Source organism: Geothrix fuzhouensis, assembly GCF_024609325.1.
GTDB lineage: Bacteria > Acidobacteriota > Holophagae > Holophagales > Holophagaceae > Geothrix > Geothrix fuzhouensis.
This window is the reverse complement of sequence record NZ_JANHMQ010000001.1, coordinates 505,689-562,619: the sequence shown is the minus strand read 5'-3', so window position 1 is coordinate 562,619 and position 56,931 is coordinate 505,689. Positions and strand designations below refer to the sequence as shown.

Sequence of the window (56,931 nt, the reverse complement as noted above, 5' to 3'; positions counted from 1 at the left end):
CTTTCCTGCCGGATGGAACCCGCAGGGACTGGGGCCCGGCCCAGGGCCTCCCCGCGGATGGGATCGCCATGATTGTGGAGGACGGAAGCGGCCGCATCTGGGCAGGCTCCGGGCGGAGCCTGGTTGTGAAATCACCTGAGGCGGCCCGGTTCACCGACCAGTCCGCACGTCTGGGCGCGAGCTTATCCCCCAACAGTGTCCCCTTCAAGGATGTCGATGGTTCCATCTGGCTGCCCACCCAGGCCGGGGCCCTGCACCTCTCGGGGGATGGTACCGAACGCCTCGATGCCACGGGGGGTCTGCCGTTCCGCTGGGTCCGCACGGTCTTTCGCGACCGGGAGGGCACCCTCTGGATTCTCGGCACGGCCTTGGCGCGGCTCCAGGGCGGCGGTCGGGTCTGGAACCATGCCCTGGCGGCCGGAACTTCCGGCGAAGTGGTCTGGTCCATCACACGTACTCCGGGAGGCGAGCTGCTGGCGGCCACGGACGATGGCGCCGTGCGGGTGAGTTCCAAGGCTGTAACCCGCATTTCTGGCACCGCCGGCCATCGCATCAAGAACCTGGCCCTGGACCGGACCGGCACCCTCTGGATGGTCAGCACCATCGGACCTACCCTCTGGCTCAGGCCTGGACACCGAGAAGCGGAGCCGGCCCCGCTGGGGGACTTCGGCTTCGCCGTGAACAGCGTGATGCAGGACTCCAGGGGCCGGGTCTGGCTGAGCCACGTCCGCTACGGAATCCTCCGCTGGGATCCAGCCACGCGCCGGCTTGTCCAGGAAGTGAAGGGCACAGGAACGGATGCCCTCGGGGCCTTTCGCATCCGGGAGGATGCCCAGGGCCGCCTTTGGGCCGCGACCACCGCGGGGTTGTATCTGAAGGACGCCAACGGCCCCTGGCGGCTGTTCACGGAGAAGCAGGGCTTGCTTCCTTTCGGCCTCTACGGCATGGCTTTCCTGCCCGATGGCAGTGCCTGGGTCCACTACCAGGAGCCTCAGGGGCTCACGCGAATCCGTGTGGACGGAGATCGGCTCACGGTGCTGGAACAGCGCGTCAAGGGCCAGGGCCTTCAATCCAACCAGATCTACGCGGTCGAGGTCGACGCCCAGGGGCAGTCCTGGGCGACGACGGACCAAGGCCTGGACCGCCTGGATCCGCCGCTCCACATCGGGCAGCAGGATGGGATGGTGAGTGAGGACTGCGCCATCCAGGCCCTGCTGGCGGAGACAGGTCGCATCTGGGTCGGCACGGCTGCAGGACTGGTGCGTTACGAAGCTCCTGGAACCGAGGCCCAGATACCGCCAGCGCAGGCGCATATCCTCCAGTTCGCCTATGGGACCAGGCAGCTGGAGCCACCCTATGGAACCTTGGCGTCAGTGGCGCACCGCGAGGCCACCGTGACATTCCGGGTGGCGGCACCTACCTACCTGGATGAGCGGCAGGCGCGCTTCCAGGTGCGACTCCTGGGCCTTGAAGATGCCTGGCGGGAAGTGGATGCCCCCGTGGTGCGATACCCCGCGCTGCCCGGCGGTCACTATCGGTTCGAGGCCCGTGCCGCGGGCAGGGACGGTGTCTTCGGCCCTGTGGCTGGCCTCGACTTCCGCGTTCTCCCTCCCTGGTGGCGCACATGGTGGGCTCTGGGCCTCGGAGGGCTCGCGTTCCTGGGAATCGGCTTCGTCATCCTGCGGTTCCGCGTGGCGACCCTGGCCCGCAGCAAGGTCGACCTGGAGGCTCTCGTGGCCAGACGGACCGAGGAATTACGGGCCCGGAACGAAGAGCTGTCCTCTGCCCTCGGCAAGGTGAACCAGCTCTCCGGCCTGCTGCCGATCTGCGCTACCTGCAAGAAGATTCGCGATGACAAGGGCTACTGGAATCAGCTCGAGCATTACATTTCCGCCCATTCCGACGCCGACTTCACCCACGGCATCTGCCCCGATTGCGCACAAGCCATGTACCCCGAAAGGTTCAGGGCGGGGAAGGGGCGACCGGAGGCGGAAGAGTAGCGTGTCCGTCCGACCAATTCCTGGCGACCCCGAGCGGCAACCTCCAGGGCTTTCCTCGATGCGAACCTAGCTCCGCCATTCCCAGAGCACATTGGCGATCGCCCAACCGTCGTGGTGGGCAGCCAGATGGATGAAGGCCGTCCAGGGCCCCAGGTCCACCCGAGCACTCCCGCTTCGGCCTTGGACGTCCAATACCTTTACGTCCGCTTCGGAAATACGATCGCGTACCGCCTTCCCGAGAATCGACTGGACTCCGATAAGGCGCTGCAGAGCTTCCTGGCTGGGGGGCGTTTCCAACCCAAGGATGTGCTTGGCCAGGGCTGGATGGAGGCAGGCAAGCATCGCCTCCGAATTTCCGTCAAGCCAAGCCTTCGCCCAGTGCTCAACCACCGAAGCGATGCCATCCGTGCGGGGGGTCGATCGGACCGACAGGGCTGCTGGCATGGGGGTCGCATCTTCTGGCGCCTCAGCCATGCCCAAGGTCCCCACGAGCAACAACGAGGATTTCAAAGCGCCCCGTGGCATGGTGCCCTCCGGTTTCAGGGATAGACCCTTGGTTTACCGATGAGGTTGAGTCCACTTTGGTTCCCCGGATTGATCACGGAATCCTGGATGAGTCCATAAAGGTAATCAGGGGATGAGGTACGCACCGAATCGAGGGAACCCTGGAACTCACGTTTGAGGCTTAATGCAAGTCATGGATCCAGGTGGTCAAAGAGGCCTGGTTCAGCCACACGAGATGCGATCCCTGGACCCAACCGGTACTCCCCAATTTTTACAAGTGAACCGGCGCGAATCCCCAGCAAGCGCAGCCTGTGATCGAGCGCCACCCGTTTCAAGGAAGCCCTGGCGGCACCTTGCAGGGAGGCCACATCAGCGATGGGGGATGGCTGGGTTTGGTCGCGGGTGACCGTGCTGAAATCTTCATACCGCAGCTTGATTCCGATGGTGTAGGCCAGGTAGCCCTTGCGCTCGAGGTCTCCGGCGAGGCGCTCGCACAGGTCGACCAGGATGCGCGACAGTTGTTCCCGATCGAGCCTGGGATGCAGGTCCCGCTCGAAGGTGGTTTCCCGGCTGATGGATTTGGGGTTGCGGGACAGCGCCAGGGGGCGATCGTCCCTGGCATTCGCAGCCTCATGCAACCAGGCCCCGTAGCTACGCCCGAAGTGCTCGATCAGCCAGGCCGGATCGGTTTTGGCCAGGTCTCCGATGGTCCAGAGTTGGAGGCTTTCCAGTTTGGCCGTGGCCTTGGGTCCGATGCCGTTGATGGCAGAGCAGGGCAGGGGCCAGATACGGGTCGGAATGTCATCGAACCCGAGGATGGTTATGCCATCCGGCTTCTGCAGCTCAGAGGCCAGCTTGGAGAGCAGCTTGTTGGGCGTGATGCCGATGGAACAAGTGAGGCCGGTGGCTTGGCGCACGGCTTCCTTCAAGCGCCGAGCCAACTCCATCGATTCGCCAGGAACGTTGGTCAGATCGAGGTAGATCTCATCGATGCCGCGGTCCTCGATGAGGGGTGTCACTACCGCCACGGCGGCCTTGAAAGCCCGGGACGCCTGGGCATACGCCTCGAAGTGGGCGGGCAGCAAGATGGCCTCTGGCGCCAGCGTCGCCGCCTTCATCAGACCCATTCCGCTGTGCACTCCGAAGGCACGCGCCTCGTAGGTGGCCGTGGTGGCCACGCCCCGGCCCACGTAGTCCTTCAATCTCGGGTAATCCTTCCCATCCTCAGCTGCCACGGGGCGCCGGCCTCCGACGACGACAGGCAGGCCCTTCAACTCCGGGTGCTCTCGCAGCTCCACTGACGCGAAGAAGGCATCCATATCCAGGTGGGCGATGCGACGGGGCCGGCCCGACATGCGGATACCCTCCGCGCCGAGGGGCCCACCCTCGATCACCGCAGATCCCTTCGATTCACGATGCGTATCACCAGGCCTGGATGGACCACTTGCCCTCTACAAGGCTCTTGGCGAATTCCTGGCTGCGAGGTTGGAATGAGATCCATCGGACTTCCTTGCGGTGGATCAGGATAGCGAAAATAAATCGAATAGACAAATTTCCAAGTCAACTCGGACCAATGGTTTCAGGCACCCCCCAAGACGCGCCACCTTGCGGCGGTGGCGCAGTGTGATCAGAATTCACACCCCCGTCAGTCGGATCCTTCGGATGACGGAATTTGGGAAAGGAGACGCGAATGAAGGTCCGGGGAAACATCTCACTCGCATTGGCTTCCTTGCTCTGGTTGACGCCGGCCTTCGCGGCCTTGAAGGTCGGAGACAAGGCCCCCGATTTCCATGCCAAGGCCTCTTTGGGCGGCAAGGTGTTTGATTACTCGTTGGCCGAAAGTCTGAAGCAGGGGCCCGTGGTCCTCTACTTCTATCCAGCTGCGTTCACCCCGGGCTGCACCATCGAGGCCCATGAATTCGCCGACGCCGTGGATCAGTACAAGGCTCTGGGTGCGACAGTGATTGGCGTGTCCCACGACGACATCGAGAAGCTCAACCGCTTCTCTGTCACTGAGTGCCGAGGAAAGTTCGCGGTCGCCGCAGATCCAGACCAAGCCATCATGAAGGCCTATGACGCCATTCATCCGGCCAAGCCACAATTCGCCAATCGCACCTCCTATGTCATCACGCCGGATGGGCGAATTCTCTATACCTTCACGGACCTGAAGCCTGAACAGCATGTGATGAACACCTTGGCGGCCCTGCGGAAGTGGAAAGAGCACCCTGCCAAGCAATGATTCCGAAAGGGCGCGGGCTTTGGTTTGTTCGGAACCGTCGGGCAGACTCGAACTGGCCAGCGGCTGGCCCCGGCCGCGGACGCTGCGCAGGCCCCACTGGGGCCTTGCTCACTGCGGCCTACCGGGCCGCCGCTGTTTCTCGGCAGTTCGAGTCTGCTTATCTGCCGGGCGTACAGAAGAAGATCGGAGCCCTGGCTCCGATCTTCTTGGTGGTGGCTGACGTAAGACTTCGGGCCACGTCCGCGTGGCCCGAAGGAGGCAGACTCGAACTGGCCAGCGGCTGGCCCCGGCCGCGGACGCTACGCAGGCCCCACTGGGGCCTTGCTCACTGCGGCCTACCGGGCCGCCGCTGTTTCTCGGCAGTTCGAGCCTGCTTATCTGCCGGGCGTACAGAAGAAGATCGGAGCCCTGGCTCCGATCTTCTTGGTGGTGGCTGGAGGCAGACTCGAACTGCCGACCTAGGGATTATGAGGACCTGGACGAAAATCGCTGGGATCCAATGGTGGCGCGGGATGGCGAGGATCGAAACCACCTGTTCGTTTCAATCCTTGTTCACCCACGGTCGATATCGGGGGACGGACCCAGGTCTTCGAGGCTGTCCCAGGGACGTATTTCGACATCGTTCCGGCGCTGCCGCTGATCACCACCATAGACCAAGATGGGCTCAAACCCCTGGTTCGGTGCTCCGACCTCCAGGGCCGCCTTGGCCTCCAGGAGCGGCTTCAGCCAGGAGCCGTCGATGGTGCGTCCCGACTTTAACTCCACGAGGCGTGTCCGGTCGGGGCCCTGGATGACAAGGTCCACCTCCAAGCCAGAGACCTCCCGGTAGTGGAACGCCGAGGCTTCCAGGCCCTGATGCAGGTGCATCTTCATGACCTCGGAGGCCACCCAGGTTTCGAAGATCGAGCCCCTCAGGGGGTGGGTCTCAAGCTGCTCGGCGGTGCGGATGCCGAGTAGATAGCAGACCAGGCCCGCATCGTAGAAGTGCAGCTTCGGGGCCTTGACGAGCCGCTTGCGGTGGTTCGTGTGCCACGGGCCCAGGCGGAAGCATAGGAAGCTGCTCTCCAGCACCGAGAGCCATGCCTTGGCCGTGGGCTGGGAGATCCCGGCATCCGCCCCGAGGCGGGAGAGGTTGAGTTCCTGCCCCGTGCTGCCTGCACAGAGGCGGAGGAAGGTGTTGAAGCCCAGCAGGTCGCCCACGTTGAGCACCTGCCGAACGTCGCGTTGGACATAGGTGGCGACATAGTCGGCCAGCCACCGTTCCGGCGGGATGCCCTGGTCATGGATGCGGGGGTAGGCTCCCATGAACAGCGTGGAGAACAAGTCCTTCGGGGCCGCCGGGAATCGGCGCAGCTCGCCCAGGCTGGGCGGCAGCAGGTGGAGGATGACCGTCCTTCCGGCCAGGGACTGGCTCACCGCCTCGCTCAGCCCGAAATGTTGAGAGCCTGTGAGGATGAAGCGACCAGGGGCGGGGTCCCTGTCCACCATGTCCTGGATGTAACTGAGCAGTCCGGCGGCGTGCTGGACCTCGTCGAGGATGGCGCCATCAGGGTATTGGGCCAGGAACCCTCTGGGGTCCTCCAGGGCGAAGGCCCGGGTCTCCAGCGGCTCCAGGCTCACGTATGGCTTGCTGGGAAAGGCCGCCTTGCATAGGGTCGTCTTCCCCGACTGCCTAGGCCCTGTCAGGGTCACGACTGGGTAGGCGGCGGCCCAGCGTAGAAGGATGGGCAGGAGGTCCCGTTGGATCATAAATAGAGTCTAGGGCTATTAACGACCGATTCAATATCATATTTTGAAATGGTATAATCATCTGTAAGAACTGAAAACTTTGCCTCTTCAGGACCTCGAACTCTACCCGTGTTCACTGTTAAGCCAGAGCAACCATCGGTTCGAGAAGGCCGAATCCCCGACGGGAACGCCGGGATGAAGTTTGACGATGTCGTGTTTCACGGACCGGAGGATGATCTCGATCTCCTCCGCCTGCTCCTCCTTGCCCATCTGCTCAAGGAGGAAGCCCAGGCGCTGGAAGGTGGGTGGGTTGGCCCGTCTGGCGGACAACAGCAGGTCGTAGGTGTCGATCTGATCTGCAAAGCTGGAGATCAAGGATGTGGCGCGGTCAAGCCCCCCGATGTCGCGCCGGTAAGCCACAAGGTCCAGCGCGGTGCTGGCCGGGGTAGAAACCATCATGGTGCCCGTGGGCGTCTTCACCTCCCGCCGAGGCATTAGATCGGCGGATGGGCGGACGAAGAAGTCGATCCGGTGGTGCCCAACCTGCAAGGGCCTCCGCTGGAACTCCACCATGACCTGGAGCGCCGGAAGGGGTGGGGTGGACGCACCATGGATGGCGGCGGCGGACATGAGGGCCACATAGTATTCACGGCCTTCGGCTGCCATCAGGTCGTCGAGGAACCAGGGGGCGGGCGGCCCGCCCTGTGAGCGATGTTCCAAAGGGACGATCACGAAGAACCCGCGCCGGGGCATAGCCAACCGCCCCTTGCTGACCAACCGCCCCAGGTAGATCCGCAAGTTTGGATCGACGAGGCGGGTAGCTCTGGATGCCTCGTCCTTGGTGAAGGTGTAACGTCCTTCCGCCTGAAGTTCATCCACCCACCCGCGAGGTTCTGAAGAATCTGGGCCTCTCGTTCGGTCTGCCCGCTCTCGATGCTCCGCATGACTGCCACGACAGCCTCGATCCGAGTGGCATGTCGGGCGGCCTGCTCCTGGAGTGCCAGGAGGGATCGGGCGATGGAGTCCAGACGAGAAGACGCGGTGTCCTCGATCTCTCGCTGCCGAAGCTCCTGGAGCAGGTCTTTCAGAGCCTGGGTGAGGGAGCACCCTCGGTGGCCTGCGAACGATTCCAGGATCTCGTAGGCTTCGCGCCCGATTCGCGCATGCACCACGCTCCTGGCCCTGGGTTGGGCTAGCTTGCTCATGGGTTTACCTCCGCGATGTGGCATTCCGTGGCGAGCCCCCTCAGGGCGCACCATGTCTTGTGGTGTCGCAAGCCCCCGCGACACAAGTCATGCGCCGCAGGCGCAACACTGAGACCACCGGTCCAACTTGCCACCCGCAGGGTCCTAGCCCTTCGGGCTGTCCCCTGGCGCTTTCCCAGCCCGAACGGTTCGCCCAAATCTTCCGGATCGGCAGCACCAATCGGCCTGATCTCCATCTGCCGTTCAGCGGTATCGGGACGTGCATGCCTGGAGCGTCCAGATCCACCCTGAACCGGCCAGAAATCTTCCCGGCTGAAGCTATCCCAACGTCCACCAGCCGCACCAGACCACATGGAATCCCACGGCCTTCGGCTGGCGATTGTAGAAAAATTGTAGAAAAAACAAAAAGCGCCACCTTGGAAGATGGCGCTAAGTGCTTTGTTTAGTGGTGGCTGGAGGCAGACTCGAACTGCCGACCTAGGGATTATGAGACCCTCGCTCTAACCACCTGAGCTACCCAGCCATGAAGGAGCAGTCTAGCGTGGGCGCGGGTCTGCGTCTACTTCAGATCGTCCACCAGCACCACGATGAGACGCTTGGGACCGTGGACGCCGTAGGCGAGGGTCTGCTCGATGTCGGCGGTCTTGCTGGGGCCGGAGATCATGAGGGCGTTGGGGGGCAGGGCGCGGCCCCAGCCCAGGGCTTTTATGGCGGACCAGAAGCTGTCCTGGATCGTGGAGGCCCGCAGCAGCGCGATGTGGATGGGCGGCACCAAGGACATGAGCCTGGGCTCGGCGGGACCAGGCATCAGCAATAGGCCGCCGGTCTCGGCGACACCACCCACGGTGCCGGTGAAGCCAGCGTCGATGGCTCCGAACAGCTCCTGCTTGAAGGTTTCCACCGGGCGGTCGTAGGGCACCAGCTTGGGGCCGCCGGGTGCCCAGGTGGCGGCCAGAGTCGTGCCCGCTTCGCTGACGGGACCGTACAGCAGGTTCTTCAGTCCCTCGCGGTCACAGAAGGCGCGGACCACGGCGGCCCAGGTATCTGGCTTCGCCTCTAGGAACTCGGTGTGGACTGCCTCCATGCCTTTGCGCAACCGGGTGACGCGCTCGGCGGGATCCCACTGGCGGCGCTCGAGAACGGCGGTGTCGAGGGCGGGCAGGGGGCCGGAATCGCCCGAGGCGCGAAGGCGGCCGAGAATGGCGGTGCGCGAGTCAGAGGCGGACGGGTTCGGACTACTCATGGGAGACTCCCTCGGCGCGGAGGCGTTCGGTGAGCGAGCGGCGGGCCGGAACGGGTTTCGTGCGGAATTGGGTCCAGTTCTTGATCAGCGGTGCTCTGGCGGGCAGGGCTTTCCCGAAGCGTGTGGCGAACCAGGTGGCGACCCGGTAGAGCGCGGGGCGCTTGAGCACACCCGCCCAGAGGTGCCAGGCCCAATCCTCGGTGGCGGTGCGGCCCGTCCCCTTGCCGGCCACGTTCGAGCCCACGTCGCTGTGGGTGGCCTCCCGGCGCAGACGCACCAGGATCTCGGGGATGGGGATCTCCACGGGGCAGACCTCGCCGCAGGCACCGCAGAGGCTGGAACCATGGATGAGGTCGTGACGGACGCCCACGCCTTCCATCTGCGGCGTGAGGATCTTGCCGATGGGGCCTGGATAGACGGCTTCGTAGGCGTGGCCGCCTACGCGGGTGTACACGGGGCAGTGGTTCATGCAGGCGCCGCAGCGGATGCAGCGCAGGGTGGCGCGCAGCTGGGGATCGGCGTAGATGCGGGACCGGCCGTTGTCGAGGATGACCAGGTGGACTTCCTGGGGGCCGTCCTTCTCGCCTTCGCCGCGGGGCCCGGTGATCAGGTTGAAGTAGGTGCTCACGGCCTGGCCTGTGGCGGAGCGCGTGAGGATGGCGTAGAGCGGGGCCACATCCTCCAACCGCGCCACGACCTTCTCCAGGCCCATGACTGCGATGTGGAGCGGTGGCACATGGGTGCTCATGCGGCCATTGCCTTCGTTCTCCACCAGGCAGAGGGTCCCGGTCTCGGCCACGGCGAAGTTCACGCCGGACAGGCCCGCATCGGCGTCGAGGAACTTCTGGCGCAGCACCTTTCGGGCCATGGCCGTGAGCTCGTCCACGTCCTCGGTATACTTCGCGTCCTTGATCTTCTGGCTGAACTGCCGGGCGATCTGATCCTTGTTCTTGTGGATGGCCGGCATGATGATGTGGCTCGGCGTCTCGCCATCGAGCTGGATGATGTACTCGCCCAGATCGGATTCCAGAGCCTCGATGCCCTTGGATTCGAGGAAGGCGTTGAGATGCATCTCCTCGGAGACCATGCTCTTGCCCTTGACCAGGGTCTTGGCGCCCTTGGCCTGGAGGATGCCCAGGATCAGCTGGTTCGCCTGTTCGCAGGTCTCGGCCCAGTGGACCTTGATGCCGTTCTTGGCGCAGTTGGCCTCGAGCTGCTCCAGCAGCTCCGGCAGACAGAGCAGGCTGCGGGACCGGATGGCCGTGCTGAGGTCGCGCAGATCCTGGAGATCCCTCGGATCGGGGAACTGGGCCAGGCGCTTGGCGATGAGGCCGTCCATGGCGCGGCGGAAGTTGGCCCGGAGCTGGGGATCCAGCAGGGCCTTGGCGGCGGCATCCCTGAAATGGACTTCGTTCTCAGCGTGCACGGGTGCGCTCCCACAGGAATTCGGCGATGTGCTGGACCTTGAGCTTGCTGCTCTTGGCTTCCAGCGCACCGTTCACATTCATCAGGCAGCCACCGTCCGTGGACAGGACGACGGAGGCACCCGTGGCGGTGGCATCCGCGATCTTGTCGGTGACCATGGCGCCGGAGATTTCGGGATGGCGCACCGCGAAGGTGCCACCGAAGCCGCAGCACTCATACTCCCGGGTGAGGGGCGCCAGTTCCACGTTCGCCAGCTGGCCGATGAGGGCCTGGGGCTCGCCCTTGAGGCCCAGGTCGCGGACCGCGTGGCAGGAGCTGTGCCAGGTGACCTTCACGGGTTCGCCCAAATCCTGCAACCGCACGTCCAGCACATCCACGAGGAACTGGGTCAGCTCGTAGACCCGGGCGCTGAAGGCCTGGACCTTGGCCTCGTCGGGCTGGCCGTGGAACAGCTCGGGGTAGTGAACCTTCATCATGCCCGCGCAGCTGCCGGAGGGCAGGATCACGGGTAGGTCTTGAGGAAAGAGGGCCACCTGGGTGCGGGCCACGTCCCGGGCCTCCTCCCAGTAGCCGCAGTTGAAGGCGGGCTGTCCGCAACAGGTCTGGCCTTCGGGGAAGATTACTTCCACGCCGGCCCGGCGCAGGAGCTGGATGCCGGCCATACCGGCGTCCGGAAAGAACAGGTCTACGAGGCAGGTGCCGTAGAAATAGACCTTCTTGGGCTTGGTACCGTTCACTTGGAGGCCTCCGGTCGAGTCGCGGATTCGAGCAAGTATAGGAAGCTTCGATAGACTTGGCCCGTGGAACGGGTCATGCCCACTTCGCAGGTGCGGCTGCTGGCGTAGTGGCCGTCGAAGGACTCGGCCTTCACTTCGCGGGCCTCGTGCTTGGTGGCGGAGGCCGTCAATTCGGCGTGGGTGAAGCCGCGATCGCCGGCGAAGCCGCAGCAGCCGGCATCCCGCGGCACCACGACCTTGTCCGCGCAGGCCTTGGCGACCCCCTCCAACTGAGGCAGGAGGTTCATCTTCGTCACCGAACAGACGGGATGGAGCACCACGGAGCCCACTTTGTGCGTCACTTTCAACCGGGGCAGCAGCACGTCGTTGGCAAAGGCCGTGCTGTCGATGATTTCCAGCTTGTCGAACTTCGCCTGGTTTTCGGGCGTGAGGTAGCCGCGGCTGGTGAGTACGCCGTAGGTGCAGGGGCTGGTGTCCATCACGATGGCGAGCCGAGCCTGCTGGCTCCACTCCCAGAACTTCTCGATCGTGCGATTGATGGTGTAGCGATGGGCCTCATCGTAACCCTTGGAGGAGAAGGGCACGCCGCAGCAGGTGCCTTCCACGTCGAAGGGGATGTGGACCGGGTAGCCGGCCCGCGCGGACACCTTCACCAGCGCCTCCACCAGGCTCATCTCCTCGGGCTCGCCGGGCAGGTGGCCCATCATCCGGGAGAGGCAGGCGGGGAAATAGATGGCCTGCGCACCTTCCATGAAAGTCACGGGGAGCGGCGCCTTGGCGGGCTTGGGCATCTCCGGGCTCCATTGGTGGGAGGCACCGAAGGTCTTCATGATCCGGGTAATGAAGGGCATGGCCTTGGGACCGAAGAGGCTCTGGACGATGTGCCCGGACCGGAGGGCCAGGCGCATGGCCGGCTCCACCGTGGCGAAGTTGCGGGCCACGGTCAGGGCGATCTTCTGGGCGCGGCGGCTGTGGCTGGCGCGGCGGAATCGCTTGGTGAGCTGGCCGGTGTCGATGCCCACGGGGCAGGCAGTGGCGCACAGGCCATCCGTCGCGCAGGTCTCCAGAGCCATGTAGGGGAAGGCCCCCTGCAGGGAGGAGAGCAGGGCGGGGTTCTCGCGGTTGCCTTCGAGGCGGGCCATCTCGCGCCGCACGACGATGCGCTGACGGGGTGTCAGGGTGAGTTCCCGGCTGGGGCACTTGGGCTCGCAGTACCCGCACTCGATGCACTTGTCGACTTCCTCCTCGACGCCGGGCATCGGCTTGAGGTCAGACAGGTGGCAGTGGGGATCGGCATTCAGGATCACGCCGGGGTTCAGCAGGCGCTTGGGATCCACCAGATTCTTGAGCTGCTCCATGACGGCCTTGGCCTCGGGGCCCCATTCGGCCTCCACAAAGGGGGCCATGTTGCGCCCCGTACCGTGCTCGGCCTTCAGGGCGCCATCGTATTTCTTCACGACCAATTCCACCACGTCATCAATGAGGGCGGCATAGCGGTCCACCTCCACCTGATCGTTGAAGGACTGGGTGATGACAAAGTGCAGGTTGCCGTCCTTGGCGTGGCCGAAGAGGATGGCCTCGTCGTAGCGGTGTTTGGCGAAGAGCTTTGTGAGGTCCACGGCGGCATCGGCGAGCTTGTCTACCGGAAAGGCGACGTCCTCGATCAGCACCGTGGTGCCCCGCTTGCGGACCGCGCCCACGGAGGGGAAGGTGCCCGAGCGGATCTTCCACAGCAGCGCCTGTTCCACCGGATCGTGGGTGAAGCGGGCCGGCTCCAGGAGCTTCAGCCCCGAGGTGGCGGCCAGCGCCAGCCGTTCCAGCTCGGCGCGAGCGGATTCGTCCGGCCCCTGGAACTCCACCAGCAAGGCGGCGGCGCCCTCGGGCAGGGACTTGATGCCAGCGGGGATGCCCGCCTGGTTCTCCACGGAACGCAGGGAGGCCCGGTCCAGCAGCTCCAGGGCCGCGGCTCCGGCGTCGCGCAGGGGCACGATGGCCGCGCAGGCCGCGTGGAGGTCCGGGAAGATGAGGAGGCCCGTCACCTTCACCGGCAGGTCCGGCACGGTGTTCAGGACGGCCTCGGCGATGAAGGCCAGGGTGCCCTCGGATCCCACCAGCACGTTGCGGAAGATGTCCACGGGCCGGTCGAAGTCGATGAGGGCGTTGAGCGAGTAGCCCGTGGTGTTCTTCATCTTGTATTTGGCGCGGATGCGCTCAGCCAGGGGGCGGTTGGCTTCGAGGTCCTGCTTGAGCCTCAACAACCCTTCCGCAAGGGCCGGCTCGGCTTCGCGGAACCGGGCGTCGGCATCCGGCGCGGCGGTGTCGATCACCGTGCCCGAGGGCAGGACGAAGGTCAGGGATTCCAGTGTGTGGTAGGCGTTCTGCGTGACGCCACAGCACATGCCGCTGGAGTTGTTGGAAAGGATGCCGCCCACGGTGCACGTGTTGATGGAGGCGGGATCGGGGCCCATCTTGGCGCGATAGGGGCGCAGCGCATGATTCACATGGGCGCCGATGACGCCGGGCTGGACCTTCACCTTGGCGCCTCCCTCCAGCACCTGGATGCCGCGCCAGTTGCGGGCCACTTCCACCAGGATGCCGTCCGACACGGACTGCCCCGAGAGGCTGGTGCCTGCGGCTCGGAAGGTCATGGGAATCCGGGTCTCGTGACTGAGCCGGAACAGCGATTTGACCTCCTCCACGCTGCTCGCAAAGACCACCGCCTTTGGGATAAGGCGGTAGAAGCTCGCGTCCGCAGCAAAGGCGATCAAGTCCACCGGCCGGTCGAGAACACGGTCGGGACCGACGATGGACACGAGGGATTCCCTCAGGGAAGTGGCGGTGGTGGTGCTCATGAGAAATATCCTCTGGGTCGGGCGATCGCGAAAAAGGTCCCGCCGGCCTGTAGAGCGCGGCGGGACCCGGGTCTTACGTCAAAATGCCGCCCGGCCTACTTGGCAGGGGCGGGGGCGGGCAGGGTGGCTGGAGCCGCAGGAGCAGCAGGGGTTGTCTCCACCACTGCGGGAGCGGGGGGAACCTGGGGCATCCAATTGGCCGGCAGAACCTTGGCATAGAGGAAGATCACGACTCCGACCAGCGCGGCCAAGGAAAGGCTGTGGAAGAACACGTAGCGGAGAATGTTGCCTTCCTCGCCCTGCTGGTTGGTGGCGACCGAGGCCACCACGAGGCTCTGGGCGTCGATCATCTTGCCCATGACGCCACCGGCGCTGTTGGCCGCGGCGGTGAGGACCGGATTCAGGCCCAGCTGCTGGGCCGTGATCTTCTGGAGGCCACCAAACAGCACATTGGAGGAGGTGTCACTGCCGGTGAGAGCCACGCCCAACCAGCCCAGCATGGCGCTGAAGAAGGGGAAGAGTGCGCCGGTGGCGGCGAAGGCCAGACCCATGGTGGCGTCCAGACCTGCGGACTTGGAGGTGAAGCCCAGGGCCAGCATGGCGGCGATGGTGAGCAGGGAGATCTTCACGCGATTGATCGTGTTGCCGAAGATCTTGAGCAGTTCCCAGGGGCCAAATCCAAGCAGCAAGCCGCTGCAGATGCCGGCGAGGAACAGGCTGGTGCCCGTGGTGGAGAGCCAGTTGAGAGAGTAGACCGCGGCTTCCTTGGACTTCTTGGCCACGACCGGCGGAGCCTTTTCGACATTGTTATGGAGCAGGGGGATTTCGAAATTCTTCACGGTCTTGCCATAAAGGAAGTTCGGCTGGGCCTTGGTACCACCATTGAGGAAGTTCTTGACGTGAGGGGTGCCCCAGGCGAACACGAAGACGGACAGGAAGATCCAGGGCATCCAGGCCTTAACAACCTTGACCTTGCTCTGAGCCACATTCGCCGCCACAGACTCGTCCCGCTCGTGTTCGTAGCGCCAGATGTTCTTGGGCTGCCAGACCTTGAGGAAAATGACCAAAGCAACCATGGAAACGATGGCGCCGATGATGTCCACCAGCCACGGACCGTGGTAATTGCTCACCAGGAATTGGGTGATGGCGAAACTGCCGCCGGCCACCAGGCAGGCCGGCCAGACTTCGAGCATCGCCTTGCGTCCGGCCATGGTCCAGATGATCCAGAACGGGACGACCAGGGAGAAGACGGGCAGGATGCGGCCCACAGCGGCGCTCAGCATGTCCAGAGGGAGACCAGTCACGCCAGCGAGGGCGATGATGGGTGTGCCCAAGGCGCCGTAGGCGACCGGAGCCGTATTGCCAATGAGGGCCAACCCCGCAGCCTGCATGGGGCGGAAGCCCAGGCCAATGAGCATCGCCGCGGAAATCGCCACGGGCGTTCCGAAACCGGCCGCGCCCTCAATGAAGGCGCCGAAGCTGAAGGCGATCAGCAGTGCCTGGATGCGGCGATCCGAAGCCAGACCCGCGATGGAGTGCTTGACCACCTCGAAATCACCGGATTTCACCGTGATGTCGTAGATGAAGATGGCGTTCAGCACAATCCAGCCGATGGGCAGCAAGCCTACAAGGGCGCCATTGAAGGCTGCCATGCCGGCCATGCCCACAGGCATCTTGTAGACGAAGATGGCAACGGATAGACAGGTGATGAGCCCCAAAATGGCTGAGTAGTGAGCCCTCACATGCTTGGCCAGGAAGCCCAGGAGCACGAAAACCGGCAATGCGGCCACCAGGGCTGATAGGAAGATATTCCCCGCGACGGGGGAATAGACTTGGGTCCAGGGGGTCATGCAGCCTCCAAGATGGGGGGGAAGGGGATTGAGAGATAGAGTTTTTGGAAAGATCCTGGTGGAAGCCTACAATGGGTCTAGTGGTCAGACCATAGGCAAGACGACTGCTTTTGGTCACATTTCCCATCTGTTCTCTTTTCCATCATTTAGGATATTTTGATATGGAACTCACCCCGATCAAGTCCAGGAGGCTCTACGAGGAGATCGTGGAGCAGATCAAGCACCTCATCGCTGACGGGAAGCTGAAGCCTGGCGACAAGCTCCTCGCCGAGCGCGATCTGGCCGAGCGGTTCCAGGTCAGCCGAGCCTCTGTTCGGGAGGCCATCCGAACCCTGGAGATGCTCGGCATCATCGATATCCGCCCTGGCGAGGGTACCTTCGTCCGGGGTACCGAAACCGACGACATCATCCGCCCCTTGGCGATGTTCCTGGCAGTGGAACGGAATTCGCTCCTCGACATGTTCGAGATGCGCCGAATCTTCGAGACCGCTACCGCGAGCCTGGCAGCCCAGCGGGCCACCTTCGAGGAACTCGACCAGATCGAATCCATGCTGGCGAACATGCGGGAGCGGCTCAACCTGAACGATTCAGAGAAGGGCGAGGAATTCGATACCGCCTTCCACTACGCCGTGGCCGAGGCTACCCACAACAGCCTGCTGACCAAGCTCTTCAAGACCGTCTCCGAGGAGTTCGCCAAGGCCAATTCCGTGGCCCGGCGGCAGCTGTACCATGACAACGTCCAGAACCCCCAGCGGATCATCGATCAGCACTCTGAGATCCTCCAGGCCATCCGCTCGGGATCGCCCCAGAAGGCCTCCGAGGCCATGCTGGCGCATTTGAGCTTCGCGGAAGGCGAACTGCGGAAGTGGATCGTCTAACAGCATCGCCAGCTTGCTGTTCCGCTGGCGATGCACGCAGTTGGTGGCCCCGGTGGGGTTCGAACCCACGACCAAGCGGTTATGAGCCGCCAGCTCTGACCGCTGAGCTACAGGGCCGGGGCCAGTGTAGCAAACGCGGGCGCGGTGCTCCGGTCACAAGCCTCTTGTTCGTGCGGCCTCCTGGGATGAAGCGGGGCTCCTGATCGCAGGGAGCAGCGGGGTTCTAGGGCAGGGAGGAGAGGGCGAGAAGGGCTGGTAGCATGAACTCTTTGCTCATCACCCATCGGAGTCGGTACCGTGACGGACGAGAATCAGGTCGCAGGGGCCGCAGAGGCTGGACACGCCGTGCTGGACGCAGCCCTGGCCGCTCTCAGGGAATTGCGCGATAGCTGGGATCCGATCCAAGTGGATGACTGGTGCAGCAAGGTGCTGGGGCGATCCGGCCGAGTCGTACTGACCGGCATGGGGAAGTCGGGGCTCGTAGCTCAGAAGGTGGCGGCTACGCTTGCTTCCACCGGCTGTCCCAGTCTGTTCCTCCATCCGGCCGAAGCCCTTCACGGTGACCTCGGGATGGTGACCCGGGAGGATTCCGTGCTCGCCCTCTCCAACAGCGGAGAAAGCGAGGAGGTGGTCCGGTTGCTTCCGAGCCTGATCCGCCTGGGCATCCCCATGGCTGCGATCACGGCACGGCCCGAGAGCAGCCTGGGGCAGGTCGCTCACTGGACCTTCACCTATCGGTTGCCTCAGGGCGAAGGCTGCCCCTTGGATCTCGCCCCCATGGCCAGCACCACCCTCCAGCTGGTCTGGGGCGATATGCTCGCGGCCAGCCTGATGTCCCGCCGGGGCTTCACCAGGGATCATTTTGCCCTCAATCATCCCGCCGGAAGTCTTGGGGCCAAACTTGTGAAGGTAAAGGCCTTGATGCATACATTGTGGCCCGTTGTATCGGCTACTTCGGGGTTGACCGAGGTATTGAAGGCGATGACGAAGGGCCGGCTGGGCATGACCAGCGTCATGGAAGGCCCGAGGCTTCTGGGCGTTATCACGGATGGGGACATCCGCCGGGCATTGGAGACCACCGAACGCGACCGGCGAAACCCTCTCGACCTGCGGGCTGAACAGATGATGACCCGAACCCCGGCCATGATCAGCGAGGAGGCCCTGGCCTTGGACGCCGCTGGTGACATGGAAGCCCGGAAGATCACCTTCCTCATGGTAGGGCAAACTGAACACCCCACAGGCCTCATCCACATTCACGATCTGTTGACAGCAAAGGTCTTGTAAGGTTCAGGTCTGTGCTTTGGTTTCATTTCAAGGTTACATAATATACATTATCGAAAGTTAAATTCGGACTTCAAAGTGCCCTCTGTCCTGACCCGATACATTCTCCGCCGATGGACAACCCCCTTCCTGGGAGGGTTGTTCTTTTACGGCTTTCTTCTGGTCTCCTGGGAAATGGTGGCGATTTCGAAGGAGATCTTTTCGCAGGGTGCCCCTCTGCGTTGGATGTTCCCTCTCCTTCTTCTGTCCCTTCCTGAAACCTTCTCCATGGTTCTGCCCATGGCCGCGGTGCTTGGTGGGCTGCTGGGAACCCAGCAGCTGATGGAGGGCTCCGAGCTGGTGGCCGCCCAGGGGCTCGGCGCGGGCCGCCGGACCTGGTTCAGCCCCTGGGTGATCCTGGCCTGCGGACTCCTGCTCCTGGCTTCTGTCAACGCTCATCTCCTGGTGCCCGCCTCCGCGAACCTCCAGCAGACGCTTCGGCGAAAGATGTCTGAGGCTGCCAAGGCCAGGTTCCTTCGCCCGGGCAGTCCTCCCTGGCACCCACCCGGTTCTCCCGACACCGCCTTCTGGGTATCAGAAAGCGGACAGATCCACCTCATGGAGTCCACGGCTCAGGGCACGCAACACATGACCGCCTCCAAGATGACGTATGCCCTGGAGAACACATCGGTCGGAAATGCTGAAATCCGACTTCATCTCTCGGACCTTCAAGGTGTGCTCTACCAGCCTTCCGGTGATGGCAGCGTCATCCACCTGAAGCAAGAACAGCAGATTTTGCGTTTTGCCATTCCCTCCGGGCCCCGCTTGCTCACCCCGGTTCCCCTGAGGTATGAATCTTCCAAGGCCTTATTTCAAACTTACGGGGATGCCAGAATTCCCGAACTTCAGCGCCAACAATCCGCCATCGAGCTCAGCAGGAGAATCACCCTGCCCCTTGCCGGCGTCTCCTTGCTGCTTATGGGAATCGCCCTGGGCTTTGGGCACCCGCGGTTCTACCGGGGAGGGGCCGTCATCAAGAGCCTTGGCGTAATCCTGGTTTATTATTTATTGATGAAATACATTGAAAACATGCTTTTAGGTGGAAAAGTTAAATCGATCTATCCGACCCTCATCCTCCCTTTCTTTTTCCTTGGAGCCGGGTGGTTCATCCTTAGTTATCGCCTTAAACCCCACCGGACTCGCCCTGGCCTTGGGGGGCTTGCCCTGCGTTCGCTGGGACACACCTTGCACCTCGGCCCCCTTCATGCCCGGATGGCTGCCGCCAAATCATCGATGCTCCAGTGGGTTCACGGTCAGGGAACGCGCCATGGCATCTTCCGCCACTGGTCTACGCTCGCCTGGTGGCGCAATTGGGGTCTGACCCTGGGCAGCCTTCTGGCCTTGGACCTTCTCATCGAGTTCTCAAATCTTGCTGGAGACTTATCGAAAAATAATATTCATCTCGTTGTTTTTATTAAATATTGGATATGGAATTTACCCCCATTTCTGGAAGTGGCCTTCCCAGTATCCTTCCTGCTCGGCAGCATGCTCACCCTGTCTGAGGCCGCGCTTAACCGCGAATGGCTGGCCATCCGTGCCGGTGGCGTCAGCCTACTCCAATGGATCTGGGCCAGCCGTTTCGCTTGGGGTACGGTGGCCCTGGCCACTTTCCTCCTCCAGGCTGGGTTGGCTCCCATGGCCAGGACCCAGGCCCGGAGGCTCTATTACCAGATCCTTCAGCGCCCGCAGGGGGCGGCCTCCACGGCCCCTTGGATGTACCTCGGCTCCACGGGCGTCCTATGGCACCTCTCTCCCGAGGTCCGCTGGGGCTTTCCCCTGAAGAGCCCAGGCGAGGCTCCGATCCTTCTCCGGTGGCAACCTGGGACCGAGCGTTCAGAAGCCCTGGCTTGGGGCGGAGCTCATCTGGTAGCGGGGCCCGCCACCGAGGTCCTTTTCCCTGATCGGGCCCTTCGGGACGCTCCTTCTGCCTCCGAAGCCCAAACCCTGGACCTGGTCGAATGGCAACGCTGGGCACCGGACCCTGAGCGCTCCTACCTCCTGTGGAGTCGCCTCCTGGGTTGGTTGGCCGGCCCTCTCCTCGTCTTGGCCATGCTCTCGTATGCGTTTCCGGGTCCCCGTCAGGGGCGGGGTCAAGCCATCGGGGTCGGTCTGGTCGGCGGGCTCGTGTTTCTGGGGCTCCAGACGCTGTTCGGTGGAGCAGCCCGTGCCTCTGAGATTCCAGCTTACTGGGGCATCCTGGCCCCCTTTCTTCTTCTCGGCGGGAGCGCCCTGGCCCGCGTTTCGAAGCTGCGAACCTGAAGGTGCCCATTCCGGCTTGCCTAACTCTTGGACCCACAACTGCCGGAGATGAGACAATGCCTCTCCAGGCTTCCCGTCCTTTTCTCAGGGCGGGGTTTCTTTTTTGTTTTCTCAGAAAGGACCTTTTTGGACACCTTCCGGAATCCTGAACAGCCCACCCACGCTCTGACCCTCCAATCCCTGGTGGACCGGTACCGTCCTGCCCTGCAATTCGCTGCGGGCTACCTCGGCCTCGGCCTGCTGCTTCGTGTGGTGTTGTGGGTGAGCTTCGGCCGGGAAGCGCATGTGCCGATCACCTCCCTGCTCTGGATTCTCCCGGCCGGGCTGGCCTCTGATGCCATACAGTCCCTCTACTTCCTGCTGCCTGTGGCTCTTTACCTATGGCTGAAGGGTTCTCGCAGGGGCACCCTGCTCCCTCCCGCCATCACCTTTTTATATGCCCTTGGATGGCTATTCCTGGCGGCCTGCGAGTATTTCTTTTTCGAAGAATTCAACGCTAGGTTCAACTTGGTTTCGGTGAATTACCTCATCTATCCTACCGAGGTCGCGGGAGATATCTGGTCCGAGTATCCCGTGGTCAAGATCCTGCTGGCCTGCGTCGTGGTGGCCGCCTTGGCCACCTGGAAACTCCGCACTCAATGGACCAAGGCGCTGGCCACACCCGTTAGTTTCAAGACTCGCAGTCTTATCATGGCTGGCTATGGCGCTGTGCTCGCCTTGGTCATTGCCTTGGTTCCCACCAACCTCTTCGGGATTTCCGCCAATCGGGTCGCCAACGAACTTGAGGCCAATGGCCCATCCAGCTTCTTCCGGGCGCTTCACACGAGTGAAATCAACTACCACGCCTACTACGCCTCCCGTCCTCCGGCCGAGAACCTGAAGCTCCTGGCAACCCAATTGGCCTCTGGAGCCGGCACCTTCACTCGGCTCTCAGAAGGCCGCCTGGATCGGCAATTCCCGGCCCGACCCAATGGTCTGGGCAAGATGAATGTCGTTCTTATTTCAAGCGAGTCGTTCGGAGCCGAGTTCAGTCAACTCTATGGATCAACAAGGAATTGGACACCTGAGTTCGACCACTTTGCTCAGCAGGGGCTCTGGTTCAGGCATGTATACGCCACGGGAACCCGCACGGTTCGAGGCCTGGAGGCCATTACTGCTTCCATCCCTCCGATTCCCACCGAAGCCATCCTCAGGCGACCCGGACACGAGTCCCTGGCCACCCTCGGCTCAGTCCTCCGGGGCCAGGGCTATCAGACGGCTTTCCTATATGGCGGCTACGGCTATTTCGACAACATGAATGAATTCTTTCAGAGTAATGGCTATGAGGTACTCGACCGGACCAACCTGAAGACCCAACCTCGCTTCGAGAACATCTGGGGGGTTTCGGACGAGGATCTCTTCGACATGGCATTGTCCTATGCGGACGGACGTTCCGCCACCGGGGTTCCCTTTTTTATCCACATCATGAACACCTCGAACCACAAGCCTTACACCTTCCGGCCCGGCTTAGAATCCATCGGGGTGAAAGCCACAGGGGGAGGCCGGGAATCCGGCGTGCGTTACGCCGATTTCGCCCAGGGGCGCTTTTTGCGGGATGCGGAACACCATGCCTGGTTCAAGAACACCCTCTTCATCGTCATCGCTGACCATGGGGCCAGGGTCTATGGACGGCAGGAAATCCCCCTGAAGACCTATGAGATTCCCTTGATGTTCTATGCTCCCGGCCGCCTGGCGTCCAGGCGCTCAGATGGCCTCATGTCCCAGATTGATCTGGCCCCTACCCTCATGGGTCTCCTCGGCCTGCCCTACACAGCGCCCTGGTTCGGTCAGGATGCGCTCAATACACCGGAATCCGGGCGGGTGCTGCTGTTCAACCACAATGACAATGTGGCACTGATGAAGGATGGGGCCCTCACCATCCTTGGCCTCCACGGCACCACGGTGTCCAAGGTCTATGACGCTGAAAAGGATTCGTATCACCCGCTCCCGGAAGGCGTCGTCCATGACGACTTGGCCATAGCCTATTTCCAGACAGCTTATGAACTCTTCAAATCAAAGAGATACAACTGACAGCCTTCCCATGCCTTCCCAGGAAAGTTGAATCGTGAGTTCATTGCTCTCTCGCGCTCAAGAAGCCCTATCGGAGCACCCCCTGCTCCAGCCAGGGGACAGGGTACTGGCCGCCATGTCCGGTGGGGTCGACAGCTCCGTGATGGCCGCCCTGCTCCACCGGGCCGGCTATGAGGTCATCGGCGTGTCCATGCAGCTCTTCGAAAAGAAGGCTGGTGGAGCTTCCGAAGGAAAGTGCTGCACGCTTGACGACTTCCAGGATGCCCGAAGGGTGGCCCACGAGATGGGCTTTGCCCATTACGTCATGGATTTCGAAACCCGCTTCCGCGACACGGTCATCGAAGGATTCATCCAGGGGTACTTGGATGGCGAAACACCAAGTCCCTGCATTCGTTGCAACCAGCACCTCAAGTTCTCGGCGCTGATGGAGCGGGCCGAATCCCTGGGGGCCCCCTTCGTGGCCACAGGCCACTACGCGACCATCACCCAGGAGGGCGGACGCTGGCACCTTCAAAAGGCCTCAGACCCGGCCAAGGACCAGAGCTACTTTCTCTTCCACCACACCCAAGCCACCTTGGCGAGGACATTGTTCCCGCTCGCTCAGCTGACCAAACCCGAGGTCAGAAGCCTGGGCGCCGAACTGGGCCTGCACTTGGCCGAAAAATCCGAAAGCCAGGAAATCTGCTTCGTGACCCAGGACCGGTACGACAGCTTCCTGGAAGCCGAAGGCCGCGATCCAGGTCGGGGTGATGGTGACATCCGGCACCTGGATGGTCGAATTCTGGGCCGACACCACGGCTACTGGCGACACACCATTGGCCAGCGTCGGGGCCTGGGGATCGCCTACGCCGAGCCCTTGTATGTCGTGCGGGTCGAACCCCCCACCAACACGGTCTGGGTCGGCAGCGAGGCCGATCTCATGGGGGCTGAGTTGCTGGCTCGCGAACTGACTTGGGTCGACGGTCCTCCCCTGGGGCCCCTGGCCTGCCAGGCCCGCATCCGCAGCCGGTCCCCGGAGGCCGACGCCCTGGTCATCCCCCTGCCCGATGGCCGGGTCAAAGTCGCCTTCGCCGAGCCCCAGCGAGCCATCGCAGCTGGTCAGGCGGTGGTCTTCTACCGAGATGGCGAGGTGCTGGGTGGTGGCTGGATTGACGCCAGGCCAGAGTGAACCAGGGGGATCATTTACCGCCCAGGGTGTAGGCCACACCGGGATAACTGACGAAATGGTACAGGTTGGCTTCCGCAGTCGCGCCCAACCCCAGGTCTCGAACCGGGATCTGGGGAAAGCTGATAGAAGTGCCAAAGGCCACGGGGAACCCTGCGGGAGCGGACAAACCCAGATTCTGGGCAGTTTCGTTCAGCAGCAACAGGCCGAACGGGATGGAGAAGCGACCACACCAAGGCATGCGGTATTGGTCAGGATTTTGGGGATTCACCACGGTCGTGAAGAAGTTCCGGATTTTCGCCACCGATACCGGGCCCGCCAAAGGCCCCTTAAGTAATTGGCGATCCCTTTCGATGGCCTCGGTGTAAGCCGCCACACCTCCGCCGCCATAGGGCGTGTACTTGAAGTCCTCACCGTAATGAATGCCGTCAGAGGAGATGACGATGGCCAGATCTCGTCCGAGGGTCCAATTGCGGGCTTTCATGCTTCCCGCCAGGGCCTTCCCAAGATGCGCAGCCAGTTCCTGGAAGCGCTCGAAGGAGGCCGAAGGTACGAGGATGGACACGATCTCGACCGTCGGATCCTGGTGCTTCATCCAGAAGGCGATCGCTTCGACGGAATGCTCGCTGTCCTGCATGGCTGCGTCCTGGATGACATCCGAGGCCGGAATCCGCGCCAGCAAGTCTTCGCGCAAGCCGGAGACTTTGATCTCGCCATCCGGTGAGCGCCAGGCGCGATAGGAATCAAAGACGAGAGCGTCCTTCGCGCCGAAACGGCGGTATTTGTGAAACACGCCAACGAGCACGATGGTCCTGGCCTTCACGAGTGGCATCAACTGGCGGTACACGCGCCCTGCATAGAGGTAGTCATCGTGAGGGCAGATGAGACCGGCGACGCCAGGGGCGGGCATGGGTCCGAAGGACTCCGGGTAAGGAGGAAGGGCAGATCGTTCCCACACTTTGGCCATCTGCTCTGGCTTCGAGGCGAAGCCAACAGCGTCCTGCTGGCCCCGGAGATCCCCCTGCGACGGAATTCCCATGGTCTTCCGGACCTCTTCCAGCGTGGGGCGCTGAGGTGGTACGGGAAGTTGGGGAAGCGAAGCCTGGGCGAGAGCAGGAAGGCAGACCAAGAGACAGGCGCAAACGGCAGTGGCGCTATTCATGGCGGGATCTCCGGAACCAACCTAACAGCCCTGCTCGCGCCATCCGCGATTTCGCTTCCGATCGGCACATGAAAAAGCCCCCTTGCGGGGGCTGATTGGAGGCGCCGATCGGAATCCGGTGCCCGCCGCGTGGCTGGCTGCGCACGGCCCTTTTCGCCATGAACGCCACATCAAGTGGCGCCCATGGCGGGGCCTACCTGCGCGCCATCCACGACTTCGATTCCGATCGGCGTAAAAAAGCCCCCTTGCGGGGGCTGATTGGAGGCGCCGATCGGAATCGAACCGATGGATACAGGATTTGCAGTCCCGGGCCTTACCACTTGGCTACGGCGCCTTGCGTTGATGCAGTGGGGCTTTCAAACATTACGGGCCGCTTGCGCGGCCCGGGAAGTGGAGCGGGTGATGGGATTTGAACCCACGACTTCAACCTTGGCAAGGTTGCACTCTACCACTGAGTTACACCCGCGTGAGACATCAAGACTAGCAATGGCGCGCGATACGGTCAACGGTCTTTTTCGGATCGGCAGGTGGGGCAGAGACCGAAGAGCATCAGCTGATGGCGGGTGATCCGGAATCCCGAGAGCGTCTCGAGTTCGATGAGCGACTCGTCGAGTCCACAGGCATCCACTTCTACGGTGCGTCCGCAGCGCTCGCACTGGAGGTGGTGGTGATGCCGGCGCGAGTCACAGCGGACGAAGCGCATCACCTGGTCCGGGCCCATGATGCTCTCGGCCCAGCCTTCTTGCACGAAGCGCTCGAGATTGCGATAGACCGTGGGCAGGCCTGAGCGCCGCTCCGGCATGCGTTCCCAGATCTCCTCCACCGTGAGTGGGCGATCCGTGTCCTTGAGCACTTGGAGGATCCCTTCGCGCTGTGGCGTCTGCCGCATGCCAGCAGCACGCAAGGATGGCGAGGAGGGGGGGGCGGGGTCGGGCATGGCCCTAGAATGCCAGATTCGGGCATGCTGGATCCTATGCTCCAGCGCACATTGGGCCGACTGGGCGTGCCGGACGCCAGCCAGCCGTTCCTTCCCCTCGCCTTCCGGCTCTACGCCAGCTTCGGTCTGCTGGTGCTGCATCTTGCGTTGCCCGCCGAAGGGCGGGTCGCTGGCCCCGGTGAGGATCTGTACCTGGCGACCTTGGGACTCCTGCTGGTCGAGGCGATCTGGGAGGCTGGCCGTGGCATCCGAAGCCGGGATCAGATCTTCCCCACCCCGACCCTGCCCTGGATCTGGTGGAACCTGGTGCTGGACCTGGCCCTGGTCACCCTGGTCATCGCCTACCAGGGTGTCGTCCAGGAGCGGTTCTCCACCCTGTATATCTTCCCCGTGCTGGCCTCCGCCTTCTACCTGGGAACCACCGAGATCGTCTGGGTGGGGGTGGTCTCTTCCATCTCGCATATCCTGCTGGTGCTGGGCTTCACCCTCGGACTGATCCCACCCTTCGGCCTCTCTGGCGAAGGCCTCGACCTGGAGGGGGGCCGCCTGCCCTTCCTGCTGGGCATCACCTCCCTGCAAATCTTCGCCACCACCCTGGTGGTGGTGCTCATCCGCCGGGCCCTTGAGCGGCTGCGCACCGACCTGAGCGCCAGCGAAGCCACCGTGGACGAGCTGTCGGCCCTGCATCGCCGTGTAGTGGACTCCATGTCCTCCGGTCTCATCACCCTGGACCCGGACGGGCGGATCACCTCCGCCAATCCGGCGGCGATAGCCATCCTCGGTCGGTCCGTGCCGCTGGGCGCTCCCATCCAGGATCTCCTCCCACTGGGCCATCCCCTCCCGGCCCAACACCGATTCGAGTTGACCCTCCCGACGGGAGCCCGGAACCTTCAAATTCTGGGCGGCCACCTGACCTCTCTGCGGGGCTCTGGAGGCCAGGAGACCGGCCAGTTGCTGTTGTTCCAGGATTTGACAGAGCTCAAGGCATTGGAGGAGCGGACCCGAATCAGCGAGCGGTTGGCGGCCATCGGGCAGTTGGCCGCCGGCCTGGCCCATGAGCTTCGGAACCCCCTGGCCTCCATCAGCGGGTGCGTACAGCTGCTGAATCACCAGGCCGCCTCGGAGGAGGTCCGAACCCGCGTGCTGGGCATCCTGGAACGGGAGACCCACCGGGTGGGCGCCATCGTCTCCGATTTCCTGGATCTAGCCAGACCCGAGGCAGCCCCTGGTGTGGTCCTTTCCCTTGCTCGTGTCCTGGACGAGGCCCGTGCGAGCTGGGAGATGGATCCCCGGACGGAGGGCCTGACTCTCAACCTGCGGGAGCCGCCCCAGGCTCTGCTCTATGCAGATCCGGTCGGCCTGCACCGGGTTCTCATGAACCTGCTGAGCAACGCCCGCAAGGCCGTGAAGGGCCTTCCTTCCCCGCAGGTCAGTCTTTCAGCCACCGTTTCCGAAGGCCAGATCCAATTGGCTGTGGAGGACAACGGCTGCGGGATGTCGCCTGGTCAGCTGGACCTTATGTTCGTGCCATTCTCAGGTAGTTTCGAAGAGGGATCGGGGCTGGGCATGAGCCTGGTCTACAAGTTCACCGAGGCCATGGGATGGCGGATCGAGGTCCAGAGCCGCCCTGGGGCCGGTACCCGCGTCCAGATTTTCCTACCTGGATATCCACAGGAAGAGCTATTGGCGCCACCTGACGATCAGGCGTAAACTTCCCGCAGCATTCCGACATCTAAATCAGGACACACCCTTGCAGGGTCCACTTGGCACCTGCCACAGTGGTTCATCCCTTCCACTGCTTTCGGCTCCCGCCCTATCGGCAGGCACCGTTCAGGCGTGAAAGAGCGTGGCCACTCGCCAATGCCTTTGACATCCCCCGTGCTGCCCACCGGGCCAGGATCTGCCATGAATCGCAAGCTCATCCGACCGAATCTCACTGAACTCAAGGACAAGCTGGGCATCCCCGCCAAGGGAAGTGGTGGGGAGGTGCTGACGCCAGCCCCTTCCGCCCTGACGGCGGGTGGAGAGCCGAACCCGGCCGCCAATCCTTCGGCGGCCACGGCGCCACAGGGGCTGGGGAGCCCCCGGCGCAAGATCGCACCGCCTGAACAGACAAACGCAGAGAGCTTCTACTATCTCAAGCAGATGCAGTCCAAGACGCCGATGGTGATCGTGCTCCAGGACGATGAGAAGGTGCGCGGTGTCATCGAGTGGTATGACAAGCACTGTCTGAAAATCAATCGGGTGAAAGAACCCAACGTCCTCGTTCCGAAACACAACATCAAATATATCTACAAGCAGGAGGAGGAGCCCCGGATCCGCCGCAGCCGCCCGGCCAAGAAGGAAGAGCCGCTGACGACGGAAGTGGAGATCGCCGCCTACGATTGAGAGCGCCCCCCCGGGATCACCATGAGTCGCCCACCGCGTATCGCCATAACCCTGGGAGACCCCTGCGGCATCGGCCCCGAGCTGCTGCTGCGGTCGCTCCCAACGCTGCGGTCTTGGGCCGACGTGACGATAGTTGGAGCGCGGGCCGGGGTGGATCTTCTCAAGAGCACTGAGGGAAGACGCTCGGCCTGGCGCTGGACAGATGCCCCAGCCCCTGCGCCAGAGGGCTTCCTGGGGACGGCCTGCGGCCTCGATGTGGAAGGCCCCGGCCGATCCGCCATCGCCCTTTGGCTGGATCCCACGCCTGAGATCCACGCGGATCGGTTGGCCCTTGGGCGTGGCTCCGCCGCCTCGGGCAGGGCCACCGTGGAGGCCGTGCGTCTGGCGGCGGGCCTTGCGATGTCGGGCGCTGTGGACGCCCTCACCACGCTGCCCATGGCCAAATCCGCCGCGCATCTCGCCGGATATCCCATCCCGGGCCACACCGAGTACCTGCAGGCCCTGGCCGGAGCACCGCTCACCCGCATGGCCTTTGTGAGCCCCCGCTTGTCCGTGGTGCTGCACACGGTCCATCAGAGCTTGCGTTCTGTGGTTGAAGATCTGGATGCGGAAGCCGTGGCCGAAACCCTGGCCTTCTCCGCCAGCCAGTTCATCCGACTCACAGGGATCCCGGATCTCCGGGTGGCACTCTGCGCCCTCAACCCCCACGCCGGCGAGGCGGGGGCTTTCGGCAGCGAAGAACGGTTGCTGTCCGAGGCCCGCAACCTGGCCGAAGCCGCCTTCCGTGAAGCTGGGGCCGCCGGACCTTACTCGACCGTGCCCTCCCCCTTTCCGTCGGATCCCGTGCCGGTTGGGTGGACCCTTCACCCAGGTGTAGCTCCGGGTTCCAGGGCCACCACAGGGTCACGAGGGCCGCAGTTTTCCGGTCCCCTGCCCTCGGACAGCTTGTTCCACCGTGCCGTTTCGGGCGAGTTCGACCTGGTGGTGGCCCTCTACCACGACCAGGGGCTCATCCCCATCAAGCTGCTGGAGCCCCACCGCGCCGTGAACCTCACCCTCGGCCTGCCTTTCATCCGCACCAGCCCCGACCACGGCACGGCCTTCGACAAGGCCGGGAGATGGATCGCAGAACCCCGGAACTTCCTCGAAGCCGCCGCCCTCGCGGTGCGGCTGGCCGGGCGGGCCCACCAGGAACCCTGGACCGCCCAAGTGGCCGAGCCTTGAGCCTCGCCCTCCGAGCTACTTTCGGGCCAGGCGCGACGCTGCCTGCCGTGGATGCCCAGATTGGTGCGATTCCGCGCACCGCCCTCCCCGTACACCAGGGTGCGCCCCAGCATCTGGAAGCGCATCTGGATCGCCTCCACGCCGGAGCCAGCGCATTGGGACGCACCCCCTCCTGGCTGGCCGACGCCGCCGAGGAACTGCGGCATTGGCTGAGGCGGCATGCGGCACCGGAGGCAGCTTTGCGCCTGGAACTCCACCTGGATCTCAAGCTTCTGGACGCCCGCCTGGAGCCCTTGCCGCACGTGTCCACACCCTACCGTCTGGCACCCTTGCCCCACCCCATGGGCGACCTGCGCCCGGACCCGCTGGCCCGCCACAAGGGTCTATCCGGCCCCTGGCGACCGCAGGTTCTTTCGGAGGCCTGGCACCGTGGCGCAGAGGATGCGCTCCTGCTGTGGCCGGACGGCACCCTCGCTGAGAGTGCCATTGCCACCCTGGCAGTAGAGCGGGATGGATGGCTGCTCCTGCCTCCCGCCGAAGGCCGCGTGGCTAGCGTGGCGGAGCGGCTGGACCTCCCAGCCTGGGCGGAGGAACGGGGCTGGACGCTGCGCTGCGCCCCCCTCGCTCTGGACGACTGTGCCAAGGGGCAGCTCTGGTGTCTGAATGCCCTCCGCGGCCTCTGGCCCGCCACCCTGCTGTGAAAGCCTCTCCGGGAGCACCCTCGCCATGGCGTTCACAGACCTGATCTCGGCCCTGCTGCTGCCCCTCCCCCCCTGGCTGGGGTTCTGGCTCTTCCGCCGCAAAGGCCGTGTGGGGCTGGCCTACGGCTACTTCCTGGGCGGGATCCTCGCCGTGCTGGCCCTGCCCTGGGCCCATCTCACCGGTTTCCCTCTGCCCGCAGCCCAGCTCGGCGGGGCCCTCTTCGGGTTCACGATCTTCCTCCAAGCCCAGCGGGAGGGGGTCCAGGGCGTCCGCCGGTTGGCTGTGGGCGTGGGCGGTGCCAGCCTCTTCCTGGCCCTCCTGCTGGTCCGCCTCCATCTGCCCTGGCACGCGGTGCTGCACTTCTGGATCGGCGCGGCTCTCGAGGCCCTGCTCTGGCTGGTCCTCTCGGACTGGGCCTACCGGTGGGCCCACGGACGCCAGCTGGAGCTGCGAATGCCGCTTGTTGGCGCCACCACGTTGGGAGCGGGTGCCCTCGCCCAACTTCTCCTGCCACGGGGCGCCCCCCACCTGTCCTGGCCAGCAGCCATCCTTGCGGGCCTGCTGCTGGGGTTGGTGGCCCTCCAGCAGCTGAAGTGGCTGCGGGAACAGGGCGCCTGGGTGGAAGGACGCGGCCAGGGTCTCCGCTTGGCCTTGGCCCTGCTGGAGAAGGCGGAACCGGCTGAGCTGCCGGGCCTCGCCCTGGGCCTCGATCCGCGGCAGCCCATGTGGTTGGTGGACGACCAAGGCCGAGTCCTCGAATCCAATGGCCCCTTCAGCCAGCTGGTGGGCCTGCCCCGGTATCAATTGCGAGGCTACTCAATGGAGGCGCTGTTCCAGGGCGGCGACCTGCCCACTTGGCAGGCCATCCGGACCCAGCTCCTCCAATTCGGAAGCGCCTCGGTAGCCGCCACCCAGGTCAGCCGGGATGGGACGTTCAGCGAGGTCGTCCTGGAGGCCTCGGCGTTCGATCGCGGCATGGGTTTGGTTTGGATCGCCAATGCCGCCGCCGGCTCGCTGACTCTGCAAGCCGGCGCTTCGCCCCGTTCGGGCGGCGACGAGGAACGCCGTCGGCTCGGCGCCAATGCTATGCTCGCCCTTGTCACGGCCTCGGAACGATTGTTGGCGGAGGCTCCCGCAGGTCCGCTCCGTCTGGCCGCAGAGCGGGTGAGAGCGGCCACCGCCCGGCTATCGCCAAGTACCCCCGATCGCGAACCGGTCGAGGGACGCTCGCTTCTGGAAGCGCTGCTGCCCAGCCTTAGAAAGATACTGCCGCCTGATCGCAGGCTGGACCTTCAGGCGGTGGCCCTGCCCCTGGCCGTGGAACCAGAGGCCCTGAAACGCATCGCCACCCAGTTGCTGCTCCATGCCCGAGAACGCACGGGCCAGAAGGATTTAATGCTGACCCTGGAGACGGCAGACCTGGGAGGACACGGTTTTGGGCTGCTTCACGCAGATACGGTGGGAGGGGTTGGGGGCTGGACCCGGGAGCTGTTCGGCCTCGGCTGGCTGCGGCAATCCGTGTTGGAAGCCGGCGGCCTGCTGGAGCTTGAACAGGATGTCCTGGCGGGGGTGCGGCCGAGGGTCTATCTGCCCGCCGCCATCCCGGCGCGCTCGCAGGAAGGGCCGCTGCTGTCCGGGCGGAGCCTCTGGATTGTGGATCGGGATGCGCTGGCCCGAGGCGCCCTGGCCGATCTTGTCCAGCGGCTGGGTGGGCAAAGCGAAACCTTCGAGGATCTGCCGCAACTCCTGCGGGGTAGTCGTGGGTTGCCCCAGCCGGATGTGCTGGTGCTGGAACGGACACCGAAACTGGAGCGCCACCACCGTGCTCTCCGCGCCTTCCAGAAGGAACCGATTCCCACCCTGGTGATCGGCATGGGCCAACCGCTGCCCATGGATCCCCAGTCCCTCGGCCTGCGCCGGGTCGGTTTCCTGGAGAAGCCCTTCGAGTCCGCGGCCTTTGCCCAGTCCGTCATGGCATTGCTGCGGAGCCGGCGGAGCGACCCTGCAGAGCTGTTGTAGGCTGGAGACTGGAGGCAGCATGTCGACGGTGGCGGTGATGCTTGCAGCGGGACTTGGCACTCGCATGAAATCCCGGCTTCCCAAGGTCCTGCACCCGATCCTGGGCGATCCTTCGCTGCTCTGGGCGCTTCGAGCCCTGCCTCCAGATCTCGGCGGTGCCGTGGTCGTGGTCCATCACGGCAAGAACCTGGTCCTGGCAGCTCTTGAAACCTGGCAGAAGGCCGGGCTGCTGCCTTGCCCGGTCACCGCAGTGGACCAGGGCGAACCCCTGGGCACCGGCCATGCTCTTCAGGTATGCATCCCTGAGCTGGACCGGCTCGGCGCGACGCAGGTGGCCATTCTCTGCGGTGATGTGCCCCTCACTTCCGCCGCCACCGTGGTGCGGCTCTGCTCGGCGGAGGCCCTGCTCCTGGCCATGGACCTGCAAACACCCGGCTCCTATGGCCGGGTGATCCAACACCCCGATGGCCGCCTCGCGGGTCTGGTGGAGGCCAAGGACGCCACGCCCGAGCAACTGACGGTCCAGCGCGTGAACGGCGGAGCTTATGCCCTGCCCTGGCCCGCGCTGCGCCGCGCCCTCCAGGGCCTCACCAACGACAACGCCCAGAAAGAGTACTACCTCACGGACGCGGTGGCCGCGGTGGCCCGGGAGCTTCCCGTGGCCGTGGAAGTCTGCGACCCCGAGGAACTGGCAGGCATGAACTCCAGGCACGATCAGGCCACTCTTCAGGCCGCGGCCCAGCGGCGGATCCAGCGGCACTGGATGGCCGAGGGCGTGAGCTTCCTCCATCCCGACAGCACACTGGTCGGTCCGCGGGTGGTCCTTGCTCGGGATGTGCTCCTGGAACCCGGCGTGCGGCTGGAGGGCTCGGTCCTAGTCGGTGAAGGTTGCCGCATCGGTCAGGGCACGGTCATCGTGGATTCCACCCTGGGCGAGGGCGTAGAGGTACGCCCCTACTGCGTGATCGAGCAGGCCGTGGTGGGTGCCAGTGCCAAGGTGGGCCCCTTCGCGCGACTTCGCGAGGGCACCGATCTGAGCGAAGGCGTTCACATCGGAAACTTTGTCGAGACTAAGAAGGCCAGGCTCCTCCGAGGCGCCAAAGCCAACCACCTCGCCTATCTCGGCGACACGGAGATCGGTGAAGGCACCAACATCGGAGCAGGGGTCATCACGTGCAACTATGATGGCGTGAACAAGCACCGCACGATCATCGGCCGCCAGGTCTTTGTGGGATCTGACACCCAACTGGTCGCTCCCGTAACCATCGGCGACGGCGCCCTCATCGGGGCGGGCAGCACGATCACCCAGGACGTTCCGGCGGATGCCCTGGCCCTCAGCCGGACCGCCCAGACCCTGCGGGAAGGCGGCGCCTCCCGCCTGCGGAACCGGCAGAAGAACCAGACTCGGTTAAGCTAGTTCTTTGCACCCCGGGGCCCCATGGTTCTGACCCTCATCGACAGTATCGGCACCCGTGTATTAGGGGCCATCGAACTCGCGGGTGATTTCGCGGTACTTGCGGGACGCACCTTCGCGGCCATCTTCAAGCGCCCTTTCGATGGCAAGAACCTCATGAACCAATTCCAGGCGGTGGGAGTCAACTCCATCCCGGTGGTGGTGCTGACGAGCCTGGCGGTGAGCATGGTGTTCGCGGTGCAGCTGGCCTTCGGCTTCAGACAGTTCCAGGCCGAGGGGCTTGCCTCCCAGGTCGAAGGCCTGGCCATCGTTCGTGAGCTGGGGCCCGTGATCACGGGGCTCATGCTCTCGGGTCGCATCGGCTCAGCCATGGCCGCCGAGCTGGGCACCATGCAGGTGACCGAGCAGATCGACGCCCTCGAATGTCTGGCCACAGATCCCATTCACTACCTCTTCGTGCCACGCCTCTTGGCGGCCATCGTGGTGGTCCCCCTCCTGACCGTGGCCTCCATCTACGTGGGCTTCTGGGGCGGTTACCTGATCCTGGTGGGTGTGGAAGGCCAGAGCGCCTTTGTCTACAGCAGCGAATTCTACAAGCTGCTGGCTTTCCGGGATGTCCGCATCGCCCTCATCAAGGCCTTGGTGTTCGGGATGATCATCGCACTCGTGGGTTGTTGGAAGGGCTACCGCACCAGTGGTGGCGCCGAAGGTGTGGGCAATGCCCCAACCAGCAGCGTAGTGACCAGCAGCCTGTGGATCCTCATTTCCGACTTTTTCTTGACGAAACTGTTGTTGGTGTGACGACATGGCCCTGATCGATGTCGTCAGCCTCTCCAAAGCCTTCGGCCAGAAGGTGGTTCTGTCCAACGTGAATCTCCAGGTGCAGGAGGGCGAAAGCCTTGTGGTCTTGGGCGGCTCCGGCACCGGCAAGACCGTGCTCCTCCGCACCATCATGGGCCTGCTCACGCCGGACTCGGGGCACGTGGCCATCGAGGGCAAGATCATCGCCCAACTGAACCGGAAAGAGCTGTTCGAGGTCCGCCAGAGCATCGGCATGTGCTTCCAGATGGCAGCCCTCTTTGATTCCATGACCGTCTTCGAGAACGTGGCCTTCGGGCTCCGTCGACACCTCGAGATCACCGAAGCGGAGGTCCAGACCCGAGTCGAGGAATGCCTCTCGATGGTGGGTATGAAGGGTACTGACAAGCTGAAGCCTGCCGAGCTGTCCGGCGGCATGAAGCGCCGCGTGGGTTTCGCCCGGGCCATCGCCCTCAAGCCCAAGATCCTGCTCTTCGACGAGCCCACCACCGGCCTCGACCCTGTCATGACCGATGTCATCGGCCGCGTGATCCTGGACCTCAAGCAGGAACTGGGCGTCACCACCATCACCATCACGCATGACCTCAAGTCTGCCTTCGAGATCGCCGATCGCATCGCCCTGCTCTTCCACGGCGAGGTCATCGCCTGTGAGACGCCCGCGGAATTCAAGGTCAATCCCCATCCCGTCATTCAGCAGTTCCTGCGGGGGGATGCGGAGGGCCCCTTCCTTGAGGACCCGCCGCCGCCCAAACACAGAACCCAGGAGGCCCATCCATGAAGCTCGAAACCAAAGTCGGCTTCTTCTTCACCGGGGCGGTCGCCCTGATGGCCGTACTTATCCTCCGCACCGAAAAGCTGGAGGTCGGCGGGAAGAAGAACCAATCCGAGCGGTTCACCTACTTCGACCAGGTGGCGGGTCTGAACCTCCAGAGTGCCGTGCGCATCGCCGGCGTGAAGGTGGGTGACGTGCGCACCATCGCCCTGGAAAACGGCAAGGCACGCGTGGTGCTGGGACTCTCCAAGGATGTTGAAGTCTATGGCGACGCCAGCGTGTCCCTGGGCTCCATCGGCATCCTGGGCGAGAAATACATCGATCTGAATCCTGGCCACAGCGCCAAAGGCCCCTTCCCCATGGATCAGCCTCTGCCCAGCAAGGCCGGCGCCAGCCTCGACAACCTCATGGAAACCATGTCGGACGTCGGCAAGAACGTGAAGAGCATCACGCAGGCTCTGAACGAATCCATCGGGGGCGAGCAGGGGCGCCAGAAGCTCGATGAGATCGTGGACAACATCCGCCTGCTGACCGCCGAGTTCCGATCGATGGCTCAGGAGAACCACGGCGCCATCAACAACACCATGGCCAACGTGGAAGCTATCACTGCCGACCTGCGGGACAAGCTGCCCAAGCTGGCCCAGCAGTTCGAGACCGTGGGCAAGAACCTCAACGCGATGCTGGACGAAAACCGGCCCGAGTTGAAGGGCGTCATGAGCGATGTCCGCAAGCTGGCCCAGAGTTTCCAGGGCACCGCGGACAACCTGAAGGTGCTCACCACCCGCATCAACAATGGCGAAGGCACCATCGGCAAGCTGCTTAATGACGAGACCACCGTCAAGAAGATCAACGAAGCCGTGGACAACGTAAACAACATGCTTGGTGGTTTCAACAAGATGGACTTCCGCCTCGACATGGATGCGGCGCAGTGGGACAAGCGCAAGGACAGTCGCGTGGGTCTCGGCCTTGAGATTGCGCCCCGGCCTGACTATTGGTACGCACTGGGCTTCGCCTCCACGCCGGATGGCAAGCTGAGCGAAAGCACCCGCACTGTCACCCAGCTCGATCCTGTCACCGGCCAACCGGTCACCGTGCTGGAGAGGAATCAGTACGTCACCACGGATCGGGCCTTCACGGTATCGGCCCAGTTCGCCAAACGCCTTGGCGCCGCAGTATTCTCCGCGGGCATCGTCGAGGGCAAGGGCGGTGGTGGGGTGGAATTGCGCACCATGGACAATGACCGCCTGCGCTTCGGCCTGCTGGCCTATGACTTCACCAAGCGTGACGACAAGCCGAACCCGCGTTACCGCTTCACGAGCAGCTACCAGTTCTGGAAGGGCGCCTATGTCCAGGCCGGCGTCCAGGACATTGGCAACAAGGACCTCCGCACCATCTTCTTCGGTGGCGGCCTGCGCTGGAAGGACGACGACCTGAAGAAGATCATCGGCTTGGCCGGGGCCTCCAAGTGACGCCGCGCTGCCTGGTGGCGGCCGTACGCCCACCCATGCGGCCTTCGCCTTCCCCGCAGGCGAAGAAGAAGATCATCGGCTTGGCCGGGGCCTCCAAGTGACGCCGCGCTGCCTGGTGGCGGCCGTACGCCCACCCATGCGGCCTTCGCCTGCCCCACAGGCGAAGAAGAAGATCATCGGCTTGGCCGGGGCCTCCAAGTGACTCCGCCCTGCCTGGTGGCGGCCGTACGCCCACCCATGGGGCCTTTGCCTGCCCCACAGGCGAAGAAGAAGATCATCGGCCTGGCCGGAGCCGGCAAGTGAAGGGACCCCGCGCCCTGCCCCAGCCCGGCTCCTTGCCAGAGGAGCGGGGTGCGCTGTTTCTGTGGGTCCGCCGCGGCCTACCCCTGGCTGCGGCGAGCTTCGCCTTCGCGGGTGCCGCCCTCCACACCGCCGGGCGCGGCTGGTGGCTGCTGGGTGGCGTGGGCGCCCTGGCCGCCGTCTGGCCCAGCCTCCTGCGGGGCGAGGCCTTTCTCCGCAACCTGACCGCGGTTCGCCGGCAGGACAGCATCTGGGCCCACGCCTTTCGCCCCCTCGCCCGCTGGCTGGGCCTGGAGGATGCCTGGATCTCGTCTTTCTGCGGCCACAACAATCAGCGCATCCGCGAGGCCTTCAACGGTCGTCGGGCCAAGCGCGCTCTCATCCTGCTACCCCACTGCATTCAACTGGCCCGCTGCAAGGCTGGCGTTCTCGACGACCTCCAGGCCTGTTATGACTGCGGGTTATGCCCCGTAGGCGACTACATGAACTTGGTGCTGACCAACCGCTGGGAGGGCCGCATCACCAACCGCAGCCACAAGGCCTACCGCGAGGCCCGGGAATTCCGCCCCGACCTGGTGGTGGCCGTGAGTTGCTCGGACCGGCTGCTCAAGGGACTCACCAAGATGCCAGAGATCCCCTGCTACGTGATTCCCCTGAGTCTGGCCCACGGCATGTGCGTGGATACGGACTTCAGCGTGCCGCACCTGCTGGCCGCCATGGAGAACCTGGTGGAGCCCCGCAGGCCCTCCGGCGAGGTCCAGGCCCTCCGGCACGAAGGCATCGCGTGACCGGAGAAACCCAGAACTACCCCATCCGGGCTTTCTTCCAGCGTCTCCTCGGGCCCAGGGCCCTGGCTTATCTGCTCCACCTGCGCCCCCTGGAATGGCCCATCATGACGGCCCATTTTCTGCTTGGCACCCTGCTGGCCACGGGCTGGGCCCTGCGAGCCAAGCCCACCCTGCTGGGTTGGCTCGTGTTCGTCGCCCTACTCAACGGTGGAACCCTCGCCATCAACAGTGCTTTTGACAAGGATGAAGGGGACATTGGCTACCTGAAGGCGCCGCCCAAGCCACCGAAGTATCTGCTGGGCTTCTCTTCTGTGCTGCTGGTGGCCTCCGCCATCCTGGGTTTCCTGCTGCCCAGGCCCTTCGCCCTGCTCAACCTCGCCTGCGTGGTCATGAGCGTCCTGTATTCCGTGCCGCCGGTGCGCCTCAAGGCTCGGGCTGGTTGGGATCTGCTCATCAACTGCCTGGGCTTCGGGCTGTTCACGCCCCTGGCAGGCTGGGCCCTCACGGGACGGCCCTTCAGCACATCCATCCTGATGGCGTCCTGGGGGTTCGCGTTCCTCTTCGCCGCCCTCTACCCCATGACCCAGATCTACCAGGTGGCCGAGGACAGCCGCCGGGGCGACCGCACCCTCGTGATCCGCCTGGGGGTGGGCCGGAGCCTGGCCCTGGCCCTGGCGGCTGCCCTGGCGGCCCATCTGCTGTTCGGCGCCGCAGCCTTGGCCCGAGGCCGGAACGCCCTGTTCCTGGGCCTCTCCCTGGCGGGCTGGCTGGGCATCCTTCTTCCCTGGATGGCAGGCTGGCGCACCTGGACCGACCGACGGCACGAGACTGGCATGTATTGGGGCCTGGGTGCCTGGGCCGTGACGGATCTAAGCCTTTTGGCCCTGCTCTGGCCCTGACCAATTTCATTGAAGGCCTCGACCATCCGATCCGGTAGACTAGGAATGGGTGACAACAATCGTTATCTTCATGGAGCAGGCATGGGATTCAACCGGGGCATCCGTAGGGTGGGATTTTTGTGCTGCGTGGCCCTCACGGCCTTGCAAGCGGCCCCCCGCACCCTGGCAAAGCTCTCGCTGAAGTCCGCCTCGGCCCTGGTGCTGGACCAGGCCACGGGCCAGACCCTGATCGAGAAGCAGGCCGGAGCCGTTCAGCCCATCGCCTCGCTCACCAAGCTCATGACGGCCATGGTGTTGTTGGATGCCCGCCTGGATCCCCAGGAGATCCTCACCATCACCAATGACGACAAGGACATGCTGCGCCATAGCAGGTCCCGCCTCCCTGTCGGCACGCGCCTGCCCCGGGAGCAGGCGCTGCTGCTGGCCCTGCTGGCCTCGGAGAACCGTGCGGCCCACGCCTTAGGCCGCACCTTCCCGGGTGGGCTGGATGCCTTTGTCCAGAACATGAACGCCAAGGCCAAGGAACTCGGGTTGGAGGAGACCAAGTTCGAGGATCCTTCCGGTCTTTCCGCCGGCAATGTGGCTTCCGCCCACGACCTGGCCCGCATCATGGAAGCCGCCTACCGCTATCCCGAGATCCGCGACTTCACCACGCGGCCGGAAACCAGCATCCAGGCGGGCCGCCGCAGCATCCAGTTCCCCAACACCAATGCCCTGGTGCGCAGCTCCCGGTGGAACATCGGCCTCTCCAAGACCGGTTACATCGAGGAGGCCGGCCGCTGCCTGGTCATGCAGGCCATGCTGGCCAATAGGCCCGTGCTCATCATCCTGCTGGATTCATGGGGCAAGTACTCGCGGCTGGGCGATGCCAACCGCATCAAGCAATGGCTGGAAGCCCGCGTCGGGCCTAAGGGCTGAGGCCCCGTTTGCTCTTCCCTGAGGTGCGGCCCCCCTTCCCGCTGAGCTGGGGCTTTTCCACGCGGCTGGATCTACCGGAGGACATGCCGGCTCGGCGCCTGAACCAGGTCCATGGTTGTGGCGTGGTGGAAGCCTCCGATGCGGTGGTGGAAGGCGATGGCCTCTGGACCACGCGCCCCGGTGTCCGCATCGGTGTGCGCGTGGCCGACTGCGTGCCCATCCTCCTCGCCGGCCCGCTGGCCGATGGACGCCCCTGGGTGGCCGCCCTTCACGCCGGTTGGCGCGGTGCCACCGGGCACGGCGATGACAGCCCCTTTGCCGGGCCTGGTCGCGGCATCCTGCGCCGTGGCACGGCACGTTACCGGTCGCTGGGCGGAAGGCCGGCGGACCTGGTCTGGGCGTTCGGTCCGGCCATCCTGGCCTGCCACTTTGAGGTGGGCGAGGAGGTCATCGCCGCCGCCCGGCAGGATCCAGCCTGGCATGAGGCTCTCCGCAGCGAGGGACCGTCCGGGAGAGCCCATCTCGACCTGCACGGCTTCCTGCGGGCTCAGGCACTCGATCTGGGCCTGACGCCAGTCCACGAGGGCAGCGTGGCCCTTTGCACCATGTGCCGCTCTGACCTGCTCTATTCCTATCGCCGAGGCGAAACCACCGGCCGCCAGTGGGGCTGGATCGAGATCGGCTAACCTGGAAGTCGGCCTCCTTGAAGACTCAGGATGAAGGCTGAAGACTGAGGGTCACCCATGCTCAACATCACCGACATCCGCATCACCAAGGTGGAAGGCGACGACAAGCTGCGGGCCTTCGCGGCGCTGGTCATCGACGACTGCTTCCTGGTGGGTGACCTCCGGGTGGTGGAGGGTGAGGACGGCTACTTCGTTGCCATGCCCAGCCGCCGCAAACGTGATGGCAGCTTCAAGGACATCGCCTACCCGCTTAACAACCCCCTCCGCGAGCAGATCGAAGAGAAAGTGCTGCTGGCCTACGAAACTGCCACCGGCCACCGCGCCCTCAGCCGCATCGAGCGTGGCGAAGCCGCCCAGGTGCGTCCCGACCTGCTGGGAGTCGAGGAATTCGGCTTCACCCCCAAGACCAATCCTTGAGGCTGTGCCCTGAAGCTGGGTCCAGAGCCTGAACCTCAGGCTTGGGCAGGACGCGAACCCGCGCTATGCTTGCCTTTCCGCCTGGGGAGTAGCCAAGTGGTAAGGCAGCAGGTTTTGATCCTGCGTACCGAGGGTTCGAATCCTTCCTCCCCAACCAAAACGGCCGCCGCAAGGCGGCCGTTTTGGTTGGGGAGTGCGCGAGGGATTCGAATCAGGGCTGTCGGGAGGGGTCGCGCTTCGCGCACACTCCCGGACCTCCACTTGTGCTCCTACCGAGGCCGCCGGAAGGAGCTTGGTCTCATTGGAAAGCGAACGAAAGGCCCAATCGGAAACCACGGAACAGCAGTCGCATGGAGGGACAGTCCGCTGAGAGTGCGGTGCGAAGCCAGTCGGGTCTTCTGTTTAGGCGGCATCGATCGGACCGGCTGAGCGAACCGGTGTGTGCGTGGCGTTCCAAACCCTCAGGAGATAGGGCTTGGCGTTGTGGTACCAGTAACGGATCAGGTCGATCCGCCGTCGGTTGGCTTCGCCGGCCAGGAAAGCGCCGTCGGTTGTGGCAAAAGAGGCGTCGACTCCGGGGCCCAGGACATGGAAGCGCGATGGAGCACGACCTTCGGGTCCGAGCTCAATGCGCAGACCCCGCAAAGATCCGACAAGCGGCCGCCCGGACAGCAGCAGGGGTTCCGCTCCCTCGAAAAACACACAGACGCCGCTGTTCAACACGGTCGCAAGGTGATCCTCGAAGTCCTCGATCCGCGAGAACTCCGGCAGCCGGTGAAATCGGAGGGTTTGGCAGACCACATCCGTGGGGAACTCGGCCGTGAGAACGGGCTGGGCCGGGCCTCTGCGGCGTGTCCACGCCGACAAGGAGGCCGAGCAGGCCGGTGCGACTTGGCGCTGGAGATTAATGGAGCTGACTGGCATACAGGGCGGTGTCCTCGCGGGAATCACCCATGAAACACGAACCTGGCGCCCACCGGCGACGGAATCAGCCGAACGGTGGTTTTTGAGGTCCCAATGGTTGCAACCATCCCAGCTCAGAAACCTATCGGCAAATCGAGCCCAGTAGCGGATCCGACCGGCCCCCCTGCCCTTGGATCCGAGGGGAGCCGCGCTGGTTTAGTTCGAGCTGTTTGGCGGAAACACTTTGCCGGTCAATCCATGGACCCGGATGGTGGACGCTCTGAGCGCTGCGGGCGTGATGTCCCGCTTTGCTGTCTCATGGAAGCTGTCAACCGGGCCCACCGTGATGTAGTAGTAATCATCATCTGCAAAGATCAGGTTCCCGAACTCGCTCGGACACCTGAACTTGACCTTATCAAGCGCACGTTGGAAGGCAACATCCGGGGAAATGATGAACCCCATGGGCGTTTCGGCAAGACGACCAGCCCTTCTGACATGAGCACAATCCTGAAAGACCTCCCCAACTCTGATGACACCGATCAGTCTCGACTTCCTCAAGTCCTGGCCTGATTGGGCTGAAAACAGCAATGAGCAGAAAAGCGCAGGTATCAGGATTGGTTTCATCTCGAAGGGTCCCTAACGAATACAGCTGAACGGCCCCTCCTTCATCGAGCCATCCAGAGAACGAGAAGGCGCTGAAGACAATGCAACCGGAGTCCGGGTGAGTGCAGGGTTCGGCGAGCCAGATACCTACTCATCGGGAGTGTCGGTTTCAAGGCAGGGGATTAAATCGTATGCACCGATTCCCTGAAGGTTCAGGAAGGTCGCCGAACCCTGCCCTGGGTTGGTAATAAGGTGCGGCCGGAGTGGCGGAAACGTGTCTTGAATGTGGTTGTGATAGTGCCATCGTACGCACTGGCTTGGGGAAATCCGCAGCTCGTTGATGCGAAAACCCGGCCGACTCGCATGGGTGGTCTTGAATTCGACTTGATAGTTTGGCTGGGAGTTGCTGGTCGGCTGCATGGGCACCTCGATCCTCTGAAGGTTGCCTAAGAATATCGAGCTGTTCGGCCCCGCCTTCACCAAGGCGACAACCGGAGCTGAGGTAGCGAGAAGCTGAGAGGGTCGCCTTGGCCAGGTCGATCCCAGCCCAGAACAAGGCGTGAGGCGGGTATTGCTTCTGCATGGGGCCTCCCATTTCGTCCGGGAAAGCCTATGTTTCCAAACGTGGGCGCCACGACCACTCTTGCAAATGCGGCAAGTCAACCAAGGTTGTCACCGGTCCTCCGGCGTGCCACGGGAAGGGGGATGGGCTGAACCTCTCTCGGCGGTTATTTCAGCGCCATGAACGGAATCGGCTCCATCCCCCCGTTTGAAACGCGGACCTTCTTCCGGCCGTCAGATCAGTCTGATGATCGAAAGGGCGCCGGATGGAGGAAACATACAAGAGCGGAAGACAACGCAGGCGGGGTCGATTTTATCGGGGGTTAGACGAGGATATGGGGATTGCCTTTCCAGATGGCCCAGGTGAGAACGGCGGCGAAAGCTACCCAAGCTAAATAAGGAAGAAGTAAGGCGCCTGCAACACGACTGCGGCGCCAGAACACCCTTGCGGTGCCAAGGATTAACAACCACAGCAAGAGGATTTCAGCAAAGGCAAGACCGCCTTGATGCCAAACAAAGAACAGCCAGGTCCACAAGGCATTCACGGATAGCTGGAAAAGGAACAGAGAGAGGGCAGAGCCCGCCTTTCGGAAACCCCCCTCTCTCCATACAAGCCAGGCTGAAATGGCCATGAGGACGTAGAGGACCGTCCACACAGGCCCAAAGAGCCATCCAGGTGGGGCCCAATCAGGGCGAACGAGCGCCTGATAGAACGTCCCCGCCTGTACAGAGGCAAAAGCCCCAAGTGCTGCAGCGGCAAAGCAAATACACAGCCACCCGAAGAGGCCGAGAATTTGCTTTGACATGGTGGTGAGAGCCATTGGACTTCCGAGGGAACGCCTGGCTACGGGTGGATGAATCATTTCAAAGACGGATAGATCGCAATCTGTCTCACAGCGGAAACCGCAATCCCTTGTCCCCGTGAAGCTCCACAGTCTCGTTCTTGCTGCCTTTGGGGCCTCGGACGGTGATGGTGTGGCGGCCTTCGGCGACTTTGACGCTGCTTCCGTCGCTTTCGATGCCGGTGTCCTGACCGTCCACGAGGACTTTGCCAGTGCCGGGGAAGGTCTCGACGGTGAGGGTGGCGAGGGCAGGCAGGTTCAGGGGCGCGGTCTGGCCCGCGATTACGCTCAGGCTGCGGCTGTCCTTGAAGTAGTGCTTCGCACTCGCCATGTCCACTTTGTGGGTGCCGGGGGGCAGCGCCAGCTTGGCCCCAGGGGTCAGATCGCCCATGTCCTTGCCGTCCACTTTCACGCGAACGCCGAACCCACCGGCCAGCTTTAGGTTGCCGGGGGCGTTGGGATCCAGTGGCGGTTCCTGCCGCGATTCCGCGGTTGAGGACTCCTTCAATTCGAAGGCCCGCCCGCCCGGGATCTCGCCGGACGCGAAGTCCGAGGCGTAGCCCAGATTCTCCTTGGTGAGCGTAAGCCGATGGGCTTGGCCCTGGTTCCAGAGCACCTTGAGGGGGGTGACGCCCTCCTGTGCCTTCTCATCCAGCACCACAGTGGCGCCCGCGGGCACGGAATCGATCAGTTCTTCGGTGACGACGGGCTCCAAGGCGAAGGCCGGTGGGGCTTCGCCGGGTTTGAAGGCGTAAGCCAGAGGCCGAAACCCCTTGAGTTCCAGCCGCAGGGTGTCCCCCGCCTGCAGGGATTGGTTCATGGGGGTGGTGCCCACGGCCAGGTCGTTCACGAAGACTTTGGCACCCGCGGGCTGGGACTCGATCTGGAGGCGAGCGGCCTTGGTGCCGTGGGACAGGAACCAGCCGCCCACCGCCAGGAGCGCCACGGCGGCCGCAGCGAGCCAGATCCGACCGGTCCCGCGGGGCTCGGGACGGGCCACCACCATGGTCTCGTCGAAAGCGGTGGAACGGATCTCGGGAATGGGCGAGTCACCAGTGACCTTCAGGAGACCCAGGAGCTCGCGGCGGTCCTCCTTGGTGATATCCAGCACGGTGTCCAGCAGGTCGCGCACGAAGGCCGTGCAGGTCGCGTAGCGGTCCTCGGGGCGCTTGGATAGCACCTTGTCGAAGACCCGGCGCCAGCCATCGGGAAGGATCCCGAGCACTGGCGGCTGCACCTCGACCGGGGGTTCGTTGACGATGCGGTAGAGGATGGTGTTGATCGAAGACCCTGGAAACGGTGACTGGCCGCTCATCAACTCAAATACCAGCACGCCGAAGCTGAAGATGTCCGAGCGGCTGTCCACCTTGCCTTCGCGGATCTGCTCAGGGCTGGCGTAGCTGGGTGTGCCAAGGAAGGTGCCGGTCTGGGTGAGGTTGGCGTCCTCCAGTTTGGCGATGCCGAAGTCCATGAGCTTGGTGCGGCCGTCCTCGCCCACCATGGCGTTGCCGGGTTTCACGTCCCGGTGGACGATGCCCTTGGCGTGGGCGTGGTCCAGCGCCTCAGCCAGGCCTGCGGCGATGCGCAGCTTCTCCCTGCTGGGCAACGTCCCCCCTTCCTTCATCAGACCATCCAGGGGCTTGCCGGGCACGAATTCCATGGCGAGGAAGGGGCCGTAGCCCTCTTCCTCGCCCACATCGTAGATGGCCACGATGCCCGGGTGGTTCAGCAGGCCGGAGACCTCGGCCTCCCGCTGGAAGCGCAGCAGGTGCTCGTGCTTGTCCGTTTCAGTCTTCACCGCATCCAGCTTCATGAGCTTGATGGCCACCTTGCGCTTGATCCGGGGATCCTCGGCGAGGACGACACTGCCCATTGCACCGGACCCCAGAAGGCGGAGGACCTGATAACGGCCGATGGTCTTGGGGAGGTTCAAGTTGTCGAGTTCAGCCATGTCAGCATCCTACCGGAGGCACCGGAGATGGAGCGGTAGATTGTCATATTCTTCGTGGTTTTTACGCGCTCCCCGTGGCACAATAACGATAGTCCCGCCGACCCCGGGACCTGGGAGGCTTATTCCGTGATGGAAGTCGTCAAGACCATCGTGCTCGGCACCTACTTCACGCTGCTCACCATCCTGAGTGTCTACGGGGCGCACCGCCTCTGGATGCTCCTGCTCTACTACCGCCATAAGAATGATGTGCCCCAGCCCATGGGCGATGCGAACTACCTGCCGGTGGTCACGGTACAGCTGGCGGTGTTCAACGAGATGAACGTCATCGAGCGCCTCATGGACCACGTTGTGAAGATGGACTGGCCCAAGGAGAAGCTTGAGATCCAGGTGCTGGACGACTCCACGGATGAGACCGTCAAGGTGGCCAGCGCCGTGGTGAGTCGCTACCAGGCCCTTGGCTTCGATATCCAATACTTGCACCGCACGGACCGCACGGGCTTCAAGGCCGGCGCGCTGGCCGAGGGCCTGAAGGTCGCCAAGGGTGAGCTGGTGGCCATGTTCGATGCAGACTTCCTGCCCACCGAGGACTTCCTCCGCAAGGCCGTGCCCCACTTCGCTGACGAGAAAGTGGCCTTCGTCCAAGGCTGCTGGGCCCACCTGAACCGCGAATTCTCCCTGCTGACCCAGGTGCAGGCCATCCTGCTCGACGGCCACTTCGTCTTCGAACACACGGCCCGTCACCGGTCCAAGGCTTTCTTCAACTTCAGCGGCACCGCCGGCATGTGGCGCGTATCCGCCATCGCCGATGCCGGTGGCTGGGAACACGACACCATCACCGAGGATGCCGACTTGTCCTATCGCGCCCAGCTCAAGGGCTGGACGGGCGTCTACCTCAAGGATCTCGTCGTTCCCGCCGAGCTGCCCGTGGAAGTCAATGCCTTCAAGAGCCAGCAGCACCGCTGGGCCAAGGGCAACGCCCAGGTCATCCGCAAGCTCATGAAGACCATCTGGATGTCCAACGAGAGCCTGCACACCAAGGTGGAGTGCTGGTTCCACCTTACGGCCAACTGCAACTACATGCTGATGGTGGTGCTCGCTGTGATCATGGTGCCCGCCATGATCTTCCGGGCTGGCACGCCCGTGCACGTCCTGCTGCTTACGGACGGGCCGTTCTTCCTGCTGAACGCGGTGAGCGTGGGCCTCTACTTTGGGCTCTCCCAGAAGGAACTGACCGATAACACCGGCTGGCAGAAGCGCCTGAAGTACATCCCTGGCCTCATGGGCCTGGGCATCGGCCTCGCCTTGAATCAGGCCAAGGCCGTGCTGGAAGGGTTCTTCACCGACGACAAGGAATTCAAACGCACGCCGAAACTCGGCATGGATGCCAATGGCAAGGCCTGTTCCAAGCGCGCCTACAAGGTGCCCAAGAGCCTGCTGACGTTCCTGGAGCTGGGCTTCGCGGTCTACTACTTCGCCGCCCTCTTCGTGGCCATCTACATCCGCAAGTGGGCCTCGGTCCCCTTCCTCTGGCTCTTCTTCAGCGGCTTCGCCTACATGAGCATCCTGTCGCTGGCCGACATGAAGCTGTTCCGCCGCTTGGCCATGGAAGAGCCCGCCGACGACGCTCAGAGCGCCTCGAACTTCGTCCAGTAACGACAAACTCCGAGCAAGGGCCCCTGGCCCGCCGTGGATCTGGACTGCCTCATAGCCCCCGAATTATTCTCGGGGTTGCCGTTCTGCTGATCGTGCTCTAGAAGGCCAACAAGCAGGTCTCTGGAGAGGCATCGTGACTCGGGCCTCCGGCCCTCGCCCTGCGGGCGGCAATGCCCCTTCCGGGCATTCCGTCCAATCCTCCCTTCGCTCTGCTACGGTCGGATTGTGATCGATCTCCACTGCCACACCCTCCACTCAGACGGCACGGATACGCCGGAGCGCTTGGCCCTGCTCGCAGAGGAGGCCAAGCTGACGGCCCTCTGCCTCACCGACCACGACACCCTGGGCGGCATCCCGGAATTCCTGGCCATGCAGCCACAGGTGAAGGTGCGCCTGCTGGTGGGCACCGAGCTGAGCTGCCGTTTCCTGGGCCGCTCTCTGCATGTACTGGGTCTACTGGTCGATCCGACGGATGTGCGGTTCCAGACCCGTCTCGACGAGCTGCGTCAGCGTCGGGACGACCGAAACCTTCGCATGATCACGCGCCTGGGGGAACTCGGCTGCCCTGTCACCTACGAGGACGTGCAGGCCCAGGCTGAAACCCCGCTGATCTCCCGCGTCCACTTCGCCAAGGCACTCGCGGCCCGCGGGTTCGTGCGCCGGGCGCCCGAGGCCTTCGAGCGGCTCATCGGGGACGACTGCCCTGGCTTCGTGCCCCGGGAGGAGCTGAGCCCTGTGGAAGCCACTCGCTGGATTCGCGAGGCCGGCGGCGTGCCCGTGGTGGCTCATCCAGGCCGCTTCGCGGGAGGGGCTTTCCGTTGGGACGAGGCCATGCGAGATCTCCAGCGGGAGGGGATGGAGGGCCTGGAGGCCTACTACGGCGAATATCGGGCGGCGGAGCAGAAGTACTTCGTGGCCTTGGGCGCGAGCCTCGGCATGGTGGTCACCGGCGGCAGCGACTACCACGGTGCCAACAAGCCCGGCCTGCGCTTGGGTGCCGGACGGGGTGGCCTCAAGGTTCCCGACGACCTCCTGGATGCCCTGGAAAGACAGCAAAAGGGCGGCACTTACCGCTGATTGCGATAGGCTGGAAATACCGAGGCCGCTATGACAGACCGAATTCTTCTGGTGGAGGATGACCCCATCAATGTGAAGTTCATCCAGACCGTTCTGGTGAAGAAAGGTGGGTACGAAGTACTGGTTTCGGAGGAAGTTAGTGAAATTCTCCGCCTCGCGCGCGAAGCCGACCTGAAGGCCATCATCATGGACGTGAGCCTGTCCCGATCGAGCTATCAGGGCCAGAAGGTGGATGGAATCTTCATCACCAAGCTGCTTAAACAGGACGAGACCACCCGCCGCATTCCCGTACTTCTCGCCACTGCCCACGCCATGTTCGGAGACCGGGAGAAGTACCTGGAACTGACCGGCGCCGAAGGCTACATCGCCAAACCGATCCACGATCCGGCGGCACTGATCGAGGCGGTGAAGTCCGTCACGGGAGACTGAGGTGGCTGCGAAACCCCTACCCTACGCCGCGTTCCGCCTGCTGTTGGAGTACGACGGCAGCCGCTTCCAGGGCTGGCAGAAACAAGGGCCGAAGCAGTCCCGCGAGGGCGTCCGCACGGTGGCGGGCAGCCTGGAGCACCTCATCCACGAGGCCGGCCTGCGGCTCATCTACCTCGGTGGCGCCGGCCGCACGGATGCCGGCGTGCATGCCCTCGGGCAGGTCGCCCACCTGCACCTGGAGGCCAAGGGCGCCCCCCGCGCTGGCGAACTGCGTCGGATCTTCGACGCCACCCTGCCCCAGGACATCGCCATCCGCGACGTGCGCACCTGCGCGCCCCGTTTCCATGCCCGATTTGACGCGGTCGACCGCACCTACCTCTACCAGATCAGCCATCGGCGGAGCGCCTTCGGCAAGCCCTGGATCTGGTGGGTGAAGCGCAGCCTGGACCTCAATCGGCTGCAGAAAGCCTGGATGGCCTTCGAAGGTGACCAGGATCTGGGCTCCTTCGCCGACCTGGACGCCGAAGAGGATGGTCTAAGCCGGATCCTCCGCTGCGAGGTCGTCGAAGCAGGATCCATGGTGCTGCTGCGGGTGCGGGCCTCGCACTTCTTCCGCCGCCAGGTCCGGCGCATGGTGGGGGCCGCCGTGGCCTGCGCCCTGGGCGAAGAAGAGCCACTCCGGGTGCTGGAGGACCTCCACGCCCCTACCGAGGCCGCCAACCTGTACTGGGCCGCCAAGGCCGCCCCCGCATCGGGCCTGTTCCTGGAGGCCGTCCGGTATCCCGGCGATCCCGAACCCGGACCTCCGCGGCCCACCATCATCATCCCCTGAGGAAGCCGATGCTCACTCGCGCCGAAGCCTGGACCCTGCTCTGCCAGTGGACGCCCTCCGAGAAGCTGCGGACCCACGCCCGGGCCGTGGAGTTGGTGCTGCGTGATCTGGCCGAGAAGCTGGGAGAGGATGTGGAGCGCTTCGGCCTGGCGGGTCTGCTGCACGATGCGGACTATGACAGCTGGCCTGAGGAGCACCCCAAGCGCATCGTGGCCTGGCTCCGTGAGCGCGGTGAGCCGGACCTGGCCTACGCCATCAGCGCCCACTACACCCATTGGAATGTGCCTTACGACCACCTGCTGGACAAGGCCCTGCTGGCTTCGGATGAGATCACGGGCTTCGTCATGGCTTGCGCCCTGGTGCGTCCCTCCCGCACCGAGGGCCTCGAACCGAAGAGCGTGAAGAAGAAGCTCAAGGACAAGGCCTTCGCCGCTGGCGTGGACCGCTTCGAGGTGGCCGAGGGCTTCCGCATGCTCATGGAAGCCGTAGGCGGCACCGAGGACGAGCACCTTGCGCGCATCATCGCCGTGTTGCACCAGTACCGTGGAGAACTCGGGCTGACTTAGGGCTCGGTGACGAAAGCCTGGCCCAGGGTCTCCGCAATGCGTTGCCGCCGCAGGATGAGGGTCCGGAGATACTCCTGTTTTTCGAGGAGCGCCGCCCGGCGGGTCGGCGCTTCCGGCCCTTCCTGCGGGACCGACAAGGCTTCCACCTCCGCCCGCACGCGAGCCTCGGCGGCAGCCACGCGGATGACCCGGATCTCTCGCTTCGAAGCGGGCTTCCCCCAGTTGTTCTCGGTCCACAGAGGCTCGAAGGAGGCCTCCGCCAGGGCCAGGTGCGTCCGCCCGTCAGCTTCCTTGCGTTGTTCGAACACGGCCTGGAGTGCCGCGCCGTCGCGGCTGTCGCCGCCTGCCACCGGGAAGAGGTCGGCGCGGTACATGCGGTCCTGGTTGCTGATGAAATTGCCCAGGGAATAGGCCACCAGGGCCTTCCGCCCGCCCGCCTCCACGATCTCCGCGGGCTGGAGGACATGGGGATGGTGGCCCAACAGCAGGTCGCAGCCCGCAGCCACCAGCTGCTTCGCGATGTCCCGCTGGCGCCGGGTGGGCTGACGCTGGTACTCGTTGCCCCAATGGACACTCACCACCACCAAGTCCGCGCGGGGCCGGGCCTCCCGCACGGCGGCCAGCGCCGGTTCCAGATCCAGGGGCCGCACCCAGGGTTCCGTGGCCTTCCGGTTGAGGTTCAGGTTGAAGAGATCCGTGAAGCCCAAGAAAGCGACCTTGAGGCCCTGCCGCTCCACAATCTGGAGCGCTTCCGCCCGGGGCTGATCCTCGCCGCTGCCCACAGCCACCAGATGCTCGGCGTGCAGGCGGTCGAGCGTCTCCCGCACGCCCTTCACACCCTGGTCGAAGGCATGGTTGTTGGCCGTGGACAGCACTGTGAACCCGCTGGCCCGCAAGGCGGCCGGAAGGGCGGCCGGCGCATTGAACTGGAAGGGCACGCCGGGCCGGCCCGTGGTGGGCGCGACCGGTGTCTCCAGATTGCCGAAGGCCAGGTCGGCGCCCTGGAAGAGTGGCACGAGGTCCGCCCACAGGGCCGGAAAGCCTTGCGAGGCGTGCTCCGCCGAAGCCTTCACATCCTGGTGCATGAGGATGTCCCCTACCGCCACGAGACGCAGGCGCGGCGGAGGCGGTGGTGAGGGTGGCACGCGGCGGGGCCGGCAGGCCGACGACCAGGCCAGCACCACGGCCAGTGCAGCCGCCCCCGTTGCGGCACTTCCGATCCCCTGGCGCATCAGCCCCAGACCTCCGGCCCGTAGTAAACCTCCACGGGCACCTCTGGCAGCCGGGCACCGACCTGCACCGCGAGGCTGTCCATCTCCTGGCGGGAGAGCGGACGCGCTTCGGGTTCCGGCGTGGGACGCGCCACGGTATAGAGCTGGAGGGCCTGCAGGCGCCCACCCTGGGCCAGGATGGTCTCCAGGCGTCCGCAGTAGGCCTCTACCTCATCAACGGAAGGCCCCTGTCCCTTCCAGCTGAGGAAGAGGGTCTGGATGAGGATGGGCCAGCGTCGGGCGGTGGCCAGCAGGTTGTCGAGGATTCGCTGGAAGGGAATCTGGCTGCGGCAGATCTCGCGGTAGTAGGCCTCAGTTCCCGCATCCAGCTTGGCCCAGATCTCGCCCTGGTTCGCCATGAGCGTTTCCAGGCCCTTCACCACCTCCGGTGCCTGGAGGCGGCTGGAATCGGTGATGAGCACGAGCTTCACCAGGTCGAGGCCGCGCTGTTTCTTGAGGACGGCGACCCTCGCCACGACTTCCGCGAACTCGCGGGCCGTGGTGGGTTCGCCGTCTCCGCTGAAGGCGATGTCATTGAGACGCCGCTGGCCGGGCCGGGCGGAATCGAAGGGCGGGATCGCATAGATCTCGCCACTGGTGGCCAGATCCAACAGAAGGCCCAGTTCCTTGTCCAGCAAGTCGAGGTCCAGATCCTTCCGCTTCGCGGGCGTTTGGCGGTCCACCTCGCAATAGACGCAATCGAAGTTGCAGACCTTGTCGGGGTTCAAGTTCACGCCCAGGCTCACCCCCCGGCTGCGACGTGAAATCACGGGATAGCAGTAGTCGAAATCCCGCCAGACGCGGCGGTGATCCAGATGGGCCTTGATGAGATCCGTCATGCCATCAGAATACGCGCTTCAAGCCTGGTCGGCCCGGGCCCGGTGGGCTTCCGTCGCCGCCTGGACCGCCTCCGGCTTCCACAGGATCGGTTCGGGATGCTGGGCTTCGTCCACGGCCACCATGACAAATTCGCCGCTGGTGACGGCCCGCCGGGCGTCGGAGATTGGTTCGTAGACCTGCACCTCGATCTGGAGGGTCATGCTGGTGCGTCCTTGCCGGGTGATGGCCACGAAGAATTCGATGATCTCCCCGGCCCGCACGGGGCTGTGGAAGACCAGCTCCGAGACCTTGAGCGTGAGGAACCGGCGGTTCCGGGACATGAGCGAGGCCGCGATCCCCGCCACCTTGTCCATGCGGGCCATCATGTCGCCGCCGAACAGCGTGGCGTTGAGGCCGATGTCCTGATCCAGAACCATTTCCCGTGAAATCAACATAATGAAAATTAACCACCAAGACACCAAGACACCAAGAAAAGAAAAAGCAGGTCCTGGTGTCTTGGTGTCTTGGTGGTGAAGCCTTTCGTTGTGGCTACTTCAGGCGCTCGGCCAAGGCCTTGCCCATGTCGGCGGGGCTCTGCACCACGGTGATGCCAGCGGCGGTGAGGGCCTTCATCTTCTCGGCGGCGGTGCCCTTGCCCCCGGAGATGATGGCGCCGGCGTGGCCCATGCGGCGGCCCGGAGGGGCCGTCTGACCGGCGATGAAAGCCACCACGGGCTTCTTCATGTTCGCCTTTACCCAGACGGCGGCGTCTTCCTCGGCGCTGCCACCGATCTCGCCGATCATGATGACGGCGTGGGTGTCGGGGTCGTTGTTGAACATCTCCAGCGCGTCGATGTGGCTGGTGCCGCTGACCGGATCGCCGCCGATGCCGATGCAGGTGCTCTGGCCGATGCCCAGGGCGGTGAGCTGGCCCACAGCCTCATAGGTGAGGGTGCCGGAGCGGCTGACGACACCCACATGGCCCTGCTTGTGGATGCGGCCAGGCATGATGCCGATCTTGGCCAGGCCGGGACTAATGATGCCGGGGCAGTTGGGGCCGATGAGGCGGCTCTTGGGGTAGTTGGGGAGCACCCGCTTGACCTTGACCATGTCGAGGACGGGAATGCCCTCGGTGATGCAGACGACCAGCTCGATGCCCGCGTCGAGGGCTTCGAGGATCGCGTCCGCCGCGGCCACGGGGGGGACGAAGATCATGGTGGCGTTGGCGCCGGTCTTGGCCACAGCCTCCTGGACGGTGTTGAAGACCGGGAAGCCTTCGATCTCGGTGCCGCCCTTCCCGGGCGTGACACCGCCCACGACCTTCGTGCCGTAGTCGCGGCAGCCCTTGGCGTGGAAGAGACCTTCACGGCCTGTGATGCCCTGAACGATGAGTTTGGTGTGGTTGCCCACGAGAACTGCCATGTCATACCTCGCAAAAATGGAATCGATCGGGTTCCGTGGATGAACTTACTTGATGGAGGCGACCACCTTCTCGGCGGCATCCTTCAGGTCGGCTCCGACGATGAGGTTCAGGCCGCTTTCCGCGAGGATCTTCTTGCCCTCTTCGACGTTGGTGCCTTCCAACCGAACGACCACCGGCACCTTGATGCCGATCTCCTTCGCCGCGTTCACGATGCCCGAGGCCACGATGTCGCAGCGCATGATGCCGCCGAAGATGTTCACGAGCACGGCCTTCACGGACTTGTCCTGCAGAATGATGCGGAAGGCGTTCTTCACCGCATCCTCGGTGGCGCTGCCGCCCACATCCAGGAAGTTGGCCGGGGAACTGCCGCAGTACTTGATGATGTCCATGGTGGCCATGGCCAGGCCCGCGCCGTTCACCATGCAGCCGATGCTGCCGTCCAGCTTGATGAAGTTGAGGTTGTACTTGCTGGCTTCCACTTCCTCTTCCGCTTCCTCGTTGAGGTCGCGGTAGGCCAGAACATCCGGGTGGCGGACCAAACCGTTGTCATCGAAGCCGATCTTGGCATCCAGGGCGGTGACATCCCCCTGCTTGGTCACGACCAGCGGGTTGATCTCCACCATGGAGCAGTCCTTCTCCACGAAGAGTTTGTAGAGGTTCTGCAGGAAGACGACGCCCTGCTTGAAGGCATTGCCTTCGAGACCCAGGGCGAAGGCCACCTGGCGCGCCTGGAAGCCATTGAGACCCAAGGCAGGATCCACGGCCACCCGGACGATCTTCTTGGGGGTCTTGGCGGCGACCTCCTCGATCTCCACGCCACCTTCAGTGGAGGCCAGGATGGTGACCCGGCTGGTGACGCGGTCCACCAGGAAGCTCAGGTAGAGCTCGCGCTCGATGTCCACGGGCTTGGAGAGGAACACGGTGCGGACCTTGCGGCCCTCGGCACCGGTCTGCTTGGTGACCAGTTGCATGCCGATCATGGCCTTGAACAGCTCGGCGGCCTTGTCGGGATCCGTCGCGAATTTCACACCACCGCCCTTGCCACGGCCGCCAGCGTGGATCTGCGCCTTGACGACACTGGCCCCGCCGAACTCCTTCGTGATCATGCGGGCCTCTTCCGCATCCTGGGCGACCTTCCCGTCGGGCGTGGCCACCTTGTACTGCCTCAGCAGCTCTTTGGCTTGGTATTCATGAATATTCATACTCGCTCCCGAAAAGGTCACCCCTCAGTCTAGCGGCCGGACCGCCAGGTCCGAACCCTCAAGGCTGTGACCCGTGGCATCCTTTGAAGGCCCCAGGAGACTTTCATGGCCCAGATTGACCGGTTGCTTTCCCATGTCATCGCCAGGGGTGGCACGCGACTCCACATGGAGGCGGATAAGAAACCCCGCCTAGAGCTCAAGACCGGCGAAACCCTGGACCTGCTGCCCAATCCATTACCCGCGGTGATGGTCGATACGCTGGCCGGGGATGTGGTTCCCCGCAACCTGAAAGCCACCTGGCAGTTGGAAGGAAGAGCCGAGTTCAACTATGACCTGGCTGGCCAGGTCTTTCAGATCCGCCTCTGCCGCGACGGAGAAAACCCTACCCTCGTCGCCGAATGGCGGGGTCCTGCGCGCCCCCAACCAGCCGCGCCCGCCATGGCCGTAGGGCCCTCCCCTGCGCCCCAGGTGGTTTCAGCCCCGGCGCCCACCGCAGCCTCAGCCCCCCGACCTGGCGGGGGCCATGGCCACCCGCTGGCCGAGCGCCTGTTCGCCGCCCTCCTGCACCAGCAAGGTTCCGACCTTCATTGCACCTCCATGGAACCCCCCCTGGTTCGCGCCCACGGCGACATGAAGGAACTAGAAGGTTTCGGTCAGCTGGAACCGGCCACCCTGCTGGAGATGATGGAAGCCCTGGCCACGCCGATCGCCTGGCATCACTTCCAGGAACGCCATGATGCGGATTTCGCCTACGCCTACGAGGCCGGCAACTGCCGCCTCCGTGTGAACTATTTCATGGATCGGGTCGGGCCTGGCCTGGTCTGCCGCGTCATCCCCAACCAGATTCCCGATCCCGACAAGTTGGGCCTGCCCGATCCCATCCGACGCCTCTGCGACCTCTCCAAGGGCCTTGTGCTGGTGACGGGCCCGACCGGCAGCGGCAAGTCCACCACCCTGGCGGCCATCCTCGACCTGGCCAACCAGAAGCGCCATGACCACATCCTCACCATCGAGGATCCCATCGAATTCGTCCACCCCCGCAAGGGCTGCCTGGTGAACCAGCGGGAGGTAGGGACCCACACAGACAGCTTCAAAAACGGACTCCGCGCGGCCCTGCGCGAGGATCCCGATATCGTGATGGTGGGTGAGATGCGCGACCTCGAGACCATCGCCATCGCCCTGGAAACGGCTGTCACGGGCCATCTGGTCTTCGGCACCCTCCATACCAGCAGTGCCATCGGAACCATCGACCGCATCGTGGACCAGTTTCCCGCCGATCGGCAGCAGCAGATCCGCGTGATGCTGGCCGATGCCCTGAAGTGCGTGGTGAGCCAGACCCTGCTCAAGCGGATCGGAGGCGGCCGTGTTGCCGCCCTGGAGACGCTCTTCATCAGCCCCGCCATCGCCAATCTCATTCGCGAAGGCAAAAACTTCCAGATTCCCAGCGCCATGCAGACCGGCCGCAGCTATGGCCAGAAGCTCATGAACGATTCGCTCGTCGAGCTCATGAAAGACAAGAAAGTTGAGCCCATGGAGGCCTACCTCAAGTGCCCCGACAAGGAGAGCTTCATCGCTGCCTGCAAGCGTGCGGGAATCCCCTTCGATCTGAGATTGGGAGAGGTCGAAAGTTAGGTGGCCAACGGATGGCGGGCGAACATCCTCCCATCTGTCGGAACCCTCCAACTTGAGAACCACGCTCTGGATTCGGAGATCCAGAGCGTGATTGATCCCGGCCTTCCCCTTGCGTGGCGAATTGACGCTCCCATGCTGGATATCACCTGCGGGTCAGGTTGGGTGTGTCTGCCCACTTGGCGGTCCTGTTTGGGATTGATGGATGGCAAGCTCCTCTGAACTCCATTGCATTCAAACGATGCTCCCGCTCCACCGAATAAGTGCTCGCTTTGACAGCTGTCCTGGAGGTGGAACATGGCCCTGCAGATGGGGAAGTCCCCCGGATCGCACAAAGAGGCCGCGACAAGAAAGGCCCCGGTCCACCCCAAAGCCCGAATGGCGCTGGCCCTGGTGGCCGTCCTGCCCTTCCTGGACCAGCGACCAGATGGCGGCGATTCGCATCTCAGCGAAGGCATCGCCGATGAGGTACTGCAGGCCCTCAACCACCTGGAAGGCCTCCAGGTGGTTTCCAGGACCACTTCCTTCGGCTATGGGGGCTCGCCCCTTTCGCCGCTGGCCGTTGGGCGCCATTTGCATGCGACCGCCATCCTGTCCGGTACGCTCCGGAAGGAAGCGAGCCTGCTGAACCTGAAAGCGGAATTGGTGGATGTGAAATCAGGCCGGGCGACCTGGTCCAAGGCCTATGCCTTCGACCGGCAGGAGCTCTTTGCAACCCTCGATGACATCACCAGGCACGTGGCCTCTGCGCTGCATGTGTCCGCGCCCATCCGGCCCAGAT

At 63.9% G+C, this 56,931-nt stretch carries 49 protein-coding genes and 5 tRNA genes (2 of these 54 running past the window's edge); 29 read left to right on the top strand and 25 right to left on the bottom strand.

Annotated elements, in window-relative coordinates:
* Positions 1 to 2,000 carry the 3' portion of a ligand-binding sensor domain-containing protein gene (locus NOV74_RS02590; RefSeq protein WP_257308988.1) on the top strand. It extends 544 nt beyond the left edge of the window, so 2,000 of the gene's 2,544 nt are visible here — the last part of the coding sequence; its start codon lies beyond the left edge, outside the window; its stop codon occupies positions 1,998 to 2,000.
* Between the two features lie 66 nt (positions 2,001 to 2,066).
* Here NOV74_RS02590 and NOV74_RS02585 read toward each other — a convergent pair whose 3' ends face one another.
* Together NOV74_RS02585 and dinB are read right to left on the bottom strand one after the other, a co-directional pair.
* Positions 2,067 to 2,525, bottom strand: coding sequence for a nuclear transport factor 2 family protein (locus tag NOV74_RS02585; RefSeq protein ID WP_257308986.1), 459 nt, complete (start codon positions 2,523 to 2,525; stop codon positions 2,067 to 2,069).
* A gap of 170 nt (positions 2,526 to 2,695) precedes the next feature.
* On the bottom strand, positions 2,696 to 3,859 hold the full coding sequence (gene dinB / locus NOV74_RS02580; protein ID WP_257308984.1) for a DNA polymerase IV: 1,164 nt from the start codon (positions 3,857 to 3,859) through the stop codon (positions 2,696 to 2,698).
* 335 nt (positions 3,860 to 4,194) lie between these two features.
* On the opposite strand from dinB, the gene NOV74_RS02575 reads away from it, so the two are divergent.
* Positions 4,195 to 4,743 carry a peroxiredoxin gene (locus NOV74_RS02575; RefSeq protein WP_257308982.1) on the top strand — a complete coding sequence of 183 codons (549 nt, stop codon included), beginning with the start codon at positions 4,195 to 4,197 and terminating at the stop codon, positions 4,741 to 4,743.
* A gap of 552 nt (positions 4,744 to 5,295) precedes the next feature.
* Here the strand turns inward: NOV74_RS02575 and NOV74_RS02570 are convergent.
* From NOV74_RS02570 to NOV74_RS02535, 8 genes are all read right to left on the bottom strand, one after another.
* Entirely contained in the window at positions 5,296 to 6,492 is a 1,197-nt protein-coding gene (locus tag NOV74_RS02570; protein WP_257308980.1) for an ATP-binding protein, read from the bottom strand.
* A gap of 102 nt (positions 6,493 to 6,594) precedes the next feature.
* Positions 6,595 to 7,350, bottom strand: a complete 756-nt coding sequence (locus NOV74_RS02565; protein ID WP_257308978.1) for a type IV toxin-antitoxin system AbiEi family antitoxin domain-containing protein — start codon at positions 7,348 to 7,350, stop codon at positions 6,595 to 6,597.
* Positions 7,351 to 8,122: 772 nt separating this feature from the next.
* Positions 8,123 to 8,199: transfer RNA gene (locus tag NOV74_RS02560), tRNA-Met, on the bottom strand.
* A 36-nt stretch (positions 8,200 to 8,235) separates the two neighbouring features.
* Positions 8,236 to 8,919 (bottom strand): LutC/YkgG family protein, encoded by a 684-nt coding sequence (locus NOV74_RS02555; protein WP_257308976.1) that lies wholly within the window; start codon positions 8,917 to 8,919, stop codon positions 8,236 to 8,238.
* Positions 8,912 to 10,345, bottom strand: a complete 1,434-nt coding sequence (locus NOV74_RS02550) for a LutB/LldF family L-lactate oxidation iron-sulfur protein (protein ID WP_257308975.1) — start codon at positions 10,343 to 10,345, stop codon at positions 8,912 to 8,914. Before NOV74_RS02550 ends, NOV74_RS02555 begins: the two co-directional genes overlap by 8 nt.
* Entirely contained in the window at positions 10,335 to 11,081 is a 747-nt protein-coding gene (locus tag NOV74_RS02545; RefSeq protein ID WP_257308972.1) for a (Fe-S)-binding protein, read from the bottom strand. The genes NOV74_RS02550 and NOV74_RS02545 overlap by 11 nt, the downstream gene beginning before the upstream one ends.
* A complete protein-coding gene (locus NOV74_RS02540; protein ID WP_257308970.1) occupies positions 11,078 to 13,933 on the bottom strand; it encodes an FAD-binding and (Fe-S)-binding domain-containing protein in 2,856 nt (951 codons plus the stop codon). The genes NOV74_RS02545 and NOV74_RS02540 overlap by 4 nt, the downstream gene beginning before the upstream one ends.
* Positions 13,934 to 14,028: 95 nt before the next feature.
* On the bottom strand, positions 14,029 to 15,783 hold the full coding sequence (locus tag NOV74_RS02535) for an L-lactate permease (protein ID WP_257308969.1): 1,755 nt from the start codon (positions 15,781 to 15,783) through the stop codon (positions 14,029 to 14,031).
* A gap of 161 nt (positions 15,784 to 15,944) precedes the next feature.
* Between NOV74_RS02535 and NOV74_RS02530 the strand changes: the two genes are divergently transcribed.
* Complete coding sequence (locus NOV74_RS02530; RefSeq protein WP_257308966.1) at positions 15,945 to 16,661, top strand: FadR/GntR family transcriptional regulator; 717 nt, start codon at positions 15,945 to 15,947, stop codon at positions 16,659 to 16,661.
* Between the two features lie 41 nt (positions 16,662 to 16,702).
* On the opposite strand, the gene NOV74_RS02525 is transcribed toward NOV74_RS02530, so the two are convergent.
* Positions 16,703 to 16,778, bottom strand: a tRNA-Ile gene (locus NOV74_RS02525).
* Between the two features lie 180 nt (positions 16,779 to 16,958).
* Here NOV74_RS02525 and NOV74_RS02520 point away from each other — a divergent pair.
* The 4 genes from NOV74_RS02520 to mnmA all read left to right on the top strand — a co-directional run bounded on the left by NOV74_RS02520 (position 16,959) and on the right by mnmA (position 23,478).
* Positions 16,959 to 17,945, top strand: a complete 987-nt coding sequence (locus NOV74_RS02520) for a KpsF/GutQ family sugar-phosphate isomerase (RefSeq protein ID WP_257308965.1) — start codon at positions 16,959 to 16,961, stop codon at positions 17,943 to 17,945.
* Between the two features lie 75 nt (positions 17,946 to 18,020).
* On the top strand, positions 18,021 to 20,240 hold the full coding sequence (locus NOV74_RS02515; protein WP_257308963.1) for an LptF/LptG family permease: 2,220 nt from the start codon (positions 18,021 to 18,023) through the stop codon (positions 20,238 to 20,240).
* 126 nt (positions 20,241 to 20,366) lie between these two features.
* Positions 20,367 to 22,310: an LTA synthase family protein gene (locus NOV74_RS02510; RefSeq protein ID WP_257308961.1), complete on the top strand. Its 1,944-nt coding sequence runs from the start codon at positions 20,367 to 20,369 to the stop codon at positions 22,308 to 22,310.
* An 82-nt stretch (positions 22,311 to 22,392) separates the two neighbouring features.
* Positions 22,393 to 23,478: a tRNA 2-thiouridine(34) synthase MnmA gene (gene mnmA / locus NOV74_RS02505; protein ID WP_371748417.1), complete on the top strand. Its 1,086-nt coding sequence runs from the start codon at positions 22,393 to 22,395 to the stop codon at positions 23,476 to 23,478.
* 10 nt (positions 23,479 to 23,488) lie between these two features.
* On the opposite strand, the gene amrB is transcribed toward mnmA, so the two are convergent.
* From amrB to NOV74_RS02485, 4 genes are all read right to left on the bottom strand, one after another.
* On the bottom strand, positions 23,489 to 24,385 hold the full coding sequence (gene amrB, locus NOV74_RS02500; RefSeq protein ID WP_257308958.1) for an AmmeMemoRadiSam system protein B: 897 nt from the start codon (positions 24,383 to 24,385) through the stop codon (positions 23,489 to 23,491).
* Between the two features lie 511 nt (positions 24,386 to 24,896).
* Positions 24,897 to 24,971, bottom strand: a tRNA-Cys gene (locus NOV74_RS02495).
* Positions 24,972 to 25,028: 57 nt separating this feature from the next.
* Positions 25,029 to 25,103, bottom strand: a tRNA-Gly gene (locus tag NOV74_RS02490).
* A gap of 36 nt (positions 25,104 to 25,139) precedes the next feature.
* Positions 25,140 to 25,526 carry a Fur family transcriptional regulator gene (locus NOV74_RS02485; protein ID WP_257308956.1) on the bottom strand — a complete coding sequence of 129 codons (387 nt, stop codon included), beginning with the start codon at positions 25,524 to 25,526 and terminating at the stop codon, positions 25,140 to 25,142.
* 72 nt (positions 25,527 to 25,598) lie between these two features.
* Here NOV74_RS02485 and NOV74_RS02480 point away from each other — a divergent pair, with 72 nt between their 5' ends.
* The 15 genes from NOV74_RS02480 to NOV74_RS02410 all read left to right on the top strand — a co-directional run bounded on the left by NOV74_RS02480 (position 25,599) and on the right by NOV74_RS02410 (position 40,546).
* The gene (locus NOV74_RS02480) at positions 25,599 to 27,284 is read left to right on the top strand and encodes a two-component system sensor histidine kinase NtrB (protein ID WP_257308954.1); all 1,686 of its coding nucleotides are present in this window, start codon (positions 25,599 to 25,601) and stop codon (positions 27,282 to 27,284) included.
* 195 nt (positions 27,285 to 27,479) lie between these two features.
* A complete protein-coding gene (locus NOV74_RS02475; protein ID WP_257308952.1) occupies positions 27,480 to 27,962 on the top strand; it encodes an LSm family protein in 483 nt (160 codons plus the stop codon).
* A gap of 21 nt (positions 27,963 to 27,983) precedes the next feature.
* Positions 27,984 to 29,186: a PdxA family dehydrogenase gene (locus NOV74_RS02470; RefSeq protein ID WP_257308950.1), complete on the top strand. Its 1,203-nt coding sequence runs from the start codon at positions 27,984 to 27,986 to the stop codon at positions 29,184 to 29,186.
* Positions 29,183 to 29,887, top strand: coding sequence for an aminotransferase class IV (locus NOV74_RS02465; protein WP_257308948.1), 705 nt, complete (start codon positions 29,183 to 29,185; stop codon positions 29,885 to 29,887). Before NOV74_RS02470 ends, NOV74_RS02465 begins: the two co-directional genes overlap by 4 nt.
* A 25-nt stretch (positions 29,888 to 29,912) precedes the next feature.
* Positions 29,913 to 31,907 (top strand): hypothetical protein, encoded by a 1,995-nt coding sequence (locus NOV74_RS02460; protein ID WP_257308946.1) that lies wholly within the window; start codon positions 29,913 to 29,915, stop codon positions 31,905 to 31,907.
* Positions 31,908 to 31,926: 19 nt separating this feature from the next.
* Positions 31,927 to 33,324: a bifunctional UDP-N-acetylglucosamine diphosphorylase/glucosamine-1-phosphate N-acetyltransferase GlmU gene (glmU, locus tag NOV74_RS02455; RefSeq protein WP_257308944.1), complete on the top strand. Its 1,398-nt coding sequence runs from the start codon at positions 31,927 to 31,929 to the stop codon at positions 33,322 to 33,324.
* A gap of 21 nt (positions 33,325 to 33,345) precedes the next feature.
* Positions 33,346 to 34,122 carry an MlaE family ABC transporter permease gene (locus tag NOV74_RS02450; protein WP_257308942.1) on the top strand — a complete coding sequence of 259 codons (777 nt, stop codon included), beginning with the start codon at positions 33,346 to 33,348 and terminating at the stop codon, positions 34,120 to 34,122.
* Between the two features lie 4 nt (positions 34,123 to 34,126).
* Positions 34,127 to 34,918, top strand: coding sequence for an ABC transporter ATP-binding protein (locus NOV74_RS02445; RefSeq protein ID WP_257308941.1), 792 nt, complete (start codon positions 34,127 to 34,129; stop codon positions 34,916 to 34,918).
* A complete protein-coding gene (locus NOV74_RS02440; protein WP_257308939.1) occupies positions 34,915 to 36,381 on the top strand; it encodes an MlaD family protein in 1,467 nt (488 codons plus the stop codon). Before NOV74_RS02445 ends, NOV74_RS02440 begins: the two co-directional genes overlap by 4 nt.
* A gap of 299 nt (positions 36,382 to 36,680) precedes the next feature.
* On the top strand, positions 36,681 to 37,469 hold the full coding sequence (locus tag NOV74_RS02435) for a DUF116 domain-containing protein (protein WP_257308937.1): 789 nt from the start codon (positions 36,681 to 36,683) through the stop codon (positions 37,467 to 37,469).
* Entirely contained in the window at positions 37,466 to 38,368 is a 903-nt protein-coding gene (locus NOV74_RS02430; protein WP_257308936.1) for a UbiA family prenyltransferase, read from the top strand. The genes NOV74_RS02435 and NOV74_RS02430 overlap by 4 nt, the downstream gene beginning before the upstream one ends.
* Positions 38,369 to 38,449: 81 nt before the next feature.
* On the top strand, positions 38,450 to 39,286 hold the full coding sequence (locus tag NOV74_RS02425; RefSeq protein ID WP_257308934.1) for a serine hydrolase: 837 nt from the start codon (positions 38,450 to 38,452) through the stop codon (positions 39,284 to 39,286).
* A gap of 83 nt (positions 39,287 to 39,369) precedes the next feature.
* Positions 39,370 to 39,972, top strand: a complete 603-nt coding sequence (locus NOV74_RS02420) for a purine nucleoside phosphorylase YfiH/LACC1 family protein (RefSeq protein ID WP_257308932.1) — start codon at positions 39,370 to 39,372, stop codon at positions 39,970 to 39,972.
* A gap of 57 nt (positions 39,973 to 40,029) precedes the next feature.
* Positions 40,030 to 40,389: a SpoVG family protein gene (locus tag NOV74_RS02415; protein ID WP_257308930.1), complete on the top strand. Its 360-nt coding sequence runs from the start codon at positions 40,030 to 40,032 to the stop codon at positions 40,387 to 40,389.
* 82 nt (positions 40,390 to 40,471) lie between these two features.
* Positions 40,472 to 40,546, top strand: a tRNA-Gln gene (locus tag NOV74_RS02410).
* Positions 40,547 to 40,791: 245 nt separating this feature from the next.
* Here the strand turns inward: NOV74_RS02410 and NOV74_RS02405 are convergent.
* The 5 genes from NOV74_RS02405 to NOV74_RS02385 form a co-directional block, all read right to left on the bottom strand.
* Positions 40,792 to 41,313 (bottom strand): hypothetical protein, encoded by a 522-nt coding sequence (locus NOV74_RS02405; RefSeq protein ID WP_257308929.1) that lies wholly within the window; start codon positions 41,311 to 41,313, stop codon positions 40,792 to 40,794.
* A 195-nt stretch (positions 41,314 to 41,508) separates the two neighbouring features.
* Entirely contained in the window at positions 41,509 to 41,916 is a 408-nt protein-coding gene (locus tag NOV74_RS02400) for a hypothetical protein (protein WP_257308928.1), read from the bottom strand.
* A 126-nt stretch (positions 41,917 to 42,042) separates the two neighbouring features.
* Positions 42,043 to 42,315, bottom strand: coding sequence for a hypothetical protein (locus NOV74_RS02395; protein WP_257308925.1), 273 nt, complete (start codon positions 42,313 to 42,315; stop codon positions 42,043 to 42,045).
* A gap of 464 nt (positions 42,316 to 42,779) precedes the next feature.
* Positions 42,780 to 43,277 (bottom strand): TspO/MBR family protein, encoded by a 498-nt coding sequence (locus NOV74_RS02390; protein WP_257308924.1) that lies wholly within the window; start codon positions 43,275 to 43,277, stop codon positions 42,780 to 42,782.
* A gap of 70 nt (positions 43,278 to 43,347) precedes the next feature.
* Complete coding sequence (locus tag NOV74_RS02385) at positions 43,348 to 45,249, bottom strand: serine/threonine-protein kinase (protein ID WP_257308922.1); 1,902 nt, start codon at positions 45,247 to 45,249, stop codon at positions 43,348 to 43,350.
* 129 nt (positions 45,250 to 45,378) lie between these two features.
* Between NOV74_RS02385 and NOV74_RS02380 the strand changes: the two genes are divergently transcribed.
* The 5 genes from NOV74_RS02380 to NOV74_RS02360 all read left to right on the top strand — a co-directional run bounded on the left by NOV74_RS02380 (position 45,379) and on the right by NOV74_RS02360 (position 49,806).
* Positions 45,379 to 46,902: a cellulose synthase family protein gene (locus tag NOV74_RS02380; protein WP_257310551.1), complete on the top strand. Its 1,524-nt coding sequence runs from the start codon at positions 45,379 to 45,381 to the stop codon at positions 46,900 to 46,902.
* 225 nt (positions 46,903 to 47,127) lie between these two features.
* Positions 47,128 to 47,979, top strand: coding sequence for a PHP domain-containing protein (locus NOV74_RS02375; RefSeq protein WP_257308920.1), 852 nt, complete (start codon positions 47,128 to 47,130; stop codon positions 47,977 to 47,979).
* A 30-nt stretch (positions 47,980 to 48,009) separates the two neighbouring features.
* Positions 48,010 to 48,408 (top strand): response regulator, encoded by a 399-nt coding sequence (locus tag NOV74_RS02370; RefSeq protein WP_257308918.1) that lies wholly within the window; start codon positions 48,010 to 48,012, stop codon positions 48,406 to 48,408.
* A 1-nt stretch (position 48,409) separates the two neighbouring features.
* Positions 48,410 to 49,240, top strand: coding sequence for a tRNA pseudouridine synthase A (locus NOV74_RS02365; protein ID WP_257308917.1), 831 nt, complete (start codon positions 48,410 to 48,412; stop codon positions 49,238 to 49,240).
* A gap of 8 nt (positions 49,241 to 49,248) precedes the next feature.
* Positions 49,249 to 49,806, top strand: a complete 558-nt coding sequence (locus NOV74_RS02360; protein WP_257308916.1) for an HD domain-containing protein — start codon at positions 49,249 to 49,251, stop codon at positions 49,804 to 49,806.
* Here NOV74_RS02360 and NOV74_RS02355 read toward each other — a convergent pair.
* The 5 genes from NOV74_RS02355 to sucC form a co-directional block, all read right to left on the bottom strand.
* Positions 49,803 to 51,038 (bottom strand): CapA family protein, encoded by a 1,236-nt coding sequence (locus NOV74_RS02355; RefSeq protein ID WP_257308914.1) that lies wholly within the window; start codon positions 51,036 to 51,038, stop codon positions 49,803 to 49,805. The genes NOV74_RS02360 and NOV74_RS02355 overlap by 4 nt on opposite strands.
* Positions 51,038 to 51,916 carry a radical SAM protein gene (locus tag NOV74_RS02350; protein WP_257308913.1) on the bottom strand — a complete coding sequence of 293 codons (879 nt, stop codon included), beginning with the start codon at positions 51,914 to 51,916 and terminating at the stop codon, positions 51,038 to 51,040. Before NOV74_RS02350 ends, NOV74_RS02355 begins: the two co-directional genes overlap by 1 nt.
* Positions 51,917 to 51,934: 18 nt before the next feature.
* On the bottom strand, positions 51,935 to 52,333 hold the full coding sequence (locus tag NOV74_RS02345) for an acyl-CoA thioesterase (RefSeq protein WP_257308912.1): 399 nt from the start codon (positions 52,331 to 52,333) through the stop codon (positions 51,935 to 51,937).
* 112 nt (positions 52,334 to 52,445) lie between these two features.
* Positions 52,446 to 53,318, bottom strand: coding sequence for a succinate--CoA ligase subunit alpha (sucD, locus tag NOV74_RS02340; RefSeq protein ID WP_257308910.1), 873 nt, complete (start codon positions 53,316 to 53,318; stop codon positions 52,446 to 52,448).
* A 45-nt stretch (positions 53,319 to 53,363) separates the two neighbouring features.
* On the bottom strand, positions 53,364 to 54,521 hold the full coding sequence (sucC, locus tag NOV74_RS02335; RefSeq protein WP_257308909.1) for an ADP-forming succinate--CoA ligase subunit beta: 1,158 nt from the start codon (positions 54,519 to 54,521) through the stop codon (positions 53,364 to 53,366).
* A 105-nt stretch (positions 54,522 to 54,626) separates the two neighbouring features.
* Here sucC and NOV74_RS02330 point away from each other — a divergent pair, with 105 nt between their 5' ends.
* Positions 54,627 to 56,153: a type IV pilus twitching motility protein PilT gene (locus NOV74_RS02330; protein WP_306672262.1), complete on the top strand. Its 1,527-nt coding sequence runs from the start codon at positions 54,627 to 54,629 to the stop codon at positions 56,151 to 56,153.
* Positions 56,154 to 56,447: 294 nt separating this feature from the next.
* Positions 56,448 to 56,931 carry the start of a TPR end-of-group domain-containing protein gene (locus NOV74_RS02325; RefSeq protein WP_257308907.1) on the top strand. The gene runs 872 nt beyond the window's last position, so 484 of the gene's 1,356 nt are visible here — the first part of the coding sequence; the start codon lies at positions 56,448 to 56,450; its stop codon lies beyond the right edge, outside the window.

What these genes read in the sequence shown, in the direction of transcription:
- NOV74_RS02585 (WP_257308986.1), bottom strand. Translation starts at nt 2,525, where the DNA reads ATGCCACGGGGCGCTTTGAAATCCTCGTTGTTGCTCGTGGGGACCTTG.
- dinB (WP_257308984.1), bottom strand. Translation starts at nt 3,859, where the DNA reads ATGTCGGGCCGGCCCCGTCGCATCGCCCACCTGGATATGGATGCCTTC.
- NOV74_RS02575 (WP_257308982.1), top strand. Translation starts at nt 4,195, where the DNA reads ATGAAGGTCCGGGGAAACATCTCACTCGCATTGGCTTCCTTGCTCTGG.
- NOV74_RS02570 (WP_257308980.1), bottom strand. Translation starts at nt 6,492, where the DNA reads ATGATCCAACGGGACCTCCTGCCCATCCTTCTACGCTGGGCCGCCGCC.
- NOV74_RS02555 (WP_257308976.1), bottom strand. Translation starts at nt 8,919, where the DNA reads ATGAGTAGTCCGAACCCGTCCGCCTCTGACTCGCGCACCGCCATTCTC.
- NOV74_RS02540 (WP_257308970.1), bottom strand. Translation starts at nt 13,933, where the DNA reads ATGAGCACCACCACCGCCACTTCCCTGAGGGAATCCCTCGTGTCCATC.
- NOV74_RS02535 (WP_257308969.1), bottom strand. Translation starts at nt 15,783, where the DNA reads ATGACCCCCTGGACCCAAGTCTATTCCCCCGTCGCGGGGAATATCTTC.
- NOV74_RS02530 (WP_257308966.1), top strand. Translation starts at nt 15,945, where the DNA reads ATGGAACTCACCCCGATCAAGTCCAGGAGGCTCTACGAGGAGATCGTG.
- amrB (WP_257308958.1), bottom strand. Translation starts at nt 24,385, where the DNA reads ATGCCCGCCCCTGGCGTCGCCGGTCTCATCTGCCCTCACGATGACTAC.
- NOV74_RS02485 (WP_257308956.1), bottom strand. Translation starts at nt 25,526, where the DNA reads ATGCGGCAGACGCCACAGCGCGAAGGGATCCTCCAAGTGCTCAAGGAC.
- NOV74_RS02480 (WP_257308954.1), top strand. Translation starts at nt 25,599, where the DNA reads ATGCTGGATCCTATGCTCCAGCGCACATTGGGCCGACTGGGCGTGCCG.
- NOV74_RS02475 (WP_257308952.1), top strand. Translation starts at nt 27,480, where the DNA reads ATGAATCGCAAGCTCATCCGACCGAATCTCACTGAACTCAAGGACAAG.
- NOV74_RS02470 (WP_257308950.1), top strand. Translation starts at nt 27,984, where the DNA reads ATGAGTCGCCCACCGCGTATCGCCATAACCCTGGGAGACCCCTGCGGC.
- NOV74_RS02460 (WP_257308946.1), top strand. Translation starts at nt 29,913, where the DNA reads ATGGCGTTCACAGACCTGATCTCGGCCCTGCTGCTGCCCCTCCCCCCC.
- glmU (WP_257308944.1), top strand. Translation starts at nt 31,927, where the DNA reads ATGTCGACGGTGGCGGTGATGCTTGCAGCGGGACTTGGCACTCGCATG.
- NOV74_RS02450 (WP_257308942.1), top strand. Translation starts at nt 33,346, where the DNA reads ATGGTTCTGACCCTCATCGACAGTATCGGCACCCGTGTATTAGGGGCC.
- NOV74_RS02445 (WP_257308941.1), top strand. Translation starts at nt 34,127, where the DNA reads ATGGCCCTGATCGATGTCGTCAGCCTCTCCAAAGCCTTCGGCCAGAAG.
- NOV74_RS02440 (WP_257308939.1), top strand. Translation starts at nt 34,915, where the DNA reads ATGAAGCTCGAAACCAAAGTCGGCTTCTTCTTCACCGGGGCGGTCGCC.
- NOV74_RS02425 (WP_257308934.1), top strand. Translation starts at nt 38,450, where the DNA reads ATGGGATTCAACCGGGGCATCCGTAGGGTGGGATTTTTGTGCTGCGTG.
- NOV74_RS02420 (WP_257308932.1), top strand. Translation starts at nt 39,370, where the DNA reads ATGCCGGCTCGGCGCCTGAACCAGGTCCATGGTTGTGGCGTGGTGGAA.
- NOV74_RS02415 (WP_257308930.1), top strand. Translation starts at nt 40,030, where the DNA reads ATGCTCAACATCACCGACATCCGCATCACCAAGGTGGAAGGCGACGAC.
- NOV74_RS02405 (WP_257308929.1), bottom strand. Translation starts at nt 41,313, where the DNA reads ATGCCAGTCAGCTCCATTAATCTCCAGCGCCAAGTCGCACCGGCCTGC.
- NOV74_RS02400 (WP_257308928.1), bottom strand. Translation starts at nt 41,916, where the DNA reads ATGAAACCAATCCTGATACCTGCGCTTTTCTGCTCATTGCTGTTTTCA.
- NOV74_RS02395 (WP_257308925.1), bottom strand. Translation starts at nt 42,315, where the DNA reads ATGCAGCCGACCAGCAACTCCCAGCCAAACTATCAAGTCGAATTCAAG.
- NOV74_RS02390 (WP_257308924.1), bottom strand. Translation starts at nt 43,277, where the DNA reads ATGGCTCTCACCACCATGTCAAAGCAAATTCTCGGCCTCTTCGGGTGG.
- NOV74_RS02385 (WP_257308922.1), bottom strand. Translation starts at nt 45,249, where the DNA reads ATGGCTGAACTCGACAACTTGAACCTCCCCAAGACCATCGGCCGTTAT.
- NOV74_RS02380 (WP_257310551.1), top strand. Translation starts at nt 45,379, where the DNA reads ATGGAAGTCGTCAAGACCATCGTGCTCGGCACCTACTTCACGCTGCTC.
- NOV74_RS02370 (WP_257308918.1), top strand. Translation starts at nt 48,010, where the DNA reads ATGACAGACCGAATTCTTCTGGTGGAGGATGACCCCATCAATGTGAAG.
- NOV74_RS02360 (WP_257308916.1), top strand. Translation starts at nt 49,249, where the DNA reads ATGCTCACTCGCGCCGAAGCCTGGACCCTGCTCTGCCAGTGGACGCCC.
- NOV74_RS02355 (WP_257308914.1), bottom strand. Translation starts at nt 51,038, where the DNA reads ATGCGCCAGGGGATCGGAAGTGCCGCAACGGGGGCGGCTGCACTGGCC.
- NOV74_RS02350 (WP_257308913.1), bottom strand. Translation starts at nt 51,916, where the DNA reads ATGACGGATCTCATCAAGGCCCATCTGGATCACCGCCGCGTCTGGCGG.
- NOV74_RS02345 (WP_257308912.1), bottom strand. Translation starts at nt 52,333, where the DNA reads ATGGTTCTGGATCAGGACATCGGCCTCAACGCCACGCTGTTCGGCGGC.
- sucD (WP_257308910.1), bottom strand. Translation starts at nt 53,318, where the DNA reads ATGGCAGTTCTCGTGGGCAACCACACCAAACTCATCGTTCAGGGCATC.
- sucC (WP_257308909.1), bottom strand. Translation starts at nt 54,521, where the DNA reads ATGAATATTCATGAATACCAAGCCAAAGAGCTGCTGAGGCAGTACAAG.
- NOV74_RS02330 (WP_306672262.1), top strand. Translation starts at nt 54,627, where the DNA reads ATGGCCCAGATTGACCGGTTGCTTTCCCATGTCATCGCCAGGGGTGGC.